Annotated in this window: 55 protein-coding genes and 1 tRNA gene (1 of these 56 cut by a window edge); 19 read left to right on the forward strand and 37 right to left on the reverse strand. The window is 64.7% G+C overall.

Annotation, left to right across the window (positions count from 1 at the left end; translation table 11 throughout):
* Positions 1 to 973 (forward strand): tripartite tricarboxylate transporter substrate binding protein (locus OJJ21_RS05990; RefSeq protein WP_366092483.1); only part of this gene is annotated, 973 nt, incomplete at its 5' end.
* 10 nt (positions 974 to 983) lie between these two features.
* Here OJJ21_RS05990 and OJJ21_RS05995 read toward each other — a convergent pair.
* Genes OJJ21_RS05995 through OJJ21_RS06015 form a run of 5 tightly spaced genes read right to left on the reverse strand, consistent with a single transcriptional unit; the run spans position 984 to position 7,608 of the window.
* The gene (locus tag OJJ21_RS05995) at positions 984 to 2,012 is read right to left on the reverse strand and encodes a hypothetical protein (RefSeq protein ID WP_297684145.1); all 1,029 of its coding nucleotides are present in this window, start codon (positions 2,010 to 2,012) and stop codon (positions 984 to 986) included.
* Between the two features lie 55 nt (positions 2,013 to 2,067).
* The gene (locus OJJ21_RS06000) at positions 2,068 to 3,522 is read right to left on the reverse strand and encodes an amidohydrolase family protein (RefSeq protein ID WP_297684147.1); all 1,455 of its coding nucleotides are present in this window, start codon (positions 3,520 to 3,522) and stop codon (positions 2,068 to 2,070) included.
* Positions 3,519 to 4,430: an NAD(P)-dependent oxidoreductase gene (locus tag OJJ21_RS06005; RefSeq protein ID WP_297684149.1), complete on the reverse strand. Its 912-nt coding sequence runs from the start codon at positions 4,428 to 4,430 to the stop codon at positions 3,519 to 3,521. The genes OJJ21_RS06000 and OJJ21_RS06005 overlap by 4 nt, the downstream gene beginning before the upstream one ends.
* A gap of 16 nt (positions 4,431 to 4,446) precedes the next feature.
* Positions 4,447 to 5,340: a ferric reductase-like transmembrane domain-containing protein gene (locus OJJ21_RS06010; RefSeq protein ID WP_297684151.1), complete on the reverse strand. Its 894-nt coding sequence runs from the start codon at positions 5,338 to 5,340 to the stop codon at positions 4,447 to 4,449.
* A gap of 15 nt (positions 5,341 to 5,355) precedes the next feature.
* Positions 5,356 to 7,608 carry a PAS domain-containing sensor histidine kinase gene (locus OJJ21_RS06015; RefSeq protein ID WP_297684153.1) on the reverse strand — a complete coding sequence of 751 codons (2,253 nt, stop codon included), beginning with the start codon at positions 7,606 to 7,608 and terminating at the stop codon, positions 5,356 to 5,358.
* Between the two features lie 186 nt (positions 7,609 to 7,794).
* Between OJJ21_RS06015 and OJJ21_RS06020 the strand changes: the two genes are divergently transcribed.
* Positions 7,795 to 9,132 (forward strand): flagellar hook-basal body complex protein, encoded by a 1,338-nt coding sequence (locus tag OJJ21_RS06020; RefSeq protein WP_297684156.1) that lies wholly within the window; start codon positions 7,795 to 7,797, stop codon positions 9,130 to 9,132.
* A 17-nt stretch (positions 9,133 to 9,149) separates the two neighbouring features.
* On the opposite strand, the gene OJJ21_RS06025 is transcribed toward OJJ21_RS06020, so the two are convergent.
* Positions 9,150 to 9,524 (reverse strand): hypothetical protein, encoded by a 375-nt coding sequence (locus OJJ21_RS06025; RefSeq protein WP_297684158.1) that lies wholly within the window; start codon positions 9,522 to 9,524, stop codon positions 9,150 to 9,152.
* Positions 9,525 to 9,742: 218 nt separating this feature from the next.
* Here OJJ21_RS06025 and OJJ21_RS06030 point away from each other — a divergent pair, with 218 nt between their 5' ends.
* Positions 9,743 to 10,189 carry a CBS domain-containing protein gene (locus OJJ21_RS06030; protein WP_297684160.1) on the forward strand — a complete coding sequence of 149 codons (447 nt, stop codon included), beginning with the start codon at positions 9,743 to 9,745 and terminating at the stop codon, positions 10,187 to 10,189.
* A gap of 55 nt (positions 10,190 to 10,244) precedes the next feature.
* On the opposite strand, the gene OJJ21_RS06035 is transcribed toward OJJ21_RS06030, so the two are convergent.
* The 6 genes from OJJ21_RS06035 to gatC form a co-directional block, all read right to left on the reverse strand.
* Complete coding sequence (locus tag OJJ21_RS06035; RefSeq protein ID WP_297684162.1) at positions 10,245 to 11,717, reverse strand: hypothetical protein; 1,473 nt, start codon at positions 11,715 to 11,717, stop codon at positions 10,245 to 10,247.
* A gap of 168 nt (positions 11,718 to 11,885) precedes the next feature.
* Positions 11,886 to 13,328, reverse strand: a complete 1,443-nt coding sequence (locus OJJ21_RS06040; RefSeq protein ID WP_297684163.1) for a hypothetical protein — start codon at positions 13,326 to 13,328, stop codon at positions 11,886 to 11,888.
* Positions 13,329 to 13,461: 133 nt separating this feature from the next.
* A complete protein-coding gene (locus OJJ21_RS06045; RefSeq protein WP_297684165.1) occupies positions 13,462 to 14,058 on the reverse strand; it encodes a DUF6655 family protein in 597 nt (198 codons plus the stop codon).
* 132 nt (positions 14,059 to 14,190) lie between these two features.
* Positions 14,191 to 15,651, reverse strand: coding sequence for an Asp-tRNA(Asn)/Glu-tRNA(Gln) amidotransferase subunit GatB (gene gatB / locus OJJ21_RS06050; protein WP_297684167.1), 1,461 nt, complete (start codon positions 15,649 to 15,651; stop codon positions 14,191 to 14,193).
* 1 nt (position 15,652) lies between these two features.
* Entirely contained in the window at positions 15,653 to 17,131 is a 1,479-nt protein-coding gene (gene gatA, locus OJJ21_RS06055) for an Asp-tRNA(Asn)/Glu-tRNA(Gln) amidotransferase subunit GatA (RefSeq protein WP_297684169.1), read from the reverse strand.
* Positions 17,131 to 17,418 carry an Asp-tRNA(Asn)/Glu-tRNA(Gln) amidotransferase subunit GatC gene (gatC, locus tag OJJ21_RS06060; protein WP_297684171.1) on the reverse strand — a complete coding sequence of 96 codons (288 nt, stop codon included), beginning with the start codon at positions 17,416 to 17,418 and terminating at the stop codon, positions 17,131 to 17,133. Before gatC ends, gatA begins: the two co-directional genes overlap by 1 nt.
* A 108-nt stretch (positions 17,419 to 17,526) precedes the next feature.
* Here gatC and ruvX point away from each other — a divergent pair, with 108 nt between their 5' ends.
* Positions 17,527 to 17,994: a Holliday junction resolvase RuvX gene (ruvX, locus tag OJJ21_RS06065; protein ID WP_297684174.1), complete on the forward strand. Its 468-nt coding sequence runs from the start codon at positions 17,527 to 17,529 to the stop codon at positions 17,992 to 17,994.
* Between the two features lies 1 nt (position 17,995).
* On the opposite strand, the gene OJJ21_RS06070 is transcribed toward ruvX, so the two are convergent.
* The 6 genes from OJJ21_RS06070 to OJJ21_RS06095 form a co-directional block, all read right to left on the reverse strand.
* Positions 17,996 to 18,784, reverse strand: coding sequence for an ABC transporter ATP-binding protein (locus tag OJJ21_RS06070; RefSeq protein WP_297684176.1), 789 nt, complete (start codon positions 18,782 to 18,784; stop codon positions 17,996 to 17,998).
* Complete coding sequence (locus tag OJJ21_RS06075; RefSeq protein ID WP_297684178.1) at positions 18,781 to 19,842, reverse strand: dihydrodipicolinate synthase family protein; 1,062 nt, start codon at positions 19,840 to 19,842, stop codon at positions 18,781 to 18,783. The genes OJJ21_RS06070 and OJJ21_RS06075 overlap by 4 nt, the downstream gene beginning before the upstream one ends.
* A gap of 15 nt (positions 19,843 to 19,857) precedes the next feature.
* Positions 19,858 to 20,673, reverse strand: coding sequence for a GNAT family N-acetyltransferase (locus OJJ21_RS06080; protein WP_297684180.1), 816 nt, complete (start codon positions 20,671 to 20,673; stop codon positions 19,858 to 19,860).
* Entirely contained in the window at positions 20,660 to 21,724 is a 1,065-nt protein-coding gene (locus OJJ21_RS06085; protein WP_297684183.1) for an NAD-dependent epimerase/dehydratase family protein, read from the reverse strand. The genes OJJ21_RS06080 and OJJ21_RS06085 overlap by 14 nt, the downstream gene beginning before the upstream one ends.
* Positions 21,721 to 22,521, reverse strand: coding sequence for an ABC transporter permease (locus tag OJJ21_RS06090; RefSeq protein ID WP_297684185.1), 801 nt, complete (start codon positions 22,519 to 22,521; stop codon positions 21,721 to 21,723). Before OJJ21_RS06090 ends, OJJ21_RS06085 begins: the two co-directional genes overlap by 4 nt.
* 104 nt (positions 22,522 to 22,625) lie before the next feature.
* A complete protein-coding gene (locus OJJ21_RS06095; RefSeq protein ID WP_297684187.1) occupies positions 22,626 to 23,315 on the reverse strand; it encodes a TetR/AcrR family transcriptional regulator in 690 nt (229 codons plus the stop codon).
* Positions 23,316 to 23,442: 127 nt separating this feature from the next.
* Here OJJ21_RS06095 and OJJ21_RS06100 point away from each other — a divergent pair, with 127 nt between their 5' ends.
* Both OJJ21_RS06100 and OJJ21_RS06105 read left to right on the forward strand, forming a co-directional pair.
* Complete coding sequence (locus OJJ21_RS06100) at positions 23,443 to 24,441, forward strand: ABC transporter substrate-binding protein (RefSeq protein WP_297684189.1); 999 nt, start codon at positions 23,443 to 23,445, stop codon at positions 24,439 to 24,441.
* A 182-nt stretch (positions 24,442 to 24,623) separates the two neighbouring features.
* Complete coding sequence (locus OJJ21_RS06105; RefSeq protein WP_297684191.1) at positions 24,624 to 25,874, forward strand: MFS transporter; 1,251 nt, start codon at positions 24,624 to 24,626, stop codon at positions 25,872 to 25,874.
* 9 nt (positions 25,875 to 25,883) lie between these two features.
* Here OJJ21_RS06105 and OJJ21_RS06110 read toward each other — a convergent pair whose 3' ends face one another.
* The 3 genes from OJJ21_RS06110 to OJJ21_RS06120 form a co-directional block, all read right to left on the reverse strand.
* Positions 25,884 to 26,360, reverse strand: coding sequence for an OmpA family protein (locus OJJ21_RS06110; protein ID WP_297684193.1), 477 nt, complete (start codon positions 26,358 to 26,360; stop codon positions 25,884 to 25,886).
* 64 nt (positions 26,361 to 26,424) lie between these two features.
* Entirely contained in the window at positions 26,425 to 26,556 is a 132-nt protein-coding gene (locus OJJ21_RS06115) for a hypothetical protein (RefSeq protein ID WP_297684195.1), read from the reverse strand.
* Entirely contained in the window at positions 26,553 to 26,936 is a 384-nt protein-coding gene (locus OJJ21_RS06120; RefSeq protein WP_297684196.1) for a nuclear transport factor 2 family protein, read from the reverse strand. The genes OJJ21_RS06115 and OJJ21_RS06120 overlap by 4 nt, the downstream gene beginning before the upstream one ends.
* Before the next feature lie 133 nt (positions 26,937 to 27,069).
* On the opposite strand from OJJ21_RS06120, the gene OJJ21_RS06125 reads away from it, so the two are divergent.
* Positions 27,070 to 28,488 (forward strand): membrane dipeptidase, encoded by a 1,419-nt coding sequence (locus OJJ21_RS06125; RefSeq protein WP_297684198.1) that lies wholly within the window; start codon positions 27,070 to 27,072, stop codon positions 28,486 to 28,488.
* Between the two features lie 8 nt (positions 28,489 to 28,496).
* Here the strand turns inward: OJJ21_RS06125 and OJJ21_RS06130 are convergent, their stop codons facing one another.
* The 6 genes from OJJ21_RS06130 to OJJ21_RS06155 all read right to left on the reverse strand — a co-directional run bounded on the left by OJJ21_RS06130 (position 28,497) and on the right by OJJ21_RS06155 (position 35,084).
* A complete protein-coding gene (locus tag OJJ21_RS06130; protein WP_297684200.1) occupies positions 28,497 to 28,919 on the reverse strand; it encodes a cytidine deaminase in 423 nt (140 codons plus the stop codon).
* 1 nt (position 28,920) lies between these two features.
* Entirely contained in the window at positions 28,921 to 31,560 is a 2,640-nt protein-coding gene (locus tag OJJ21_RS06135) for a valine--tRNA ligase (protein ID WP_297684204.1), read from the reverse strand.
* 130 nt (positions 31,561 to 31,690) lie between these two features.
* Positions 31,691 to 32,338, reverse strand: coding sequence for a DUF2497 domain-containing protein (locus OJJ21_RS06140; protein WP_297684206.1), 648 nt, complete (start codon positions 32,336 to 32,338; stop codon positions 31,691 to 31,693).
* A gap of 271 nt (positions 32,339 to 32,609) precedes the next feature.
* A complete protein-coding gene (locus tag OJJ21_RS06145) occupies positions 32,610 to 33,986 on the reverse strand; it encodes a TolC family outer membrane protein (protein WP_297684208.1) in 1,377 nt (458 codons plus the stop codon).
* 90 nt (positions 33,987 to 34,076) lie between these two features.
* Positions 34,077 to 34,406, reverse strand: a complete 330-nt coding sequence (locus OJJ21_RS06150) for a rhodanese-like domain-containing protein (RefSeq protein ID WP_297684210.1) — start codon at positions 34,404 to 34,406, stop codon at positions 34,077 to 34,079.
* 6 nt (positions 34,407 to 34,412) lie between these two features.
* A complete protein-coding gene (locus OJJ21_RS06155) occupies positions 34,413 to 35,084 on the reverse strand; it encodes a protein-L-isoaspartate O-methyltransferase (RefSeq protein WP_297684212.1) in 672 nt (223 codons plus the stop codon).
* A gap of 210 nt (positions 35,085 to 35,294) precedes the next feature.
* Here OJJ21_RS06155 and OJJ21_RS06160 point away from each other — a divergent pair.
* Both OJJ21_RS06160 and OJJ21_RS06165 read left to right on the forward strand, forming a co-directional pair.
* Positions 35,295 to 35,368, forward strand: a tRNA-Cys gene (locus OJJ21_RS06160).
* Positions 35,369 to 35,528: 160 nt separating this feature from the next.
* Positions 35,529 to 35,906, forward strand: coding sequence for a hypothetical protein (locus OJJ21_RS06165; protein ID WP_297684214.1), 378 nt, complete (start codon positions 35,529 to 35,531; stop codon positions 35,904 to 35,906).
* Here the strand turns inward: OJJ21_RS06165 and OJJ21_RS06170 are convergent.
* Complete coding sequence (locus OJJ21_RS06170) at positions 35,903 to 36,253, reverse strand: YciI family protein (protein WP_297684215.1); 351 nt, start codon at positions 36,251 to 36,253, stop codon at positions 35,903 to 35,905. The genes OJJ21_RS06165 and OJJ21_RS06170 overlap by 4 nt on opposite strands.
* Before the next feature lie 11 nt (positions 36,254 to 36,264).
* A complete protein-coding gene (locus tag OJJ21_RS06175; protein ID WP_297684217.1) occupies positions 36,265 to 36,756 on the reverse strand; it encodes an ester cyclase in 492 nt (163 codons plus the stop codon).
* Between the two features lie 137 nt (positions 36,757 to 36,893).
* On the opposite strand from OJJ21_RS06175, the gene OJJ21_RS06180 reads away from it, so the two are divergent.
* The 7 genes from OJJ21_RS06180 (at position 36,894) to OJJ21_RS06210 (ending at position 43,693) form a co-directional block, all read left to right on the forward strand.
* Entirely contained in the window at positions 36,894 to 37,823 is a 930-nt protein-coding gene (locus OJJ21_RS06180; RefSeq protein ID WP_297684219.1) for a MoxR family ATPase, read from the forward strand.
* An 8-nt stretch (positions 37,824 to 37,831) separates the two neighbouring features.
* Complete coding sequence (locus OJJ21_RS06185; RefSeq protein WP_297684221.1) at positions 37,832 to 39,070, forward strand: VWA domain-containing protein; 1,239 nt, start codon at positions 37,832 to 37,834, stop codon at positions 39,068 to 39,070.
* Entirely contained in the window at positions 39,067 to 39,420 is a 354-nt protein-coding gene (locus OJJ21_RS06190; protein ID WP_297684223.1) for an XdhC family protein, read from the forward strand. Before OJJ21_RS06185 ends, OJJ21_RS06190 begins: the two co-directional genes overlap by 4 nt.
* The gene (locus OJJ21_RS06195) at positions 39,417 to 40,142 is read left to right on the forward strand and encodes an XdhC family protein (protein WP_297684226.1); all 726 of its coding nucleotides are present in this window, start codon (positions 39,417 to 39,419) and stop codon (positions 40,140 to 40,142) included. Before OJJ21_RS06190 ends, OJJ21_RS06195 begins: the two co-directional genes overlap by 4 nt.
* A gap of 1 nt (position 40,143) precedes the next feature.
* Entirely contained in the window at positions 40,144 to 41,787 is a 1,644-nt protein-coding gene (locus OJJ21_RS06200) for a molybdopterin-binding/glycosyltransferase family 2 protein (protein ID WP_297684228.1), read from the forward strand.
* Between the two features lie 164 nt (positions 41,788 to 41,951).
* The gene (locus OJJ21_RS06205) at positions 41,952 to 43,196 is read left to right on the forward strand and encodes an EAL domain-containing protein (RefSeq protein WP_297684230.1); all 1,245 of its coding nucleotides are present in this window, start codon (positions 41,952 to 41,954) and stop codon (positions 43,194 to 43,196) included.
* 56 nt (positions 43,197 to 43,252) lie between these two features.
* Positions 43,253 to 43,693 carry a hypothetical protein gene (locus OJJ21_RS06210; protein ID WP_297684232.1) on the forward strand — a complete coding sequence of 147 codons (441 nt, stop codon included), beginning with the start codon at positions 43,253 to 43,255 and terminating at the stop codon, positions 43,691 to 43,693.
* A 29-nt stretch (positions 43,694 to 43,722) separates the two neighbouring features.
* Here OJJ21_RS06210 and OJJ21_RS06215 read toward each other — a convergent pair whose 3' ends face one another.
* Positions 43,723 to 44,496 carry a hypothetical protein gene (locus tag OJJ21_RS06215; protein ID WP_297684234.1) on the reverse strand — a complete coding sequence of 258 codons (774 nt, stop codon included), beginning with the start codon at positions 44,494 to 44,496 and terminating at the stop codon, positions 43,723 to 43,725.
* A 209-nt stretch (positions 44,497 to 44,705) separates the two neighbouring features.
* Between OJJ21_RS06215 and purU the strand changes: the two genes are divergently transcribed.
* A complete protein-coding gene (gene purU, locus OJJ21_RS06220; protein WP_297684236.1) occupies positions 44,706 to 45,572 on the forward strand; it encodes a formyltetrahydrofolate deformylase in 867 nt (288 codons plus the stop codon).
* An 18-nt stretch (positions 45,573 to 45,590) separates the two neighbouring features.
* Here the strand turns inward: purU and OJJ21_RS06225 are convergent, their stop codons facing one another.
* The 6 genes from OJJ21_RS06225 to OJJ21_RS06250 all read right to left on the reverse strand — a co-directional run bounded on the left by OJJ21_RS06225 (position 45,591) and on the right by OJJ21_RS06250 (position 51,565).
* The gene (locus tag OJJ21_RS06225; protein WP_297684238.1) at positions 45,591 to 47,165 is read right to left on the reverse strand and encodes a response regulator; all 1,575 of its coding nucleotides are present in this window, start codon (positions 47,163 to 47,165) and stop codon (positions 45,591 to 45,593) included.
* On the reverse strand, positions 47,165 to 47,608 hold the full coding sequence (locus OJJ21_RS06230; RefSeq protein WP_297684240.1) for a response regulator: 444 nt from the start codon (positions 47,606 to 47,608) through the stop codon (positions 47,165 to 47,167). The genes OJJ21_RS06225 and OJJ21_RS06230 overlap by 1 nt, the downstream gene beginning before the upstream one ends.
* Before the next feature lie 490 nt (positions 47,609 to 48,098).
* A complete protein-coding gene (locus OJJ21_RS06235) occupies positions 48,099 to 48,635 on the reverse strand; it encodes a MarR family winged helix-turn-helix transcriptional regulator (protein ID WP_297684242.1) in 537 nt (178 codons plus the stop codon).
* 1 nt (position 48,636) lies between these two features.
* Positions 48,637 to 49,938 (reverse strand): TRAP transporter large permease, encoded by a 1,302-nt coding sequence (locus OJJ21_RS06240; RefSeq protein ID WP_297684244.1) that lies wholly within the window; start codon positions 49,936 to 49,938, stop codon positions 48,637 to 48,639.
* Positions 49,939 to 49,940: 2 nt separating this feature from the next.
* The gene (locus OJJ21_RS06245; protein WP_297684247.1) at positions 49,941 to 50,408 is read right to left on the reverse strand and encodes a TRAP transporter small permease; all 468 of its coding nucleotides are present in this window, start codon (positions 50,406 to 50,408) and stop codon (positions 49,941 to 49,943) included.
* 113 nt (positions 50,409 to 50,521) lie between these two features.
* Entirely contained in the window at positions 50,522 to 51,565 is a 1,044-nt protein-coding gene (locus tag OJJ21_RS06250) for a TRAP transporter substrate-binding protein (protein WP_297684248.1), read from the reverse strand.
* 178 nt (positions 51,566 to 51,743) lie between these two features.
* Here OJJ21_RS06250 and OJJ21_RS06255 point away from each other — a divergent pair, with 178 nt between their 5' ends.
* The gene (locus tag OJJ21_RS06255) at positions 51,744 to 53,906 is read left to right on the forward strand and encodes an indolepyruvate ferredoxin oxidoreductase subunit alpha (RefSeq protein WP_297684250.1); all 2,163 of its coding nucleotides are present in this window, start codon (positions 51,744 to 51,746) and stop codon (positions 53,904 to 53,906) included.
* A 1-nt stretch (position 53,907) separates the two neighbouring features.
* Complete coding sequence (locus tag OJJ21_RS06260; protein ID WP_297684252.1) at positions 53,908 to 55,428, forward strand: indolepyruvate oxidoreductase subunit beta family protein; 1,521 nt, start codon at positions 53,908 to 53,910, stop codon at positions 55,426 to 55,428.
* Positions 55,429 to 55,497: 69 nt separating this feature from the next.
* Here OJJ21_RS06260 and OJJ21_RS06265 read toward each other — a convergent pair whose 3' ends face one another.
* Positions 55,498 to 56,020, reverse strand: partial view of a thioredoxin family protein gene (locus OJJ21_RS06265; RefSeq protein WP_297684254.1) — the 3' portion only. The gene runs 119 nt beyond the window's last position; only the last 523 of its 642 coding nucleotides appear in the window; its start codon lies beyond the right edge, outside the window; its stop codon occupies positions 55,498 to 55,500.

Genomic DNA, 56,020 nt, shown 5'->3' on the forward strand with positions numbered 1-56,020 from the left:
CCTCGCCACCCTGCCTGGGCTGCCGCTGCCCGGTCTGCCGCTGGTCGGCACGCGCAGCGCCCGTGCCGCCGCCTGGCCCGACAAGACCGTGCGCATCGTGGTGCCCTACCCGGCCGGCGGTTCGACCGACGTGTTGAGCCGCATCATCGCCGAGGAGCTGAAGACCAAGTTCGGCCAGCCCTTCCTGATCGACAACCGCGCCGGCGCCGGCGGCAATATCGGCATCGATGCGGTGGCCAAGAGCGCGCCGGATGGCTACACCATCGGCGCCGCCACCATCGGGCATTTCTCGATCAACCAGTATCTCTATTCGAAGATGAGCTGGGATGCCGACAAGGACCTGCTGCCGGTCTCGATGACCTGGGAGCTGCCCAATGTCGCCGTGGTGCCGGCCGATCACGTGCCGGCCAAGACGCTGAAGGAATTCATCGCCTGGGCCAAGGCGCGGCCGACCGGCATTTCCTACGGCAGCCCGGGCATCGGCACCACGCCGCACCTGTCGGGCGTGCTGTTCTGCCAGCGCGCCGGCGTGAAGGGCGAGCATGTGCCGTTCCGCGGCGCGGCGCAGACGATTCCGGCGATGCTGTCGGGCGATGTGCATATCGCGGTCGACAACCTCGCTTCCTACATCCCCTTCATCACCTCGGGCAAACTGCGCGCGCTCGCCGTCACCTCGGCCGATCGCTGGCCCAGCATGCCCGACATCCCGACCATGGCGCAGGCCGGCATGGAGGATTTCGTCGTCACCTCCTGGGCCGCCTTCGTGCTGCCGGCCGGCACGCCGAAGGAGATCGTCGCCACGCTGTCGCAGGCTTTGCAGGAGATTTCAAAGAAACCCGAGATCCAGCAGAAATTCCTCACCACCGGGGCGCGCAGCCTGGGCTCGACGCCCGAGGTGGTGACGGCGCGCAGCCACAAGGAGCGGCCGATGTGGAAAAGCGTGATCGAAAGCTCGGGGGCCAGACAGGATTAGGCTGGCAGGATTAAGGGACAGGTCCGTCAAGCCAGGCGATCACCGGGCAGTTGACCACGATGCCGGTCGGCTGCAGCGGGCCGAGCTGTTTCGCGCTGGAGAGTGTGTAGACCTCCGCCTGGTGGCGCTGCTGCGCGCCGGGCGGACCGGACCATGCCACCTTGGTAACGCTCCACAGCGGCGAATAACCGCTGGCGGTGCGCCCCATCGGAAAAGCGGTCAGGATGTTGTGCGGGCTGCCGAGTTGCGCCGCGTTGGCCAGCGTGGCATCGGCCGCGGCCCGGCCATGGCGCAGGAACTGCTGCAGGCCCTGACTCGCATCACCCTCGGCCGGACCGTTGACCACCGCCAGCAGGGCGATATCGGCCTCGCCCTCGTTCAGACGCGGCACATGGATGGCGCGCTCCAGCGCGGCAACGCCGGCATCGCTGGCCTCGGTGCTGATATAGACGACGCGGCGGCCTTCGGCGAAGCCGTGACTGAGCAACAGCGTCACGGTCCCCTTCGCGGTGTCGAGCGCCAGTACGCGGTCGGCGATGTCGCTGTGGCCGGTGAGATCGAACGGGCCGTCGCCGGTGGCGACGATCGGCGCATTGAGGATCGCCGTCTGCCCGGCAATGCGCACCAGCGGCGTATAGGCCGGCGGCGCCGTGCCGCCGGGCATGGCCGCCTGCGGCGGATAGCCGGTCGGGCTCGCAACCACCTGCCGCGTGGCACCGAAATCCGGCGCGGCGGCAAAGCGCAGGATATCGCCGTCGAGACTCGCGGCCTGCACATGCCCGGCGCGGACCAGCAGCGGCGCATGCACCACGCCGCGCGCCTGCGCATCGGCGGCCTCGGAGGAATCCGTCACGATGTACCAGACCCTGCGCCCGTCGGCCTCGCCGCGGAACAGCGGCAGCGTCACGGTATTGGCGGCGGCATCGACGCTGAGCGCCGCGCGCAGCACGATATGCTCGCGCGGCAGCTCGGCGGCGAACACTGGCGTGTCGAGCACTGGCATGGCGAGCAGAAGCAACGGCAGGATCAGGCGCAGCATGATGACATTCTGGCATGCCGCGCCGGTCCGGCGGGCAACATTTGCGTGAACGGCCCTAGGCTTTGTTGCGGGTGATCAGCCGGCCGTTGGCGGCACCGGTGACCCCTTGGCCGCCAATGTAGGACGACACGCCGTTGACCCAGACCTCGGTGATGCCCCGGGCCGGCTGGATCGGCGCCGTGAAGGTGGCGGTGTCGATCACCGTCTCGGGATCGAACAGCACCAGATCGGCATAGGCGCCCGGCCTGATGGCGCCACGGTCGACCATGCCGAAGACCTTCGCGGTCAGGCCGGTCATCTTGTGCACCGCCTGCTCCAGGCTGAGCAGCCTGAGATCGCGGCTGTAATGGCCGAGCACGCGCGGGAAGGTGCCCCACAGGCGCGGATGCGGCATGTCGTTGCTGGGCAGGCCGTCGGAGCCGATCATGCTGCGCGGATGCGCGATGATGCGCTGCACGTCGGCCTCGTCCATCATGAAATAGATCGCCGCCGCCGGCAGCAGCCGATGCGCCGCCGTGACCTGGTCGACGCCCCATTCCTTCGCGATATCGGCCAGCATGCGGCCTTTCATGTCCGGATAGGGTTCCGACGAACTGATCTGCACCGCCATGTCGTCACGCAGGCGATCCGGCAGCAGCGCGGTGGAACTGGCCGCATAGGGATAGACGTCGAAATCGACGGTCTGCGCCTGCGCCGCCCGGTCGATCAGCGCCAGCGTCTCGGTGGAGCGGCCGAAGTTTTCCGGGTTGGTGCATTTGTGGTGACTGATGACCACGGCGGAGCCGCTGTCGCGGCCGATCTTCAGCGTCTCCTCGATGCTGTCGATCACGCCGTCGGCCTCGTCGCGCATATGCGTGACATACAGGCCACCACGCGAACGCAGGCCTTCGGCCACCGCGATCACTTCACTGGTGGGCGCATGGCGGCTGGGCGGATACCACAGGCCGCTGGACAGGCCCGACGCGCCCTGGTCAAGCGAGTCCGTCAGGCGCTGCTGCATCTGCGCCGCTTCTTTGTCGGTGGCGGCGCGCTGCACGTCATGATCCATCGCCACCACGCGCAGCGACATATGGCCGACCAGCGCGTAAGCGTTGGTGGCCGGCGGCGTCCGGCGCAGCTGCTCGGCATAGTCGGCGAATGTCGGGAAGGCCCAGGCGCTTTCGGTGCCGACCAGATCGAGCGGCGGCGGCGGCCGCTTTTTCATGGTGGCCGGTGCCAGGCTGATGCCGCAATTGCCGATCACCACGCTGGTGACGCCCTGGCTCAGCTTGCAATGCATGCAGTCCGCACCGTGCAGCACGGCGCCATCGTCATGGGTATGGGCATCGATGAAGCCCGGCGCCACCGCCAGGCCTTTGGCGTCGATCTCGCGGTCGGCCGAGCTGCCGCCAAGATCGCCGACCGCCACGATGCGGTCGGCGCTGACGCCGACATCGCCGGTGAAAGAGTCCGCGCCGCTGCCGTCGAGGATACGGGCATTGCGGATGGCAAGGTCGTAGCGTTTGGTCATTGCGCGATCCGCCGGGTGTGATTGAGTGCCGCCTCGATCAGGTTCTCGCTGGCTTCCGGCGTGCGGAAAGCCGAATGCGCCGACAGCGTGACGTTGTCGAGTTTGGTCAGCGGGTGATCCTTGGGCAGCGGCTCGATATCGAAGACATCCAGCCCGGCATGGCCGATCTGGCCGGATTTGAGCGCGGCGATCATGGCGGCTTCATCGACAACCGCGCCGCGCGCCGTGTTCACCAGGATGGCGCCGGGTCGCATTTTCGCAATGCGTTCGGCGGAGAGAAATCCGCGGGTTTCGTCGTTGAGCAGCAGATGCACCGAGACGACATGGCTCAGTTTCAGCAGCTGGTCGAGCTCGACAAAGGTGACGCCGTCCGGCGCGTCTTTCTTCGAGCGGTTCCATGCCAGCACCTTCATGCCGGCACCAAGGCAGAGCCGCGCCATCTCGGCGGCGATGCCGCCATAGCCGACCAGACCGACCGTCTTGCCGGTGAGCTGCACGCCATCCATGCGCAGCCAGTTGCCTGCGCGCATGCCGCGATCCATGCAGGCAAAACCCTTGGCCGAGGCCCACATCAGGGCGAAGGCGCATTCCGCCACGGCGGTATCGCCATAGCCCTTGATCAGGTGTACCTCGATGCCGAGGCCGGCGAGTTCCTCGACATTCATATAGCTGCGCGCGCCGGTGCCAAGGAACACGACATGTTTCAGCCCCTTGCACTGCTTCGCCACATCGGTCGGCAGGTAGGTGTGATCGACCCATGCTATTTCGGCATCGCCCAATACCGTCGGCAGATCGGCGGGCTTCACATCGGGCTGGCGATTGACGGTAACAGAAGGATCGGCGGGCTTATGCAGGTGCTCGGCCAGATCGCCGAGCGTGGAATTGGCATCGACAAAGACAGCACGCACGGCAAGCTCTCACGGGTTATGAACGACGGGCCCGTATTGTGGCGAGTCCGGCTGCCAGTGTCACCCCTGTTGCGGCCAGCAGCACCCATATTCCCGGCCGCACGCCCATCTCGACATTCAGATTGGCTTCAAGCACGCGCGGAACCACTGCCGCACCAATTTTCCAGCTGAAATAGGCCGCCTCGCCCGCCACGGTCAGAAGCGCGGCGCCGAGGCCGAGCAATGCCAGCGCCCAGACCGGCAGCGTCGCGCCCTGCGGCCTCTGCCAGCGCCACAGCCGGTAACCGAACAGCCAGGCGAGAAAGCCGATGATCAGCAGCGGCTGGAAAATATCCGCCTTCACCTGCAGGAAGTAGTGCCAGGCACCAAGTGCGGCAGCCGGAAACACCAGGCGATGCAGCAGCTGCCAGCGGCGACCGCCGAGACGGCGCAGCATGCCGTCGGTGGATGTGGCCAGCAGCAGCAGCAGGGCGGTCAGGGCACACAGACCAATGATCAGATAATTCGCCTTGATGATCTCGGTCACGATCTTGTCGAGATCGAAGGCCTGGTTGGCGGTGTAGAGAATGAAATGCGTCACCAGGTACGATCCGGCGGCCACGCCGATCATGCGGCGCACCAGCGCCAGCCGGCCGTGCCGCAGAATCTGGCGCAGCGGAGTGACGAAAAGAGAGACCAGCAGCAGGCGGATTCCCCAGGTGCCGGTCTGCAAGATCAGTTCGGTCAGCGGGCGCGGACCGAGGTCGTGCTGGGCGGTGCGCCACAGCAGCCAAAGCGCCGGCAGGAGCAGAAGGACGAGGATGGCGGCCTTGAATGGCGAGAAGCGGCCGGCTGCCCCTTCCTGCCAGGGCCAGCCGCGCTTCCAGGCCGGAACGGGCCGCTTCTGTGGGACACGCGCTGTGACGTTCATGGCTGCCGATATAGCTCAGGATGCGGCGGTCTGCGGAAAACTTATCGTGAAGCGCGTTCCCTCACCGACCCGGCTGGAGACCGCAATCGTGCCGCCGAGAACCTGACTGACCAGATTGTAAACGATATGCAGGCCGAGGCCGGTGCCGCCGGTGCCGCGCTTGGTGGTGAAAAACGGGTCGAAGACGCGCGGCAGATCATCGGCCGCGACGCCTTTGCCGTCATCGCGGAATTCGATCACGATGCGGCCTTCGCGCGGCTGGCTCACGGCGATGTGAATCGTGCCAGGCTCGGTGCGGCCATCATAGGCATGCTGCAGTGTATTCATCAGCAGATTGGTAATGATCTGCCCCAGCGCACCCGGCCGGTTACGGATGGTGAGATTGACCGGGCAGTCGATTTCAACCCGGTGCGGCGTGCGCCGCAGCGCCGGCGCCAGGCTGAGCATGATTTCCTGCAGATAGTCGCCCAGGGCGAAGTCGCGGATTTCGTCGGTGGTCTGGTCGGCCGAGACCTGCTTGAAGGCCTGGATCAGTCTGGCTGCACGCGTCAGGTTGCCCTGCATGATGCGGGTGGCCTCGGTCGCGGTCTCCAGGAAATCCTCCAGGTCGGTCCGCTTGAGCTGGCCGTCCTTGAATTTGCGGGTGAGCTGCTCGACCTCTTCGGACAAATGCGAGGCGGCCGAAACACCGATCCCGAGTGGGGTCGAGATTTCATGGCTCATGCCAGCCACCAGCGAACCGAGCGAGGCCATCTTCTCGGCCAGGATCAGGTTGGCCTGGGCGCCGCGCAGATCGGCCAGGGCACGTTCGGCATCTTCCTTGGCCCGGCGCAGCTCGTCTTCCATGCGACGACGCGCGGTGATGTTGGTGCGCACCACCACCAGATCGCCGGACGGCGTTACGCGTTCATGCACCAGGAACCACTCGCCGGCGCTGGTGCGGATTTCGATCATGCGCTCCGGGATATTCCGGCGCGCGGAGGAGACGGGGCCGGCGGTGCTGCCGGTTTCGCGTTCGTCGCGGCTGAAAACGCCGCGTTCGTAGCCGCGCGCCAGCAATTCATCGAAGGACTTGCCGATCGCCTGTTCGGCGGTCAGGCCATACAGGGCCGCGAAGCGGCTGGAGCAAATCGCGATACGATCCTGCGAATCATAGATCGCGAAACCGTCGCCGGCCACCTCGACGGCATGGCGCAGGCGCCGGTTCAGCGCGTAGCGTTCGGTGGCATCGAAAATGGTGACCGCCACCGAGCGGTCGGGCAGCCGATTGAGGGTGAATTCCAGAATCTTTCCGGTGCCGGCATGGCGGGCAGCCGCGATGGTGCCGGCACCGCGCAACAGGCGATCGATGTGATAGCGCACATCGCTCAGTTCCATATCGCCAAAGTCGCGCCGCTGCAGCAGGAAGCGCATCAGCGTTTCATGCGTATCACCGGACTGGAGCGCCCCTGCCGGCAGCGCCAGCAATTCGGCGGCGCGCCGGTTGATGCTGTGAATCTCACCACCGGGATGAAACAGGATGACGCCGACCTGCAGGGCATCCAGAGCCCAGGCCTGGTATTCGTTGCGGCGGCGCCCTTCCTGTCGCGCCAGCGTAAGTGCATCGGTGACCCGGCGCGCTTCCTCCCGGGCCAGGAAATTGCGGCGCCGTTCCAGCTTGAACTGCCGCATGCCAATCATGCCGAGTCCGTTGCCGATCAGCAGGAACAGCACCACGCTGACGATGGTGTAGCTTTCGATCGGCAGCCAGAGCAACACGATGATCGCGGTGCCGATGCTCAGATAGATCGCATTGGCGAGCACGGCCTGGGCCGGACAGGGCACCAGCAGGAAGAAGACCAGCAGATAGCCGAAGGCCAGCGTTCCGGCATTCAGCGCCGGCGGTGCGCCGATCAGCCAGGTCATGAAGGTGAGCGTGGTCAGGCTGGCCATGCCGACACCAGCGACGATATCGAGCATCGCGATGGCGGCGGCCCGCCGGACCAGGACCTGGAAAACCACGCCGGTAAGCAGGCCGATGCAGCGCACGGCGGCATCAAGCCAGAAGGTGACCCCCGGACCCAGCAGCAAATACTGGCGGATGATCAGGAGGAAGAAGACGGTTGTAGCGGCGATGCCGCAGGCCTGCAGGAGGGTGCGGACCGGCTCCAGGCGCTGCTGGCGGTACATCTGCTCAACCCGCCGATCACGGAACTCACCGGTCCACAGGAACAGGCGATTGTCGTCAGCAGTCTGCAGCAAAGATGATGGCGGCGGTTGCAGCATCATTTGTCCCCGGCACATTATGACCCCCGGACCCGCCCGGGGAAAGCCGGAGGGCAAAATTTGCCGGGTATATGCGGCCTGCCGAAGCAGTTTTTCGTATTTATTTCAGAAACATAGTGACAGAACCCGGTTGGCACGGGGCTTGCTGATAAAAGGCCAAGACGATTCCACGGACCCAGGAGTCCAGTCATGACCTTTTTCGGCGCCCTCGGCACCGCTGTGCAGGGCATCAACGCCCAGGCGACGGCGATCGGGCATATTTCCGACAACGTCGCCAATGCGACGACCATCGGCTACAAGCAGGTCAACACGATCTTCGCCGACCTGGTGACCAACAAGGTTCTCGGCGACAGCAAGGATATCGACTCCAACCGCCATATGGGCGTGGGCGCCAGCGCCGATTTCGGCAACCGCCGCCAGGGCACCATCAACCGCGATTCCAGCACCACATCCATCGCGATCAGCGGCAACGGCTATTTCCCCGTCTCCAAGGCCACCGGCATCAATTCTGCAACCGGCCAGCCAAGCGGCTTCGACGACACCACCTACTACACCCGGCTGGGCGATTTCCGCGCCGAGAATTCGAATCGGCTGGTGAACTCGGCAGGCTTTTACCTGCAGGGCGTCGCCCTCGCCCCCGGCCAGACCGCGGCGGCGGCCGGGGCCGTTCCCACCGATTTCGTCATCGATACCACAGACATCGACCCCGTCCCCACCAGCCAGGTGTTTTCTCAGATCAATCTGCCGGCCAGCGCCCTGCCCGGAAAGCAGATCACCACGGGCATCGGCGTGGTTGACGCCAATAGCGAAGAACAGAATTTCCAGGTGGTCTGGACCAAGACCGCCACCGATACCTGGGACATCACCATCAATACCAGCCTGGCCACGCCAAGTTCGTTCGGTCCGGTGACGGCCACCTTCACCAACGGCACGCTCACCACACTCACTTCCGCCGACACCAATGTCGCCGTCACAGCCGCCGGCCAGGCGACATTGAGTGTGAGCGTGGATTATGGCGCCGGCGCACAGGCCATCGTTCTGGATATCGGCGCCTTCGGCGGCACCTTCGATGTCACCGCCAACAGCGGCACGACACAATATGCCGGCGAGGATCGCGAAGCCTCCAATATCAGCCTGTCGCAGAACGGCCTGCTCGGCGGCGAATTCCAGTATGTCTCCTTCGAGGAAGACGGGCAGATCATCTACAATTACACCAACGGTCGCAATCGCACCGGCGGGCAGGTGATGCTGGCCAACTTCGCCGAACCCGACCAGCTCGATCGCCTGGATGGCACCACCTTCATCGCCAACAGCATTTCCGGCGATGTGTTTTTCGGGCAGCCCAGGGATCCGAACAGCGATACGGGTGTTGGCAACCTCGTCCCCGGCTCGCTCGAACAATCCACAGTCGACGTGGCCGACCAGATGACCAAGCTGATCGTGGCCCAGCAGGCCTATTCGATGAACGGACAGGTGATCTCAGCGGCAGATTCCATGCTGTCGCGCCTGATCGACATGAAGCGCTGAGGCCCGGACATCCGGGCTCATTCGATCATGCAGCGTGTCTGCCTGCCCTGGATGGAATAACGGCAGGTGAGATCCCGCGCCCCCGGCTGCGTGATCTTGAAGCTATCTCCTTCGATGCGGCGAACGGCATAGCCGTTGGAAAACTGCAGCCAGCCGAAACTGTCGAAATAAGCCGTCACGCCGTTGGAGAAGACCAGTTCGCGGCGCCGGTTTTTTTTCACCGTCACCCTGGCGCCGAATTCCAGCGTGCCGTCTTCGAATTCCTTGATCACCAGGTCGTTGCTGCACAGGGCCTGCTTCGGGTCGTCGGTCAGCCGGCAGCCGAAGGCCGGCCCCTGGCTGGGTGGCATGCTGATCAGCACGGCAAAGATGGTGGCTTCCATCAGGTTCATGCGCATTCCCCGGCTTGCAGCCCGATTCCCGGATGCGAGTCTACCATAGCGCGAAACGCACCGGAGCCGTCCGGCACAGGCGCCTGGCCTGTGGCCGGCCTGTGACCCTTCCCCGGCCGTATCACGGCTCAGGTTGCGCGGCCCGCGACCAATCCATACCTGTTTCGGGGACCCTGAACTGTGGCCCGGAAAATCCATCTTGACAGGAGGATTCCATCATGCGTGTGAGTGAAGCCATGAGCCGCGAGGTACGGATCGCCTCGCCGGACCAGAGCATCGCCGAAGCGGCCCGGATCATGGCCGAAATCGATGCCGGCAGCCTGCCGGTCGGCGAGGATGACCGGCTGGTCGGCATGATCACCGACCGCGATATCGCCATCCGTGGCGTGGCCAAACATTGCAAACCGGACACCAGTATCCGCGAAGTGATGACACCGGACGTCAAATACTGCTTCGAAGACGAAGACCTGGCGCATGTGGCCAGGAACATGGGCAATGTGCAGGTGCGCCGGCTGCCGGTGCTGAACCGGCAGAAGCGCCTGGTCGGAATCGTGTCGCTGGGCGATGTGGCCGGCGAGGCACAGCCGCGCCATGCCGGCGAAGCCCTGAAGAAGGTGTCGGAACCGGGCGGCCTGCACGGCCAGAGCCTGGCCGGCATCCGCTGAAACCTGATCCTGCTCTGAGTGACGGAGCAGGCCGGATCGCGCGGACGGATGACATTCAGGCGGCGAAATACGCCTTGATGCGCTGCTGCGTCGGTACATCGGCGCAGATGTAGCGGGCGGCGACCAGTCCGTCACCAAGGCGCAGCACTTCCGCCTCGGCGGTGAAGTCGAGGCTGATCAGGCTGCTGCGGATTTCGACAGCGACGGACAGCTTGCTGCCGACCGTCAGCTTGCCGGTCAGCGTCGTCGCGCAGGGGCCGAATAAAAGGCCGACCGGGCTCCAGTTTTTCAGCGGCATGCGCAGGCCGCGGACGATCACGGCATCCTTGGGCCCGCCGACGCCGCGCTGGTTGCTGCGCGCGCCGGCAGGCTTCACCACCCCTGCCAGCTGGGTGCGAAACTGCTCCAGCAGGCGGCTTTTACGCGGCTCGGGGATATCCACTTCCGCCATCGCACCGGAAATCGCCGCGGCCAGCGTGCCGAATTCCTCCCGGCCAGTCTGCGGGCCGACAAACTGAGTCCTGAAATCGCGATGGTCGATGTAATGGGTCAGGATGCCCTGCAGCTCGAAGCGGGCGTTGCCATCCTCAATTTCGCGGTACAGCCGCAGCAGGAACAGCAGCTTGCGGCCGAGTTCGGTTTCGCGCGCCAGGATCGGATTGAGCAGCTCCGGACTGGCGAAACGGGTGAAGCGGCGCATCAGGCTGCCGGCAATATCGCCATCGCCGGCAAACATCATCAGCTCCTGCAGCTTCTGCTTCAGCTCCAGCACGGCCTGCCATTCAGCATGCGGCTCGCTGTGATACAGCGCCGTCGTGCCGTTCAGCATCTCGATCAGCCGGGCGCGGATGGCATCGCTGCTGCGCGGCAGAGCCTGCGTCGCGAACAGGCTGCGCAGGCGGCGCAGGACGCTGTGGCTGTCGGCTGGCATCTCGCCGCCCGCCAGGCCGAGGCAAAGCGCGATCATGTGGCGGCGGTTCGCCTTCTCGCCGAACAGCACCGGCGCCGCCGGCGGCAGCCGCAGGATTTCCGCCAGCGTCTGGTCGGCCATGCCGTGGCTTTCGCCGTCGGCGGCGGTGCTTTCCAGCATCTCGAGGCAGAGTTTCGCGCGGCTGTCCCAGGCGGTCTCCCGCGCCAGCAGGCGGGCGAAGGCGATGCCGCCGCGCACCCAGCCATCCAGATCGCTGCCGCTGAAGGTGCCCTGCTGCGCGGCCTCACTGACGCTGGCGAACGCCGGCTGGGCCGCCGCCAGGGTGGCGACCCGCTGCATGGCCGCTTCGGCCATGGCGGTGAGTTCCTTCATCCGCTCGCTGACCGGCCGCTTGGTATGCTGGCCCTGCAGCAGCGCGATGCGCTGCAGGATTTCCTGGAAACGCGCGCCGTCATTCAGCAGCACCTGATGCTGCGCGGGGTCGAAGACCAGCTCCGTGGTGGTGATGGCCTGCCGCTCAAGATAGCTGCGCGCGACCTGAAAGATCAGCTCGCGGGCAGGATCGGCAAAAGTGTCGGCAGCGGTTTCGCAGAACATGGATTTGCGCGGAAATTCGGGGAAAGCCGTGCTGGCTTAACCCGTGCCCCGGCACAGCGCAACCCTCTGTGGTGCGCAACCTCGAAATGCTACCCCTGCCTGCTTTTGGTGACCATATTCACCAGCGGTCCGCGCCTGCTGCGGGCCGCCCGGCTCGGCAATCTCCAGCTACTTGCCGAAATAACTGCGGATACGCTGCTCGATCTCGGTGTTGTTGCAATAGTAGCGGGCCGCGATCAGCCCGTCGGAAACGCGGATGACATCGGCTGAGGCCTCGAACTGCACGTCGATGGCCTGGTTGCTCACCTCGATCGAGAGATCGAGCGTATCGCCCGGCTTGAAATCGCCCTGGGCCGGACCGAACAAGAGTCCGAGCGAACTCCAGTTGCGCAATGCCAGGCGCTGGCCGGCGACATGCACGGCATCGTTAGGGCCGCCGATCACGCGCGGATCGCGACGACGCTCGGCCAGCTTCTTGATCTCCATATACTGCTTGAGGATGCTGCCACGGAAACGGTCGCGCCGGTGTTCGGGCAATTCTGGATTCTGCAGCGCCTCCTGCACCGTTTGCGCCAAGGCAAACATATCCTCGATAGAGGTGCCGGCCTCGGCAAACTGGCTGCTGAAATCGCGATGCTCGAGATAGAAGGTCAGGGTCGCCAGCAGGTCGCGCCGCGCCTGTCCGTCCTGCACTTCCGGATAGAGCTGGGCGAGGTAAAGGACCTTCCTGCCGAAGGCCGGAATAGCGGCGAGCGCGAGATTGAGCTGTTCGGCCTGGGCCAGGCGCAGGAAACGCTTGGCCAGCGCCTGCTGCAGGATGGGATCCTCGGCCAGTCCCGGCAGAGTGGCGATACGCTGTTTCACCGCCAGCAGGCAGTTCCATTCGGCCAGCCCGCCTTCTTCGACCAGGTTGCCGGGCAGATCGAGCGTATCCGACAAGCGGTCGCAAAGTGCATCCCGTATCTCGCCTCCGGCCTCCGGCTGCTGCAGGCGGCCGCGGATACGCTGCTGCACCGGGTCCGGCGCGGCGGCGTCACCGTCGACCATGGCGAGACAGGCATCGATCACACTTTGCGGCGTCCCGGCGAAACCGAAAGCGGCGCCGGCGGGTTCCAGCCGCAGCAATTCGGCCAGGGTCTGTTCCAGCAGCAGGGCGATCTCGCCCTCGGCGCCGCTGTCGAGCAGATCGAGGCACAGGGCGATACGTTCCGGCCAACCGGGACATTCCGACAGTTTGGCGGCAATGATGATGGCGGTGCGGATCAGGCCGCGGTCCGGCGTGTCGCGGCAGAGCTGGCTGAGCGCACTGCCGGTCAGCACGAAATCCGACGGCGTCTGGCGGGTCATGCCGTCGATCAGGCGCATCGCCTGGTTCACCATGCCGGTGAGTTCGCGCCGCCGGTCCAGTACCGGCTGGCGGGTCTGCTGCGACTGCAGGGCGGCGGTGCGCTGGATCGTATCGGCCATACGATTGCCGTCATTGGTCAGGGCGCGCTGGCGGCCGCGACTGAACAACAGTTCGGTCGCGGTGATGCCTTCTTCGGCCAGATAGGGCCGCATGAGGCGGAAGATCAGTTCCCGGGCCGGCCCGTTGAACAGATCGGTATCCACGAGACAAAAAGTATCCTGGTCGCGCATGCTGAGACCTTTCCCGATCCAGACATGACACGGTCCCGCGGCGCGGTAATGTTGAAACTTGATTACGTTATGGCCCGTTTACCGGGTTTTGCAGGCGCCGCCACCTTCAGTCGCCAACCCATTCCTTCTTGTCTTCGTCGGGCATCAGATCGGTGGTGCTCCAGGAGAAAAAGATCAGGAAGGTCCAGTCGCGCCGGCTGGAGAAGGCGTAAACCGGATCGAGCGATTGCACCATCAGCCCGGTCTTCGGGTCGTAGGTCGTTGCCGCCAGCTTGACCACGCCCTGCTGGTAGCTGCGCTTGAAGATCGCGATCTCCGGCACCTCTATCCCCACCAGCGGCACCGGTATGGCCGGCAACCCGAACAGCGTCCGGTCGCGATCCACCGACAGCGCGCCGACCCGCGGCTCGATGGTCAGCTCGGCCTTGCCCTTGTCGTCGGTCAGATCGCCGCCCTTGCGCATGACCCGGTCGCGGATGGCGCTGATCAGGTATTTGCTGTCGGTGCCCTCGACGAAGCTGCCGTCGACGAAAACCTTTGTTCCCGGCTGCAGGCTGAAGGTCAGCTTGTCGGCCGCCCGGTCGGCTGCAGTGGAAAACAGGAGCTGTTCGGTGGCTGAGCGCGGCGGATCGGTTTCACGGCGGGAGGTGCAGGCGGACAGCACAAGCAGCAGCACTGCCGAAAGAAGGACGGGCCGGATCATGGGGATTCCTCGTATGGGGGCGTACCACAACGAAGCAAAACGCAAATAATCCCGCGAAACTGCCAGAAAAAAGACCGGGGTCAAACCACCCCGGTCTTGCTCAGCTTTCAACTCACAGCTTGGTCACGGCTTTCAGCCGGCAAGCTTCTTCTTCAGCAGTTCGTTCACCGCATTCGGATTGGCCTTGCCGCCCGAAGCCTTCATGGTCTGGCCGACGAAGAAGCCGAACAGCTTGTCCTTGCCGGAACGATACTCGGCCACCTTGTCCGGGTTGGCCGCCATCACCTCGTCGATCACCTTCTCGATGGCGCCGGTATCGGTGACCTGGCGCATGCCCTTCTCTTCCACGATGGTGGCAGCATCCTTGCCGGTTTCGACCATCAGGGCGAAGACATCCTTGGCCAGGCGGGTCGAGATCGTATTGTCAGCGATCAGGTCGATCAGGCCGCCGAGCTTTTCGGCGGTGATAACAAAATCCTCCATCGACTGGCCCGACTTGTTGAGCAGACCGAAATAGTCGCCGATCACCCAGTTGGCTGCCAGCTTGCCGTCGCGGCCCTTGGCCACCTTCTCGTAGAAGTCGGCCGACTCCTTCTCGGCCACCAGCACGGAGGCATCATAGGGGCTCAGGCCGAGCTTCTCGATGAAGCGCGCCTTCTTCTCGTCGGGCAGCTCGGGCAGCGTCGCCTTGATGCCATCCACCCAGCTCTGCTCGAATTCCAGCGGCATCAGGTCGGGGTCGGGGAAGTAGCGGTAGTCATGCGCCTCTTCCTTCGACCGCATGCTGCGGGTCACGCCCTTGCCGGTATCGAACAGGCGGGTTTCCTGGTCGATCTTGCCGCCGTCTTCCAGCACTTCGATCTGGCGGCGGGCTTCGTATTCGATGGCCTGCTGCACGAAGCGCACGGAATTGACATTCTTGATCTCGCAGCGCGTGCCCAGCGGGCCGCCCGGCTTGCGCACCGACACGTTGACGTCGGCGCGCATCGAGCCTTCGTCCATGTTGCCGTCGCAGGTGCCGAGATAGCGCACGATGGTGCGCAGCTTCTTCAGATACAGCCCCGCCTCTTCCGAGTTGCGCATGTCAGGCTCGGAGACAATCTCCATCAGCGCGACGCCGGAGCGGTTGAGATCGATAAAGCTCTCGCGCGGGCTCTGGTCATGCAGGCTCTTGCCGGCATCCTGTTCCAGATGCAGGCGCGTGATGCCGATCTCGCGGGTCGAGCCGTCCGGCATGTCGAGCAGCAGCACGCCCTTGCCGACGATGGGCTGCAGATACTGGCTGATCTGGTAGCCCTGCGGCAAATCGGCGTAGAAATAGTTCTTGCGGTCGAATACCGAATGCAGGTTGATCTGGGCTTTCAGCCCAAGGCCGGTACGCACCGCCTGCTCGACGCAATAGGCATTGATCACCGGCAGCATGCCCGGCATCGCCGCATCGACGAGGCTGACCTGATGATTCGGCTCGGCGCCAAAGGTGGTGTCGGCACCGGAGAACAGCTTGGATTTCGACGAGACCTGGGCATGCACTTCCATGCCGATCACGATCTCCCACGCACCCGTGGCGCCCTGGATATAATCCTTCTCGGCCATCTTACGACTCCCACCAATGGAAAGGCTTCGCCGTATAGTTGGCGACCTTTTCCAGACTGCGGCCAAGCCGCAGCAACTGTGCTTCCTCAAACGGCTTGCCGATCAGCTGAAGGCCAAGCGGCAGTCCCTCGCTGTTCAGACCCGCCGGCACCGACATACCGGGCAGGCCGGCCAGGCTGGTCGGCACGGTGAACACGTCGTTCAGATACATGGTCACCGGATCGTCGTTCTTCATGCCGATCGGGAAAGCCGCATTCGGCGCCGTCGGCGTCAGGATGGCGTCGACGCGCTGGAAGGCCTGTTCGAAGTCCTTCCTGATCAGCGTGCGCACCTTCTGCGCCTTGGTGTAATAGGCATCGTAATAGCCCGCCGACAGCACATAGGTGCCGATCATGATGCGACGCTGCACCTCGCGGCCGAAGCCTTCGCCGCGGGTATTCTCGTACATCTCGGTCAGGTCCTTGCCCGGCACGCGCAGGCCGAAACGCACGCCGTCATAGCGCGCGAGATTCGACGAGGCCTCGGCCGGGGCGACGATGTAATAGGTCGCCAGCGCGTAATGGGTATGCGGCAGGTTGATATCGACGATCTCGGCGCCGGCCTCCTTCAGCCACTGCTTGCCCTGCTCCCACAGCGTGGTGATCTCGGCATCCATGCCATCCATGCGGTATTCGCGCGGAATGCCGATGCGCATGCCCTTCACGCCGCCTTCGAGATTGGCGACATAATCGGGCACCGGCCGGTCGACCGAGGTGCTGTCCTTGGGGTCGAACCCGGCCATGGCCTGCAGCATCAGCGCGGAGTCGCGTACCGTGCGGGTCATCGGACCGGCCTGATCGAGCGACGAGGCAAAGGCGACGATGCCCCAGCGCGACACCCGGCCGTAGGTCGGCTTGATGCCGGTGATGCCGCAGAGCGAGGCCGGCTGGCGGATCGAGCCGCCGGTATCGGTGCCGGTGGCGCCGAGCGCGAAGCCGGCAGACACGGCAGCCGCCGAACCGCCCGACGAGCCGCCGGGCACCAGCTTGGTGCCGTCCTTGGCGCGCCAGGGATTGACCACCGGGCCGTAATAGCTGGTCTCGTTCGACGAGCCCATGGCGAATTCGTCGAGATTCAGCTTGCCCAGCATCACCGCGCCGGCCTTCCACAGGTTGGCGGTGGCGGTGCTTTCATAGGCCGGCTTGAAGCCGTCGAGGATATGGCTGGCCGCCGTGGTCAGCACGCCCTCGGTAGCGAACAGGTCCTTGATGGCGAGCGGAATGCCATCCAGCAGGCCGGCCTCGCCTTTCGACCGGCGGGCATCGGCGGCTTTCGCCATCTCCAGCGCCTTGTCCGGCGTCTCGGTGATCACGGCATTCAGCGGCCTGGCCGCCTGCATCGCCTTGATACAGGCCTCCGTCAATTCAACAGCCGTGAAGTCTTTCTTCGCCAGGCCATCAAGGGCGCTGGCAATGGTGAGGGAATCGGGATTGACGGTCATTACTCAACCACCTTCGGCACCGTGTAGAAATCGCCTTGGCGCTGCGGGGCGTTCTTCAGCACGGCTTCCGGGTTGCCGCCATCGGTGACCACATCCTCGCGCTGGCGCAGCTTCATCGGCTGCACCGAGGTCATCGGCGCCACATTGTCGGTGTTGACCGCCTGCAATTCCTCGACGAAGGACAAAATCCTGTTCAGCTCGGAGGCCATGGCCTCCAGCCGGTCCGGGTCCGTCTTCAGCCGGGCCAGCTTGGCGATTTTCGCCACCGCCGCTCTATCCAATGACATGCGCTGTCCGTTCCGTGGTGGTAAACTGGGGAGAATCCCTTGAAATAGCGGCGGAAAGTATCATTCGTGACCGGCTCCGGCAACCCTGCCTCACCCCCGGCTAAGTCCTTGTTCAAACCGGCAGAAGGCCCGGTCCGGCTGCCATCCGGCCAGCGCTATCTGGGACTCGATCTGGGCAGCAAGACCATCGGGCTGGCGCTGTCGGACACCGGCCACCGCATCGCCTCGCCCTACCAGACACTCGCCCGCAAGAAATTTAGTGCGGATGCCGCCGAATTACAGCGCATCGTGGCCAAGGAAGGCGTCGCCGCCCTGGTGCTCGGCCTGCCGGTCAACATGGACGGCACCGAGGGCCCGCGCTGCCAGGCGACCCGCGCCTTCGCCCGCAATATCTCGCAGCTGATGCCGCTGCCGATCGCGCTGTGGGACGAGCGGATGAGCACCATGGCGGTGCAGCGGATGATGACCGATGAGGCCGACCTGAGCCGGGCGCGCCGCGCCGAACTGGTCGACAAGCTGGCCGCCAGCTACATCCTGCAGAGCTATCTCGACTGGGTTGGCGGACAGCCGACCTGACTCACTCCATCCCGAGCAGACGGTAGATGCGTTTGGTATAGGCGCCGAACTGTTCGGTGGTCTTCATGTCGAGCCGGCGCGGGAACGGCAAATCAATCGTGAAGCAATCGGCCATGCGAGCCGGCCCGGCCGTCAGCACCGCGCAGCGCGAGCCGAGGAAGACGGCTTCCTGAATGCTGTGGGTGACGAAGATGATGGTCTTGCGGCTCTGCTGCCAGATGCGCAGCATTTCCAGGTTCATCTTCTCGCGCGTCAGCGCATCCAGCGCGCCGAAGGGTTCGTCCATCAGGATCAGCTTGGGGTCGTGCACCAGGGCGCGGGCGATGGCGGCGCGCTGCTGCATGCCGCCGGAAAGCTCGTAAGGATATTTGCTCTCGAAGCCGGCCAGCCCGACCATGGCCAGCAGGTCGCGCGCCCGCGCCTTCGCCGCCTTGCGCGGCAGGCCGAGGATATCGGCCGGCAGCAGCACGTTGTCGAGAATGGTGCGCCATTTCAGCAGCAGGGCCTGCTGGAACACCATGCCGACATCGCGGCCCGGCGTGAACACGCTGCCGCCGCCGATCTCGACCGTGCCGCCGGCGTCGGCCTGATGCAGGTCGGCGAGAATCTTCAGCACGGTGGTCTTGCCGCAACCCGAAGGCCCGACCAGCGAGACCAGGTCGCCCTCATTCACATCGAAGGTGACATCGGAGACGGCAATGAAGTCGCTGCCGCGCCCGCGATAGGTCTTGCGCACATTCTGCAGGTGGATCAGCGGCGCACCCTGCACTGTTGCGGTCTGCGGCGTCATGACAGCCAGCGCTCCAGATTGGCCTTGACGAAGGCGTCGTCGGAGAGATCGGCATGGTCGCGGCTGACGCGGTCGAGCAGTTCGGCCTGCCCCGGGCTCAGCCCCTCCTTCGGATCGAGACACCAGATGCCTTCGAGCAGGCCCTGGCGGCGCAGGATTTCATGGCAGCCGGCGATGCAGCCATGGAAATCGTTGGCGACATCGAAGAAGGCGGCGTTGCAGTCGGTGACGCGCGCATCGAGGCCGAGCAGGTCCGGCGTGACGCTGCCGGCGGCGACGGCGGCATGCGCCTTCTCCAGCAGTTTCACCGCCTGCTGCGTCCAGACCGACCAGTGGCCGAGCAGGCCGCCGACGAAACGCAGGTTCACCGTTTCGTCGCCGCGCTTCACCGTGAAGGGAATGGTGAGGTCGAGCACGATATGGTCGTCATTGCCGGTATAGAGCGAGATGCGCTTCTCGGCCCGTGCCGCCGCCACGCCGCGCATCACATCCAGCGTGCGATAGCGGTGGAACGGCGCCACCTTGATGGCGATCACGTTGTCGATGCCGGCAAAGCGGCGCCAGAAGTCTGCGTCCAGTACGACACCGCCGACGGCGGGCTGCAGGTAGAAACCGACCAGCGGGATTTCGGCGGCCACCGCCTCGCAATGGGCGATGATGGCATCGACGCCGGCGTCTTTCATGGCGGCTAGGCTGAGCAGGCCGGCATGATAGCCGAGCTTCACCGCCGTCTGTGCTTCCTGCACCGCCTGCGCGGTCTTGCCGGCCAGGCCGCCGATCATCACCAGCGGCCGGTCGGTCCAGGCTTTGGCATCCTCCATCGCCGCCGACAGCACCGGCTCGTAAAGGCCGACATCGCGGATGGCGAATTGCGTGGTGTGCACGCCCACGGCCAGGCCGCCGGCACCGGCATCGACATAGTAGCGACTGAGCGCGCGCTGGCGCCGGCGGTCGAGCTTGCGGCTGGCATCGAGCGCCAGCGGATGCGCCGGAATCACCGTGCCCTTGCGCAGGGCGGCCAGGACATTCACCGGCAGTTTGGAATAATGCAGCCCCATGATCTATGTCCCCTGCTATCCGAATTCAGGCCCGGCCAGCACGAAGCTCTGGTCGGGATTGCCATTGAGAACCGAAGTGTTGAGCGCCATGCGGCGGAAGCCGCGCTGGATGGTGAAGCCGCGCGCCTTGAGTTCGTCGCTCAGCGCGGTCCAGCGATCCGGCACATCGAGGAAAACCGGGCCGGTGGCGCGGTCGAGCGCCATACGAAGCAATGCCAGTGCATCCGCCTCGCTGTCGGCGCCGAGCGGTCCGATCTGGATGGCGAGCCGACCGCTGCGGGCAGCGACGAAGCCGTTGTTGCTGCGGATCGCGAGTTCCGGAACGCCGCTCAGGAAAGCCCGCAGCAGCGGTTCGCGGCTGGCGCCGAAGGCAATCGTGTCGCGCGCCAGGCAGGCATCAAGCTCGGCGAGCGACGCCGGCACCGTCAGCCCCGCACCGCGGCCCTGCCAGCGGGTGATATCCATGACCGGCCGGAAGCCGAGCGGTAGGTAAACCTGCTCCCCGGCCGGGGTGGCATCGAGGTAGGGCGTGCAACCCATGCGTTGCAATTCGGCAATACAGTGACGCAGCAGCAGGGTGCCGAGCCCGCGCTGGCGATGACTGGCGGTGACCAGCACCATGCTGATCCATGCAAAATCGCCGTATGGCAGGATGGCGGCCGTGGCGACGATGCGACCTTCATCGCGAATGGTGAAGACCTGGCCCTGTTCGAGAAAAACGCGCCAGTCATCCGCGCTCTGGTTCCAGCCGGCCTCGGCCGACAGCGCCAGCGCCCCCGGAAGATCGGCGCTATCAAGACGATCGATCTCGAACGTCTTAATAGGTGCCATCGCGCACCTCGAAATGCGTCGGCTTGCCGAGGCTGCGGCCGCTGCGCGACACCCAGTCGGCCACCCAGTCCATCATGCTGGCCAGCGGGATACGCGGATAGCCGAACAGGCGCGCCGCCTCGGCGGCATTGTTGAGCCAAGCGGTCGGCGCCTCCTGCCCCACGATCTGCGCCGTCTTGCCGAAGCGCGCAGCGAAGCTCTCGGCCAGCCAGCGCACGGCAATCGTCTCCGGGCCGGTGACGTTGAGCGGCGACGTCGGCACGGTGGCGGCCTTCAGGCAGCGCAGCGCCTGTGCATTGGCATCGCCCTGCCAGATCACGTTGACGTGGCCCATGGTGACATCGACCGGCGTACCCTGCATGACCAGACGGGCAATGTCATGCAGCACGCCGTAGCGCAGGTCGATGGCGTAGTTGAGGCGGAACAGCCGGCCGGGCGTATTATGCACCTGCGAGAAATGCTCGAACATGCGTTCGCGGCCGATGCAGGACATCGCATATTCGCCCGGCGGGTTGGGCTCCATCTGCTCGGTGGCGCCCTGGCTGTCTGTGGCGACGAAGGGATAGACGCAGCCCGTGGAGAAAGCGACGATCCGCGACGCCGCGAAGCTTTCCGCCACCAGTGCCGGGACATGCGCATTCATCGCCCAGGTCAGCGCCTGGTTGCCGCTGGCGCCGAATTTGCGCCCGGCCATGAAGATCACATTCTTCACGCGCGGCAGTTTTTCGACCGCCGCGCGATCCATCAGGTCGGCGGCGATGGTTTCGATGCCATGGCTTGCCAGGCCTTCCCGCAGGCCGGTCTCGCTGAATCGCGCCACGCCGATGATGCGTTTGTCCGGCGCTGCGCGTTTGGCCAGCCGCGCCATGGTCGGACCCATCTTGCCGCCGACGCCGAGGATCATGATATCGCCGTCCAGCGCTTCCAGATCGGCGGCGAGCGCGCGGCTTGGCCGGGTCATGAATTCTTCCAGCGCCGCCTCGTCGGTGAAACCGGCGGGCAATGCACTGTCGTCGAGCCAGAGGTCTTTCTTCACATCGAGCTTGGTCATGACGCGATCCTTGCATCCTTGCGGACAAGCAGATGCTCGAGCAGCAGCACCAGCAGGTACAGCGCGATGCCGAGCAAGGTGATAACGATGACAGCCATGAACATGGCCGGCGTATCCAGCGAGGCCTGCACCTGGATCATCAGGTAGCCGAGCCCCTTATCGGAGGAGATGAATTCGCCGACGATGGCGCCGGCGACCGCGAGGATCGCGGCCACCTTCATGCCGGCGAAGATATAGGGCAAAGAACCCGGCAGCTGGATATAGATGAAGGTCTGCCAGCGCGAGCCTTTCAGCCACTTCACCAGATCGAGCAGGTCGGGCTCCACCTCCTTCAGGCCGCGCACCGTGGTAAGCAGGATCGGGAAGAAGCAGAGCGACAGGGTGATCAGGATGTTGGTGCCGATACCGTAGGAGAACCACACGATGATCAGCGGGCCGAGTGCGACCTTAGGGATCATGTTCAGCGTGATGAACAGCGGAAAGACCGCGAGCGTCAGCAGCCGCGACCAGGTGAACATCAGCGCCAGCACCACGCCGGCTACCACGGACAGCAGATAGCCGCCGTAGATTTCCTGCGCCGTCACCCAGGTGTTGCTGAGCCAGGCATAGTTGGTCTTGGCCAGGGTGGCGAAAATGGCGCTCGGCGCCGGCAGGATGAAGGCCGGCAGTTTGGTGGCGCGGACGAGGATTTCCCACAGGATGATGGCGGCGACATGGATCGCGAGGATGGCCAGCCAGCGCAGCAGCGGCACGGCTTTCGGCTTGTCCTGCGGCGTTTCCGGTTCCGTGACGGCCATATCCTCTCCCCTGTCGCTGGCTGGAACCTAGCAGGCCGCCGGACTTTAATCAACCAACCAGTTGATTGATTGCTGTCACGGCCGCAGGCGCCCCCAGCGTCCCTTTACGGGCGCAAAGCACCCATGGCGAAGGCAATGATATGCCGGCGCCGCTCGGCCACCACCTTGGGCGTATCCAGCGCGCGGCCGAAAATCGCCGACAGCGTGCGGTTGTTGGAAAAGAAGAAATACGACAGGCCGGCGATCGAGATGTAGAGCTGCACCGGGTCGAGGTCGCGGCGGAACACGCCCTCTCCGGCGCCGCGCGCGATGGTCTCCTGCATCAGGCTGACCAGCGGCGAATGCATCTGCTCCAGCCGTTCGGAACCGCGGATATGGCGGGCGTCCTGGCGGTTCTCGTCATTCAGCAGGGCGAGAAATTCCGGGTGTTCGGCGAGATAGTCGAAGGAAAAGCCGATCAGGCGCTCCATGGCGGCCAGCGGCGGCAGGTCGCCCAGATGCAGCGCCTTTTCGCGCTCGCGGATCTCGGCATAGACCGTCTCCAGGGCGGCGGCGTAAATCTCATCCTTGCTGCCGAAATAATGGTAGACGAGCTGCTTGTTGACCCCGGCACGCTGGGCGATTTCGTCGATCCGGGCGCCGGCCAGCCCCTTGGCAGCGAACTCCGCCACCGCCGCCCGCAGCAGCGCAGCCTTGGTCGCTACCGGGTCGCGGCGGCGTTCCGTCCCCTCTTCCCGGGCCTGAACCCTGGCCTGAATCTTGGCCGGTACGCGGTCTGATGCGGGATTTGCCATACCCTTACCTTATCATCCAACTAGTTGATTAATTATTGAACCTTCCGGGCCGTCTGGCTAGAGTTTCCTTATGACCGGCGGGGGCCGGCGACTCAGACTTGGCGAATCACACACAGAGGGGATCATCATGACAGTCCGTGGACTTCTTGCCATCGCGGTTGCGGCCGCAATGCTGCCGGCCGGCGGCGCCTTCGCCCAGGCCAAGGACAAGGTCAACCTGCTGCTCAACTGGGTGCCGACCGCCGACCACTCCCCCTATTACTACGCCAAGGCGCAGGGCTGGTACGACCAGGCCGGCCTGGATGTGAATATCGAAAGCGGCAAGGGCTCGGGCGTCTCGGCCCAGCGCGTCGGCGCCGGCAACACCGAATTCGCCATTGCCGACATGGCCACCGCGCTGGTCGCCAGGAGCAAGGGCGCCGACCTGGTGGCGGTGATGACCGTCTATGCCAATTCGCCGCAGGGCTTCTACTGGCTCAAGAGTTCCGGGATCACTGGGGCTAAAGACTTCCCCGGCAAGAAGCTGGGCAACCCGCCGGGCGATGCCTCGCGCGTGATGTGGCCGGCTTTCGCCAAGCAGGTCGGCATCGCCACCGACAGCGTCACCTTCGTCAACATCACGCCGCAGGCCAAGGTCGCCTCACTGAAAAGCAAGGCGATCGACATCACCAGCGACTTCTACAACGAGCATGACCTGAAGGTACGCGAGTTCGGCCCCGATCTCGGCTTCCTGGCCTGGCGCAACATCGGCCTGAACCTCTATGGCAATTCGATCATCGTCAACGGCGCCTATATCGGCAAGAATCCGGACAAGGTGGCCAAGTTCGTCAGCGTCTCGCAGAAGGCCTTCGCCGCCTGCGTGGCCGATGTCAGTCCCTGCCTCAAGGCCCTGATGGGCAGCGTCAGCGGCCTCGACGAAGCCAACCAGCGGGACCAGTGGAACCGCATCAAGGAACTGATGACCGATCCGGCCACCACCGGCGTGGCGCTCGGCGCCTTCGATGCCAAGCGCATGCAGAGCGACTACGACATGGTGAAGACCTATTTCGGCATGGAGCAGGCCTTCGATGTCGGCACCGTCTATACCAACAAATATCTCGACACCGCCGTGAAGATGAAGAAATGAGGCGCGGCTCCCCGCACGGGAGTTGCCACCTGGCGCGGGGCCGCAAGCCCCGCGCTTTTTTTATGCTGCGATTACTCCGTGACAGGAGTTTTTGCTGGCCGACCGGCCATTCTCTGCTACCCTGACTCCGTACCGGCGACACAGCCGGAGGAAACGCGTCCGTTCCCGTCCCGCAGGCCCAGATGACCGATTTCGCCCTCCCCGCCGGCAGCCCCTCCTCGATTCCGAACCGCGACATCAAGGTGATGGCGCTGATCAGCGTCGCACATGGCTGCAGCCATTTCTTCCAGCTGGTGCTGCCGCCGCTGTTCCCTTTCCTGAAGCAAGATTTCAGCGTCAGCTACACCGAGCTCGGCCTGGTGATGACGCTGTTCTACGTCACCTCCGGCGTGCTGCAGACGCCGGCCGGTTTCCTGGTCGACCGTGTCGGCGCGCGTAACGTGCTGATCGGCGGCCTCGCCATCTTCTGCACCGCGATCCTGCTCTATGGCCTGGCGCCGAGCTACTGGCTGCTGCTGCCGGTCGCCGTGCTCGCCGGCATCGGCAACAGCGTGTTCCACCCGGCGGACTTCTCAATTCTCAATGCCTCGGTCGACCAGAGGCGGCTCGGTCGCGCCTATGGCAGCCATACGCTGGGCGGCAATCTGGGCTGGGGCCTGGCACCGGTGCTGATGGCCGGCGGCGCGGCACTCTTCGGCTGGCGCGCCGCGCCGATCATCGCGGCCCTGGTGGGCTATGCCGTGCTCGCTGCCCTGCTGATGAACCGCGACCTGCTGAAGGAAGATGCCGGCGCCGCGCGCCGTGCCGCCGCCAAGGCCGGCGAGAAGGCGGAAGCGCTCGGCCCCCTGCTCACGCTGCCGGTGCTGATGTGCTTCGGCTATTTCCTGCTGCTGTCCTTTGCGCTGATCGGCACGCAGAATTTCCTGCCGGCGACACTGGCTGCGCTCTACGGCACGCCGCTGACGCTGGCGACCACGGCGCTGACCGGCTTCCTGCTCGGTGCGTCCGCTGGCGTGATGGTCGGCGGCTGGGTGGCCGACAGGGGCGTGAAACTGGAAGCCATCGTGATCACCGGTCTGCTGGGAGCTGCCGCCCTGATCCTGGTGGTGGCGAATCTCGATCTGCCGGCTGCGGCGCTGGTGGCGGCAATTGCCGGTGCCGGTTTCCTGCAGGGCTTCACGACACCGTCGCGCGACCTGATCGTGCGCGGCGCCGCCCCCAAGGGCGCCTCGGGCCGCGTCTTCGGCTTCGTCTATTCCGGTCTCGATGCCGGCTCGGCCATGGCACCACTGGTGCTCGGCCTGCTGCTCGACCATGGCCGCGCGGATTATGTGCTGTGGTTCGTCGCCGCCATGCTGGCGCTCACCACGCTGACCGCCGTGGCGATCCGGCAGAGTTCGACGCGGAAGACAACCGCCGCACCTGCTGAATAGCCTGACGACCTAATCCGACCAGGGCAGCAGGCTGGCCATCACATAGCTGGCCGGCCGTCGCAGGCCGGATGCAAGCGGTGGATTGTAGGTCGCCGGCGGCAATATGGCATCAAGGCGCGCCCCCTGCAGCGTGAGCCCGGTCAGCAGCAGGTAATCCCGCGCCGCCTCGGCCCGGCGCAAGGCCAGCCGCCGGCCAGCCGCCTCGTCGGTATATTCCTGCGGATCGGCGAAGCCATAGAGGATCACCCGCGCCCGGGGCTGGGCGCGCATAAGAGCGGCCAGCTTGTCCAGCGAACGGATTGCCGCAGCGGGCAAGGCCGCCTCGCCGGCCCCGAAAGGAATGATCGCCTGCTCCTGCGGCTGCGATGGCAGATGGCGGCGCAGCACCGGCGGGATGATACCGCCATCCCGTCCGACCTGCGCATGGACTGAGGCTGCGGCCAGCAAGCTGGCTACCAGGACAGACCCCACCCACCATCGCGACATCGTCCATCACCCAGCGTCATCTGCGCGGAATGCTAGCGTCCGGATTATGGCGGAAGTCGGGCGCCTAGTCCTGCGCCGTGCAGTTCGGCGCCGACTTGCACCAGCTGCGGGCGCCGGCGGCCAGCGTGGTTGCCGGATCTGCGCAGGCCGATACGGCGAGCAGCAGGGCAAAGATCGCGAACGCACGCATGATCATGCCGGCAACGGCTCGGCGGTATAGGTCTTGTTGATCACCTGCCAGCGGCCGTCCAGTTTGATCAGACTCAGGTAGTCGGTGAAGAAGCGTGGCGTGATGGCGCAGTTGACCTTCACCATCGCCGTGTTCGGCCCGGTGATATCGACCGACAGAATGCGGTCGTATTCACGACTCTGGCCGTTGGCCTTGGGCGACGGCCGGCTCTCGATCATCCTGCACCAGTCTTCGCGCGGCACATTGACCAGCTTGTTGTCGATAGCGGCAAAAAGGCTGGAGGCCGGGTGGAAGGCCAGGCGGATCTTCGCCGTATCGCCCTCGTAGAGGCCGTCGAGATAGGTCTGCACGACGGCGAGGATGTCACTGACCTGCGGATTGTTCATGCGGGCTCCTTTTCCGTCAGCAGACCAGCGCCGGCCGCGACCGTCAAGCCATGCCCAGGCCATACATTGTCCCGGCACATTTCCGCTTCACAGGTCTCACAAGGCGGGTAATGCTGTGGTGAATGAGGGGCGCATGAAACTCAGCTGGACCGCACTGGCCGATGACCGCACCGCCGACGGGCTGGCCGGCGCCTGGATCGAAATCGAGGGCTGGATGGCCGGCATGGCCAGCGCCGCCCCGCAAACCCACTTCGCCCTGGTGGCCGAGCCGGCCTGCTGCAACGACTGCCTGCCGCGCAGCGCGAAAGCCCGCATTGAAGTGTTCACCGACGAGCCGGTGCTGCCGACCGGCCATGCGCTGCGGCTGGCAGGCCGCTGGTGCGTGCTGCAGGACGATGCCGCCGGCTGGCGCTATCAGCTGCGGGAGGCACGGCTGCTGCCATCTCCGGTGCACAACGGTTTTACGCGCCGCGCAGCCCTTGCCGCCGGCATGGCCGGCGGCGTGCTGGCCGGACTCTCGGCCTGGCTACCCGATGCGACGGCCGCCCCTGACGAGGCCGCGCTGGCGGTCGCGACCCAGGCGCTGGGTGACGCCGTCACGGTCGATCTGCACAGCCATGCCGGTTCGATCGGCGGACTCAAACGGATTCAGGAACAGGCGCCATTCACGCCGGTGGCCGATCCGATGCGCGCTGGCCGCATGGCGGTGATCTGCCTGGCCATGGTGGCGGATACGCCGGCAATCAGGACCACCGAGGACAAACGCATCCGGCCGTTCCGCGATCCGGCGCCGGGTGAGCTTTATGCCTATGCGCAACAGGCCTTCGGCCGCCTGCATGGCATGGTCAAAGCACAGAAGCTCGGCGTCATCACCGATGCCGCCAGCATGAAGGCGGCCCATGCCGACCGGCCGTCGGTGATCGTGGCGGCCGAAGGCGGCGATTTCCTGGAAGGCAATCCGGACCGCCTCGATGAAGCCTGTGAAAAATGGAAACTGCGACACCTGCAGCTGACGCATTACCGCGTCAACGAACTGGGTGACATCCAGACCGAGGACCCAGTGCATGGCGGCCTGACCGCGGCCGGCGCCACGATGATCCGCCGCTGCAACGAACGCGGTGTGATCGTCGATATCGCCCATGGCACCTACGACCTGGTCAAACGCGCGGTCGATGTCACCACCAAACCGCTGGTTCTGTCGCATACCTCGCTGACCATGACCGCCCGCCCCTATACGCGCCTGATCCTGCCCAATCACGCAAAGCTGGTGGCCAAAACCGGCGGCGTGATCGGCGTCTGGCCGCCAACGACGATCTTCACGACCATGGACGAATACGCCGCCGGCATCGCCCGGCTGGTCGATCTCACCAGCATCGACAATGTCGGTCTGGGCAGCGACATGCAGGGCCTGCTCAGCCCCTCGATCTTCCCGAGTTACCGGCAACTGCCGGCGCTGGCCGCCGCGCTGATGGCGCGCGGCTTCCGGCGCGAGGACATGCTAAAGCTGCTGGGTGGGAATTACCTGCGCGTGGCGCTCGCCACACTCAGCTGAAACGCCGCCTATGGCTTGCGGTGATATTTGAGCGGCAGCAGTTCGGAAGGATTATAGGATTTCAGCGCGCCGCCTTCGTCAGCCAGCAGGACGCGTGAATCAGGCGCGAAATCGCGCAGCATCTCGCGGCAGATGCCGCAGGGCGCCACCACCTGGATATTCTGGTTCTGCTCGGTCGGACGCGGATGCCGCACGGAAACAATGGCGGTGATCGGATCGGCAGCGCCGATCTGCGCCATCGCCTGCCCGACGGCGACCGCCTCGGCACAGACCGAGGCGCGGCCGACATAGGTATCGAGATGCAGGCCGGTGACGATCCGACCTGACTGCGTACGCAACGCGGCGGCGATATGGTGGCGGCCGACGGCATAGCGCTGCCGGATCAGCGCGGTGGCGGCATCGAGCAGTTCCTGGTCGTCCGGCGACAGCATCTCAGCCCAGCTGCTGCAGGGCGTCGGCCAGCTTCTCGGCCAGCGACGACTGGGTGGCGCGGCGCTCATGCTGCTCGTCGACCACGGCCTGCGGCGCGCGCGACATGAAGGTGGCATCGGCCAGCTTGGCGTCGATCTTGGCGATCTCGGCCACGGCCTTGTCGCGTTCCTTGCCCAGGCGCTGCTTTTCCTTCGCGATGTCGATCACATCGGCCAGCGGCAGCACGAAGGTCGCCTCGTCGATGACGATGCGGGCCGAACCCTGCGGCGCGGGCTGGTTCTCGGTTATCGTCTCGATACGGGCGAGCCGCTTGACCGGATCGGCATGGCGGGCCAGCCGGGCGGCCGTCTCGGCATTGCCGCCATTGGCAATCATGGCGATCTTGGCACCGGCCGGCACGTTCAGCGCCGAGCGCGCCGCGCGCACGCCATCGATCAGGCGGATCAGCCAGTCGATCTCGGCCGCCGCCGCCTCGTCCTCGGCCCGGGCGCCGTCTTTCGGCCAGTCGCGCAGCATCAGGAAGCCGCCAGGCTTGCCATACAGCTTGTCCCACAGCTCTTCGGTCACAAACGGCATGAAGGGATGCAGCAGGTGGATCAGCTGGCGCAGCACATAGGCGCAGGTCGCCTGCGTCTCGGCCTTCAGCGCCGCATCCTCACCGGTCAGCGCCGGCTTGATCAGTTCCAGATACCAGTCGCAGAAGCTGCCCCAGGTGAAGTGATACAGCGCACCGGCGGCCTCGTTGAACTTGTAGGCAGCCAGCGCGGCTTCCACATCGCGCGCCGCCTTGCCCAGCTCGCCGATGGCCCATTTGTTGACCGTGCCTTGCACCCCGGCCGGATCGAAATCGGCCGGTAACGTGCAGCCGTTCATTTCGGCGAAACGCGCGGCATTCCACAGCTTGGTGGCAAAGTTGCGATAACCCTCGACGCGCTGTTCCGACATCTTCACGTCGCGGCCCTGCGCGGCGAAGATGGTGAGCGCGAAGCGCAGCGCATCGGCGCCGTATTTGCCGATGACGTCGAGCGGGTCCATCACGTTGCCCTTGGTCTTCGACATCTTCTGGCCCTTCTCGTCGCGGACCAGGGCGTGGATGTAGACCGTGTGGAACGGCGCCTTCTTGGTGAAGTGCAGCCCCATCATGATCATGCGGGCGACCCAGAAGAAGATGATGTCGAAGCCGGTGACCAGCACATCGGTCGGATAATGCGACTGCAGCACCGGCGTCTGCTCGGGCCAGCCCAGCGTGGAGAACGGCCACAGCGCCGAGGAGAACCAGGTGTCGAGCACGTCCTCGTCGCGGCGCAGCGCCACCGCCTTGCCATAATGCTTCGTCGCTTCCGCCTGCGCCTCGGCCTCGTCATAGGCGACGAACACCTTGTCGTCCGGACCGTACCAGGCCGGAATCTGGTGGCCCCACCAGAGCTGGCGCGAGATGCACCAGGGCTGGATGTTGCGCATCCATTCGAAATAAGTCTTTTCCCAGGTCTTGGGCACGAACTGGATATCGCCCTGCTCCACCGCCGCGATGGCGGGACGGGCGAGCACCTCGGCATTCACATACCACTGCTCGGTCAGCCAGGGCTCGATCACCACCTGCGAGCGGTCGCCATGCGGCACCATATGGGTGTTGGGCTCGATCTTCTCGACCAGGCCCAGTGCTTCCAGATCGGCAACGATCTGCTTGCGCGCCGCAAAGCGCTCCATGCCGCGATACGTCTCGGGCACGGCATCGTTCAGCTTGGCATGCCTGTCGAAGATGTTGATCATTTCGAGGTTATGGCGCTTGCCGACCTCGAAATCGTTGAAGTCATGTGCCGGCGTCATCTTCACCGCGCCCGAGCCCTTCTCGGGATCGGAGTATTCGTCGGCCACGATGGGAATGCGGCGGCCGACCAGCGGCAGGATGGCGAACTTGCCGACCAGATCCTTGTAGCGCTCGTCCTCGGGATGCACCGCAATGCCGGTATCGCCCAGCATGGTCTCGGGTCGCGTGGTCGCCACGGTAATGTATGTCTCCGGCATATCCTCGACCGGATAGCGGAAATACCAGAGATGGGATTTCACCTCATGCTGCTCGACCTCCAGATCGGAAATCGCAGTCAGCAGCTTGGGGTCCCAGTTCACCAGGCGCTGGTCCTTGTAGATCAGGCCTTCGCGATACAGTTCGACGAAAACTTTCCGCACGGCCGCGGAAAGCCCCTCGTCCATGGTGAAGCGCTCGCGGCTCCAGTCGCAGCTCTCGCCCAGACGGCGCTGCTGCCCGGTGATCATGCCGCCGGATTCCGCCTTCCAGTCCCAGATGCGCTCGACGAATGCCTCGCGGCCCATCTGGTGGCGGTTGATCTGCTTCTCGGCCAGCTGGCGCTCCACCACCATCTGGGTGGCGATGCCGGCATGGTCGGTGCCCGGCTGCCACAGCGCGTCGCGACCCAGCATGCGCTGGTAGCGGATCAGGATGTCCTGCAGGGTGTGATTGAGCGCATGGCCCATATGCAGGCTGCCGGTCACGTTCGGCGGCGGCAGCGCGATGGTGTAGGGCTTGCCGGACTTGACCCCGGCTTTGAACGCGCCGCTCTCCTCCCAAGCCTTGTACAGGCGGGCTTCGACGTCCTGGGGTGAAAAACTCTTGTCCAGCATAGGGGGCTACTCGGGTCTTCGGGCTTGGGAAAGGGCGCAAATAAAAGACGATCCGGCCGCGCCCGTCCAGCCCCGGGAGCCACTGGGGGCGGTTTGGCCGGCAGCCTTCCGCGGCGCGGAAAGCGCGGTTTTAGAGGTGGTCCTGCTCTTCTTCCGCCTGGATGGTCAGGCGGGCGACCTCGCGCTCGACGATGCGCTGGACGATGGTGGCCAGATGGGCGTCCAGCCATTCCTTCAGCATCGGACGCAGCAGTTCCTTGACCAGTTCTTCCAGGGTGCGCTGGCTGTTGCCCATCGCCATGGCGCGCGAACCGGCAACGGCGCCGGACAGCTGGCCCAGATGGGCGGCGGCACGGGCGGCGGTCGGCGGCGACACCAGACCTTCCATCTCGTCGCGCACCACATCGGTGAGTTCGAGGATATCGTCGCGCGGCGGTGGCGGCGGCGGCGCAGCGGCACGACGCTGCGGACGCGGTGGCGGCGGCGGCATCGGCGGCGGTTCGTCGAAGTCGGGTTCGGGCTCCGGCTCGGCCATCATCGGCTCGGGCTCGGGTTCCATCATCATCGGGTCGGGTTCCGGCTCCGGCTCGGGCTCCGGTTCCGGCATGGCCATCATCGGCTCGGGTTCGGGCTCCGGCTCAGGGGCCGGCGGCGGCGCGGACTCGGCTGCAGGCGCGGCAGCCGGCTGATCGGCACCGTCTTCGGAAATGATCCGGCGAATGGAGGCAAGGATTTCCTCCATGGTCGGTTCATTCTGGCCTGCCTTGGGGTCGCTCATCCCTTGCCCGATACACTCATTCTGTTACGCGGAGCCTTCATTCCGACCGTGGTCAGCATGACAGGCCATGGCATGCAGGCCATCGCCAACCCGGCCGGGGCAGAGTAGCCGGGGCCGAATCAATCAGGTCAATGGTATGCGCGGGAAAGATAACCGAACTGTTAACCTGGGTTAAGGGATTTCTCCCCGAATTCCCGGTCCGGCTGCGCTTTTCGCCCGATTCGCCAGCATTTCAGCCGCGAACCGGGCTTCGGACAGAAATCGAAGATGGTTAATCGGCGTTCAGGCCGCCATCGGTGCCGAACCACTTGGCCCGCACGCGCTCGTAGTTGTCGGTCGGATCGTAATACTCGACCGGCAGGCTCAGCGAACGCGCATTGAGACGACCGACCGCCGACAGCAGCGTGAAGCCGGCGACATATTCGTCGCGGCGGGCACGAACCTCGGCGACGCGAGCATCGAGATATTCCTGCTCCTGGTCCAGCACGTCCAGCGTGGTGCGCGAGCCGACCTCGGCTTCCTGCTGCACGCCGTCCAGTGCGATGCGGGCCGCTTCGACCTGGCTGGTACGCGCCGTGATGTTCGAACGCGCCGTGCTCAGATTCTCCCAGGCCTGCACCACAGACTGACGCACGCTGCGACGCTGTTCCTCGACCTGGATGCGGCGCTGGTTATGCGTCTGCTTGCGCTGGCGCGTCTGGCTGTAGACCGCGCCGCCTTCATACAGCGGCACCGTCACGGTCAGGGCGATCTTCTGGGTATCGGTTTCGAAATTGTTGCGCGTGGTTTCGTCGGCCCTGGTCACCGTGCCGTTCAGCGACACGGTCGGCAGCAGCGCGCCGGAGGCGACACGCACGTCGTTCTTGGCGGCGACCTCGCGAAACCGCGCGCCGAGCAGATCGGGATTCTCGTCGTAGGAAATCCCCAGCGCGTCTTCCTCGCTTTTCGGCAGTTGCGGCAGCGGCGGCGGCGACGACAGCGTGCGCGGCATTTCGCCGATCACGCGGGCCAGCACGGCACGCGACGACACCAGCGCGCCCTCGGCCGAAATACGATCGGCGGTGGCGCGGGCGAGGCGCGATTCAGACTGCGCCACGTCGGTGCGGGTGATTTCGCCAACGCGGAAACGCTCGCGCACCGCTTCAAGCTGGCGGCGCAGCACTTCCTCGTTGTTACGGTTCAGGTCGAGCACCGCCTGGTTCTGCACCACATCCATATAGGCGGTGACGGCGTCGAGCAGAACGCGGCGTTCGGTGCTGGCGAGATCCTGACGGCCCGCCAGGATCAGGGCTTCGGCCGAATCGGTCGCCGCCTCGGTGCGGCCGCCGCGATACAGCGGCTGCGAGACCGTGAGCTGCAGCGAGTTCGGATTCATCCAGCCGCTCTGGCTGCTCGCCGATTCCGGCGAGTATTCGATATTCTGTCGGCCGGCCTCGCCCGTCAGGCTGACGGTCGGGCGCCAGTTCGACAATGCCTGCGGCACGCCTTCATCGGTGGCGCGCAACCCCGCACGCGCCGCAAGCAACGTGGGATTGTTGTTATAGGCAGCGCTGAAGACTTCGTTCAGCGACTGCGCCCGGGCCGGCTGCACCATCGCGATGCAGCTCACGGCAACAGCCGTTGCCAGAATGGTTTTCGTGAAGCTCATGACGCGCATCCGTCCTTCATCTCGTTTCATCGTTTTCGTCGCGGCGCGTCCCAATCGTAGTCCCCAAACTCTTATTGTTTTGTTATGCACTCAGTACGTCGCCATGCCCGGTTCGATCCGCTCGGCCCAGGCATGAATACCCCCGGCGAGATTGCTCGCCTGCGTAAATCCGTTCTGCCGCAGCCAGCCGGTCACCTGGCGACTGCGACCGCCATGATGGCACATCACCACCAGCGGCTTGTCATGTGGCAATTCGGTAACCCGCTGCGGCACCTGACGCATCGGGATATTCAGCGTGCCGGGCAAAGCCACGGTGGCCACTTCCCAGTCCTCGCGCACATCCAGCACCACGATGTCCTGGCCGTTCCTGCGCCAGGCATCCAGGTCAGTGACGTCGATTTCCAGCGGGGCTTCGGCCATTGCGGATCAGAACACGAAAGCGGCGGGACGCTCGAAGCCGGGCAGAACCGGCGTGCCGGCATCGAACAGCACACGCTGCGGAAACAGGTTGCCGGCCCGCTTGATCAGCACGGCCTGGCCGATCGGCGCCTCCGGTGCCCGCAGCACGCCGATCAGGCGGCCGCCATCGGCCAGCTGGTCGAGCAGGGCGGGCGAAATCTCCGGCACGGCACCGGCGAGCAGAATGATGTTGAACGGGCCCTGCTTGGCCAGCCCGTCCTTGAGGGCGCCTTCGACCAGGGCGGTGTTGTCGATGCCCAGCGCCTGCAGGGTCTGGCCGGCCAGCTGGCTCAGCGTGGCATCGCTCTCCAGACCGATCACCGTGCTGGTCAGCCTGGCCAGAACCGCGACCTCGTAGCCGGTGGCCGCGCCGACCACCAGGGCGACCTCGGCGGGCTGGATTTCGGCTTCCTGCAGCAGGCGGGCCAGAACCATCGGTTCCATCAGATAGCGGCCCGGCGCCACCGCCACGTCCTCGTCCATATAAGCCACGCCGCGATAGGTCTTGGGCACGAACTGCTCGCGCGGCAGCGCAGCCATGGCATCGATCACCTGCTCGTCGATCACCTTGTTGGGGCGGAGCTGGGTAAGCACCATCTGGCGGCGCGCTTCGGCGAATTGGCGTTCTGCTGTGGCCATGGGGACGGAATCCGGGGCTGGTACAACGGGATCGGGACAGGCGCCGTTTATAATGCTGCGATGCCGCAAAAACAACGGTTGTATTATGGGTTAGCCGGTTTCCCCGGCCCGGTCGGTAACCCCCGTCACAGCCCTGCGGCAGCCCTGACACCGTTTGGCAAAGCCTTGACCCCGCCGGGCGGCAACCCTTAGTAAGGGGCGCGCTCGCGAGGTCCGGTGGCGGAGTGGTGACGCAGCGGACTGCAAATCCGCGTACGCCGGTTCAATTCCGGCCCGGACCTCCAAAATCCCCTCCCCCAAACTGCATTCAGGCCGTTTTCCCCTGCCAGGTCCCCCTGTCAGGGCCGGCCGACGGAACCTTAATTAGCGGTAACACCCCCTTCTATACCCGTCGCCGCCTGTCTATCTTTGTATTTCAGGCATTTATCGCGGCAGGAGGCGGCGGTGAGAATCCTCGGCTACAGCAAGAACGAAAAAGTCGACCATCTGGTCAGCAAAGACATGCTGGACCGGGAGTCGCAGCGCAGGCTGCAGAAATTCCTCGAAGAAGTCGAAATGGCAATCTTCAGCGCCAACCGCGAGGTAATGAAGAAGGCGGTGCCGGAGCTGACCCGGGACGCCTTCATGGCTTTCGCCGTCCGTGTCGCCGAGGCGCGCGCACGCTACCTGAAGATCGCCCTCGAACTCTCGTCCCTCACTAATCCCACGGCTGACGATATCGGCCGGCTGAAAGCCGCGCGCGAAGCCAATGACGAACTGGTTCACGCCTTCGAGGCCACCAAGCGCGTGATCGAACGCGGCTACACCACCCTCGCCCGCTAGCCTCTTGCCCGCCCGTCGGCCGCATCCTCCGCAAACGGCGACGTGTCGCTCGCGAGATTGAAAACCATTTGCCAGGGACGGAGCGTCGCCTGCAGCAGCCCGGACCGCACGGCCGGGTCATCCTCCATCATCCGTCGGGCCGCCGCCTCGTCGCTGCTGTCCAGCACCGCAATGCCGCCGCCGGCCGCATCGCGGAACAACCCGGCGATCAGCAGTTTGCCGGTCTCCATCAACCGTTGCAGATAGATCTGATGATCGTGAAGCGCCTGTTTGGGCGCTGGCTGTTCCGCCGGCCAGGCCGGGCCGCGCTGGTAATCGATCCAGTAGACCGGACGCGGCTTCGGCATTCCCTGCTCCGTCAGTTGCGCTTCCCTGCCGCCCAGTCCTGCGCCTGCTGCAGGGCCTCCGGATCGATTCGCGTCTCCCCGAGCTGGCGCATGAGCGTGGCGAGATCGTAGTAGAATCGCTCCTCTACGAACAGCCCGTCGCGGAATTTCACGAAGACCGTGAAGGGCAGCACAAAAGGCCGGCCGGTTGGCGCCAGCCCGAGGAAATCGCCGATATGGCGGCCGGTATATTGCGGCTCGGCCACATAAGTCTCGTCGTCGATCCAGTGCGCACCGCCGATCGGCGAACGTTCCACCACATTGCCGAAAGCCGTCCACCATTGGCGGTAATGGCGTTCTGCCCCGGCATGGCCGTGAAATTCCTGCCTGATCGCGAGGTCGCGGAAAATGCAGTCCGGATGCACGGTTGCCAGGGTGGCGGCCATGTCATGGGCATTTTCGGCGGCCAGATGGCGTTGCAGCATCAGGCGGTTCGGGTGGGTCTGCTGGGCGGGAGCATTCATGGTTTCCTCCGGGTTTCCATGCCTAAGACGCGGCAAGCCCCGTTCTTGTGACAGGCCTGCCTTGTGACAGCCGGCCGAACCGGGCATGATTTCCATGTCCCTCGCTCCAAATTGGCCTCGCCCCAGATCGTAAGCTTATGACCGCCCTGCCCCCATCTGCCTTGCCAGAGTCAATTGATGCCGTCGAAACCCTGCTGAACAGCGGTGACTATGTCGCCGACCGTTCGCTCGCCACCACGCTGTTCCTGGCCCTGAAGATGGGCCGGCCGCTGTTCCTCGAAGGCGAGGCCGGTGTCGGCAAGACCGAGATCGCCAAAGTGCTGGCGGCCACGCTGAACCGCCGGCTGGTGCGCCTGCAATGCTACGAGGGCCTCGATCTGTCGTCCGCCGTCTATGAATGGAACTACCCGCGCCAGATGCTGGAGATTCGTCTGGCCGAAGCCGCCGGCAGCGACAAGGAATCCTTGGCCCGCGATCTGTTCAGCCCCGATTTCCTGATCGAGCGGCCGCTGCTGCAGGCGCTGAAGCCCGATCCGCAGGGCGCGCCGGTGCTGCTGATCGACGAACTCGATCGTACCGATGAGCCGTTCGAGGCCTATCTGCTGGAAGTGCTGTCCGACTTCCAGATCACCATTCCCGAGATCGGCCCGATCAAGGCGGTCGAGCCGCCGGTCGTCATCATCACCTCGAACCGCACGCGCGAAATCCACGACGCGCTGAAACGCCGCTGCCTGTATTACTGGGTCGATTATCCGACGGCCGAACGCGAACTGGCGATCCTCAAGCGCAAGGTGCCCGGTGCACCGCAGCGACTCAGCCGCGAGATCGTCGGCTTCGTGCAGCATCTGCGCGAGACGGAACTGTTCAAGCTGCCCGGCGTCGCCGAGACCATCGACTGGACCCGCGCGCTGGCCTTCCTCGACAAGGTCAGCCTCGATCCGGAAACCATCGACAACACTCTGGGTGTGCTGCTGAAATACCAGGACGACATCGCCAAGATGAAAGGCACCGAAGCCGCCACCATCCTGCGCCAGGTGCAGCAGGATATGGCCGCGCTCGGCGTCTGAGGCCCGGCATGCTGCTGCCCGAACCACCCGCAGCAGTACCAGACGGGGCTGGTGCCTTCGCCACAAATATCGTGCATTTCGTGCGCCTGCTGCGCGCCTCCGGGTTGCGGCTCGGGCCGGGCAAGGCGATGGATGCCGTACGCGCCGTGGAAGTCGCCGGCATCCGGCGCCGCGACGATCTGTACTGGACGCTGTTCTCGGTGCTGGTGAACCGGCGCGACCAGCGCGAGTTGTTCGACCAGGCGTTCCACATTTTCTGGCGCGATCCGAAAATTCTCGAACGCATGATGAGCCTGCTGCTGCCGCAGACAGACGGCACCGCCGAGCCGCGCAAGGGCGGCGTGTCGCAGCGCCTGCGTGAGGCTCTGCTGCCCGGTGGCGGCGGAAGCCGGCCGGCGCAGGAGCCCAAGGAAGTCGAGATCGACGCCACGCTGACCTTCTCGGCCGACGAACTGCTGCAGAAAAAGGACTTCGCCGAGATGACGGCGGAGGAGATGGAGCATGCCAAGACGGCGATGGCACGCATCGCCTGGCCGTTCCGCCCCATGCGCACCCGCCGCCTGCGCCCCGATGCGCGCGGTCATCGCATCGATCTGCGTGCCAGCCTGCAGGCATCTTTACGTACCGGCGGCACGATCATTCCGCTGAAGCGCAGGAGCCCGGGCGAAAAGCCGCCGCCGCTGGTGGTGCTGTGTGACATTTCCGGCTCGATGAGCCAGTACAGCCGCATGTTCCTGCATTTCATGCATGCACTCAGCAATGACCGCAGCCGGGTGCACAGTTTCCTGTTCGGCACGCGGCTGACCAACATCAGCCGGCTTCTCAGACAGCGCGATGTCGACAAGGCGCTGGAGGCCGTCAGCGAGAAAGTGCCCGACTGGTCGGGTGGCACCCGCATCGGCACGACCCTCGCCGAGTTCAACCGGCTGTGGTCGCGGCGCGTGCTGGGCCAGGGCGCCGTCGTGCTGCTGCTGACCGACGGGCTGGATCGCGAGGGCGGCGAAGGCCTGCCGCGCGAGGTGGAGCGGCTGCAGAAATCCTGTCGCCGGCTGATCTGGCTCAATCCGCTGCTGCGCTGGGACGGGTTCGAACCGAAAGCCGCCGGAATCCGCGCGATCCTGCCCCATGTTGACGATTTCCGCCCGGTTCACAATCTTAGCTCCATCGCCGACCTCGCCAATGCGCTGAGCCAGGCCAGCGACGAGGGCAACCGGCTCAAACTCAATCTCGGGAGACTGGCCGCATGAGCACCGATCCCACTGCTAATTTTTCTGGTGATATCGCCGGCGATATTCTCACCACCGCGCTGGACTGGAAAAATGCCGGCAAGGGCGTGGCGCTCGCCACTGTCGTCACCACCTGGGGCTCGGCGCCGCGCCCGGTCGGCAGCCAGCTGGCCGTGGATGACGAAGGCAAATTCATCGGCTCGGTGTCGGGCGGCTGCATCGAGGGCGCCGTGGTGACCGAGGCGCTGGATGCCATTGCCGACGGCAAGCCGCGTCTGCTCGATTTCGGTGTCTCCGACGCGCAGGCCTGGGAAGTCGGCCTCGCCTGTGGCGGCAAGATCCAGGTCTATGTCGAACGGCTGGACTCATGAAACGCGAGATTCTCGAACAGCTGCAGGCCGACCGCGCCGACAAGCGCCCGGTGGTGCTGGCCACTTTCCTGAAGACTGGCGAACAGCGCCTGCTCTATCTGGTCGGCAAGAAGGGCCTGAAAGACCTCGATCCGCGCATCGGCGAGGCGGCGCGCGCCGCCCTGATCGAGGACAAGCCGCGCACGCTGGATACCGAGCAGGGCCCCCTCTTCCTCAACGTGTTCAATCCGCCGCTGCGGCTGATCCTGGTCGGTGCCGTGCATATCGCACAGGCTCTGGTGCCGATGGCACAGCTCGCCGGCTACGAAGTGATCGTGATCGATCCGCGCAGCGCCTTCGGCTCGGTCGAGCGTTTCCCCGGCATCACGCTGTCGAACGACTGGCCGGATGAGGCGATGGCCCAGCTCAGGCCCGACCTGCGCACGGCGCTGGTCACTCTGACGCATGATCCCAAAATCGACGATCCGGCGCTGATCGCCGGACTGAAATCCGATGTGTTCTATATCGGCGCGCTGGGCAGCAAGAAGACGCATGCCTCGCGGCTGGAGCGCCTGACGGCCGAAGGGTTTGGCCCGGATGATTTCGCCCGCATCCATGGCCCGGTCGGCCTGAGCATCGGCGCCAAGTCGCCGGCCGAGATTTCCATCTCGATCCTGGCGCAGATGACGGCGGCGCTGCGGCAGCCGGCCGCGACGCCCGCCTCGTCTTCAGCGGCGGCCTGAGATGTTCTTCGGTCCGGTGCCGGTGCGCGAAGCGGCCGGCGGCATTCTCGGTCACAGCCTGTCGCTCGGCGGCGAGCGCTTCCGCAAGGGCCGCCTGCTCAGCGCTGCTGATATCGCCGCGCTGGAACGCGCCGGCCATGCCTCGGTTCATATCGCGCGGCTGGATGACGGCGACGTGGCGGAAGACGAGGCCGCGCGCCGCATCGCCACAGCACTCGCCGGCCCGCATGCCCGGACTGCCGCCGCTTTCACCGGGCGCGCCAATCTCTATGCCGAAACCGCCGGTCTGGCCCGTATCGATACCGCGCGGCTGGATGCGCTGAACGAACTCGATGAAGCCCTGACGGTGGCGACGCTGGCCGATTATGAGCCGGTCGAGGCCGGCCAGATGCTGGCCACGGTGAAGATCATTCCCTTCGCCGCGCCGCGCACCGCCGTCGAACGCGGCGAGCAGCTTCTGCAGGGCGACGCACCGCTGGTACGGGTGGCGCCCTTCACGCCGCAGGATGTCGGCCTGGTGCTGACGCGCGTGGCAGACACCAAGGACAGCGTGCTGGCCAAGACCGAGCTGGCAGTGGCGCAGCGGCTGGCCCAGTTCGGCAGCCGCATCAAGGCGCAGCGTATCGTGGCGCATGACGAGACCGCAGTGGCCGGCGCCATTGCCGATCTCCGGACCACGGGCTGCGCCCCGATTCTGGTGTTCGGCGCTTCCGCGACCGTCGACCGGCATGACGTGGTGCCGGCCGGCCTGACCCGCGCCGGCGGCGAGGTGCTGCATTTCGGCATGCCGGTCGATCCCGGCAACCTGCTGATGCTCGGCCGCCACGATAACGTATGTGTGATCGGTGTGCCGGGCTGTGCGCGCTCGCCCAAGCTGAACGGTTTTGACTGGGTGCTGCAGCGGCTCTGTGCCGGTATCGAGATCGGACGCCGCGACATCATGCGGATGGGCAGCGGCGGCCTGCTGAAGGAAATCCCGAGCCGGCCCATGCCCCGCGATCGAGGGCCGCGCGCCGGCGGCGACGCCGTGCCGGCCCCGGCGCCGCGTCGGCCGAAGATTGCGGCCCTGATCCTGGCGGCCGGCCTGTCCAGCCGCTTCGGCGACGGCCACAAACTGCTGGCGCCGCTCGACGGCAAACCGGTACTGCGCCATGCGGTGGAGCATGCGCTGGCTTCCTCTGCCAGTCCGGTTCTGCTGGTGACCGGGCACCGCGCCGAAGACGTCCGCACCGCCGCCGGACCCGGTATCGAGATCGTGCATAACCCGGCCTATGCCGAAGGACTTGCCAGTTCGCTGCGCGCCGGTCTGAGCGCATTACCACAGGGGCTGGACGGAGTTTTAGTCTGTCTGGGCGATATGCCGGATGTCACCACTGCAACCTATGAGGCACTGATTGCCGCCTTCAACCCGGTCGAAGGCCGGGCGATCTGCCTGCCCGTTGTCGGCGGCAAGCGCGGCAATCCGACACTCTGGGGCCTGCAGTTCCTGCCCGAGCTGATGCGCCTGGAAGGCGACAGCGGTGCACGCAGCCTGTTTGGGCCGCATGCGGAATGGGTCTGCGAGGTGCCGGTGGACGACCCCGGCATCCTGCATGACTACGATACCCCGGCCGCGCTGGCGGCCCGGGGGGTTATCAACTCTTAACCGCAAGTCCTTGGCATTAAGCGAATATTATCCACAACCACGGCATTAACTATGTCTTGCGGCTTTTTCCAAAGAGTGGAATTTGCCATAGTGCCGCAGGGGGCAGCCTAGATTGGCTGGTTGTCGCCCTCTCCACGACCGTTACCGGAGAAAGCGACTAATTAATGAGTGAGGCACAACAGAACCAATCGTCTGACGACGAGAAGATGTTCACCGATTTCGACCGCCTGGCGCGGGGCAAGATTTTCGGTGGCCGTCTGTCGGCAGTGATTCAGTTCGTTAATCCAAAGACGTTCGAGCGCAATCGGGAAAGCTACAACATCGTTGTGCATTCGATGCGCTCCCTCATGTCGAAATACGAGGGCACGTTCTACACGCTGCACGACTATTCGATCGTGATGTTCATCCGACTCTCCGAGCGGTTTTTCGACCAGACCTTCGAAAAGCTGGTGCTCGAGATCGACGACATTCTGACCCGCAACAACGTCGCCATCGGCCTCACCCCTGAGGAAGCCGAGAATGCCGTGCGCTGGTATCGCTTCGACAGCCAGTTCGAAGACCTGCAGGAGCTGATGGATAACATCCAGCAGCGCTTCCGTGTCTTTGCCGAGCGCCGCAAGCGCCTGCTGGCCAAGGCCGGCACCGCCGCCGCCACCGGCGACGGCACACCGCTGACCCCGGGCGCGTTGCAGCAGATCGACGACATTCTGAAGAAGGCGGATGTGTCCACCTTCATGAAACGCCAGCCGGTGACGCTGTGTTTCGGCAACCAGCCGCCGAAGCCGATCTTCCAGGAAATCTTCGTCGGCGTGAACGAACTGCGCCAGGCGATTGCGCCGACCGTCAACCTGCGTGGCGCGCGCTCGCTGTTCCACCATCTGACCCGCACGCTGGATACCCGCGTGTTCCGCGCCCTGCTCGATGGCTACGTCACCCGCAACAGTGGCCCGTTCAGCATCAACCTGAATGTCAGCACCATCCTGAGCGACACCTTCCGCGATTTCGACAGCCGCATCGGCAATATCGTGAAGAAGGAACAGATCATCATCGAGATGCAGCGCTACGATGTGTTCTGGGATTACAACGAGTATCTGCTGGCCTGCGAATTCCTGCACAATTCCGGCTACCGTATCCTGATCGACGGCATCACGCCCGATCTGCTGCAGCTGTTCGGCCGCAAGGAACTGAAGGCCGACTTCGTCAAGCTGTTCTATTTCAAGGACCGCCACGAAGACTGGATCGACAAGGAACTGGCGAGCAAGATCGCCGAGACCGATGCCAACCGTGTGATCATGGCGCGTTGCGAGACGGAAGAGGCGCTGAAGGCCGGCATGGCCGCCGGTATCCGCCTGTTCCAGGGCTGGCATATCGACAACATGATCCGCGCGTCGCGTGAAGTGGTGAACTGAGCCGGCGCTGCGGCGCCGGCCCACACTTTCCTTAGCAACCTGCAGGGTTCAGTATCATGTGGAACCGTTCCGGCCAGAGACCCAACCAGACCGAGAACCAGGCGACGGAAGTCCGCGCCATTGCAAGTTCGGGCAGTGCACCGCGTAAATCGGTAACGCCGAAGGACAACGAGCGGATCGAGAAGATCCTGGCCAGTATCGCGATCGACACGTCGCAGACCTTCAACGCGATGCTGGACTCGCTGATGGGCGAACGCCCGGTCACGCATCATGAAAGCAACCAGACCCGCGAGTTCATCTGCACCGTGTTCGATGAAATCCGCATGGAAAGCAATCGTGACGCCGTGATCCTGGCGCGCAAATTTGCCGATATGTGCATGCGTGCCGCCGATCAGCTGAACGACAACCATCAGCGTACCGTGGCGCGTTGCGTGTCCGAGCTGTTCGAGCAGTTCGCCGCCAAGCTCGACCATCGCGAGCCGGCCAACTCCAACTGACTATCGCCTGACCGATTGCCTGCCCGCTGTCAGGTCGGCGGTCGATACTGCTCCAGTTCGGCCAGAAAGCCGCCGACCGTACGGGCCGGATCCTCGCCCGTGGCGCTGCGATACAGTTCGGCATCGGCCGGGCTGAGCTGCGCCAGCGGCCGCACCAGCCCGTCGAAGAACAGGAAAAATTCGCGGTTCCCGAAGGGCAGCGCCTGGCCCTCGAACGGCCGCTCGATATAGACATTGGACGACAGTCCCACTGCGGTGGGGTCGTGCTGCATCACCTTCATCACCCAGTCGCGCCGCGTCTCGAAAATGCGGAAGGCGCGGATCACCCGGGCGATCACCCTGAAGTAAAGCCGCTTGACGCGCGGATCCGCATAGAAGCTGGCCCAGTCGAGATTGCCGCCGGCCTGGCCGCGGATTTCCTCGGCGATCGTCGCGGCCTCGTCGGCCATCAGCTCGACTTCATCGCCGAACAGCGACCGCACGAAGAAGAAATAATTGCCGATCAGGCGGCGGTCGAGCCGCTCCTCGCTGAACAGCGGATCGAGCGGATGCACCAGCAGGCGGCCGAACGCATTGACCCGGGCGCCGCGGCGGGCGTCTTCCTCCACCACCTTCATCAGGCTGTCGTAGGAGGCACGATAGTAGTGGTCGTAATCCGGCGCCGACTTCATCGCCTCGACGAGCTGGCGCAGCATCTCGATGCTGAACGGCGCCTTGCGAGCCTCTGCCTCGGCGCCCTGCAACAGGGCATCGAACAGCTTGTTGGCCATCTGGCGCAGAAAGTCCGGACCGCGGGTAATCATGGTTTTCCAGTCTGGATGCCGAATCCGTTCAGGTTGGCTGCAGCTTAATGAAGCGCCAAAGCCGATGCGAGCCTCTTATTGGCCGGAAGCCGGTCATCGCATCCACACTTTGTTAACCCCTGCCATTGCGACTCTGCCGCCACCGGGGCTACTGTGCCCGCCTGGTACCCGGTCCGAGACTTCCCGCCCCCGCACGATTGCAGTTCCCCATGAGCCTGATCCTGACGCTGTCCTGCCAAGACCGCCCCGGCATCGTTGCCGCGGTCTCCGGTTTCCTCGCCGCGCATCGTTTCAACATCCGCGATTCCGCCCAGTTCGGCGATAGCGAAACCGGCCTGTTCTTCATGCGCGTCAGCGTTGAGGACCTGGAAGCCGGCCCAGACGGCAAGGGCCGGCCGCTGGATCAGCTGCGTGCCGCTTTCGCACCGGTGGTGGCGCCCTTCGAAATGAACTGGGACATCCATGACGAGGCGGAACGGCCGCGCGTACTGATCCTGGTCTCGAAATTCGGCCACTGCCTGAACGACCTGCTCTACCGCTACTCGATCGGCGCTCTGCCGGTGGAGATTCCAGCCATCGTCTCCAATCACCGCGACTGGTATCAGCGCGCCGCCAACCACAACATCCCCTTCCATCACTGGCCGGTGGCGCCGGAGAGCAAGGCACGGCAGGAGAAGATGCTGCGCGAGCTGATCGAACAGGAGAAGATCGACCTGGTCGTGCTCGCCCGCTATATGCAGGTGCTGTCGCCTGAATTCAGCCGTGACTATGCCGGCCGGATCATCAACATCCATCATTCATTCCTGCCCAGCTTCAAGGGCGCGAACCCTTACAAGCAGGCGCATGCGCGCGGTGTGAAGCTGATCGGCGCCACGGCGCATTATGTGACGGCCGATCTGGATGAAGGTCCGATCATCGAGCAGGAAGTCGCGCGTGTCGATCATGGCTATTCGCCGGAGCAGCTCGCGGCGACGGGGCGAGACATCGAAAGTCTGGTTCTGGCTCGCGCGGTGAAATACCACGTCGAACACCGCATCTTCCCGAACGGCAACAAGACGGTTGTTTTTCGCGGCTGACGGTCGCCGGTCCGCGTCCTATACGGCGCGCGGGCCGACGCCGGTTTTCGGCAACGGCAGCGGCATGCCGCTGCCCGACACACCGAGCGCCTCCAAAGTGCCGAGCAATGCGGTATCGTCATAGGGCTTGGCCAGAATGCGGCTGAACCGGCTGCCGACGAAACCGGCAGCCACGACCTTTTCGTCATAACCGGTCGCCAGCACGATCGGCAGTTGCGGCGCCAGGGCACGGAACTCGCTCGCCAGCAGATCGCCGCGGCAATCAGGCAGGCCGAGATCGCAGATCACCGCGACGAAACGATCGTTTTTCTGCCATGCGGCGCGCGCCTCGGCGCCGGATCCGGCCTCTTCGACACGGAAGCCGGCGGCTTCGAGATTGCCGGCCACCACCATGCGCATGAGCGGATCGTCTTCGACCAGCAGCAGAGCCGGCGGATCGACACCATCGGCTTCCTCGTTGGCAGCGTCCGCCCGGCCAAGACTGTCGGCGATCACCAGCACGGATGTCAGACTGTCGCCGACAATATCGAGTTCGGGAGCCGGATCGGCCGCCGTGAAAGTCACGGTGATGCAGGCCCCGCTCGGCCGCGTCTCGATATTGATGGCGCCGCCGATCTTTTCCACCATGGCCAGCACGATCTTGTTGCCGATACCCCGGCTCTTGCGCCAGTCGGTTTCGTCAATGCCGATGCCGTCATCCTCGACCTGCAAGGTGATGAGGTCGCCGTTACGCTCGACCTTGACGCGGATCGGACCGTCGCCGATCGGATAGGCGTATTTCAGGGCATTGATGACCAGTTCGGTGACGATCAGGCCGATCGGGATGGCAAAATCGGTGCCGATGCGAGTCTGGCTGGCGAGAAATTGCAGCGAACGGCCGCCCTGATCGGCTGACTGACGCAAATCCTCGACCAGGCCGCAGAGGTAATCGGCGAGATCGACGAAACGCACATTGACAGAGGAATACAGGCGCTTGTGCACGCGGGCGACCGCCGCAACGCGCTTATAGGCATCGAGCAGGGTTTGTGCCGATTTCATGTCGCTTTGCGCCGCGGACTGTACCTGGAGCAGGCTGGCAATCAGCTGCAGGCTGTTCGACACGCGGTGATTCACCTCGTTGATCAGCATGGCGCGTTCGTTGGCCAGGGCTTCGAAGCGGTCGCGCGCCGCGCGCATCTCCGCCTCGGCCTGTGCGCGCAGGAATTTCTGTCGCCGTCCCTCCAGCGCGCCGTCGATCGCCGCGCGCAGCAGGGTCAGGAATTCCGGGCTGGCATCCTTGATCACGTAATCCGCGGCACCTGCCTTCAAGGCGGCAACCGCGACACGGCCTTCGGATTCGCCGGTGACATAGACCACCGGCGGCGGGTTCGGCAGGCTGGCGATCACCGCCAGCGTATCGAGCCCAAGCTGATCCGGCATGTGATGATCCAGCGCCACCACATCAACCTCCGCGCCGCTCCGCAGCCGCTCAACTCCGGCCGTGCCGCTGCTCAGCAGTTCGACCGTGAATCCGTTGCGCTCGAATTCCTTCTGCACCAGGCGCCCGAGGCCCGGATCGTCATCGATATAAAGCAGGCGCGGCCGAATGCTCATCAGGGCGTCTCTGGAACCTGCATGACCATGAAAAACAGACCCAACTGTCGGATCGCCTGGGCGAAGTTCTCGTAGTTCACCGGCTTGGTGATATAGACATTGCAGCCCAGATCGTAGCAACGCTGAATCTCGTGCTTGTCGTCGGTGGTGGTCAGCACGACGACCGGCATGCGCCGCAGGCCCGGATGCTCCTTCACGCGTCGCAGGATATCGATACCCGACATGTCTGGCAGATTCAGATCAAGCAGCACCAGATAAGCGCCACCGTGCGTCCCCGTATCGCTGTCTCCGGCCTTCATCAGGTAGTCGACCGCCGGTCCGCCGGCGGAAAACGGCACGATCCGGTTATTAACGCCGGCGCGGCGAATGTTTTTTTCGATCAGACGGGCGTGCCCCTCGTCATCTTCGATCATCACAATGGTTACGGCGTTATCGTCGCTCATCCTGTGTCCCGCTGCCTGTCACCTGCTCGGCAGACCGCCCAGCTTACAACCTTGACGGCACCGCCTGAGTGAAAAGCTTCCCGCCATTCACCTGGCCGCGCTGGCACCACGCAAGTTACGATCCAAGGCGAAGCGGATGCCTTCACCCACACGATTCTGCACCCCGTCGCGGCGGAACATATCAATCTAAGCGATTAAAAGACCCTCCAGGCGCTTCACGACGATAGTCCGTGATGGGCCGGAGAAATCGGATTTTTTGCCGGCTACAAATGCCAACCGACCATCATATTCCGCATATATTTGAATACGTTGTCAATTGTAATGGTCAGGGTTTGTTCGAGCCGGCATGTATGCAATCACTCTGGGGTTGTTCGCCGGCTTTCCCGCTTCGCCCCGGCATTCGGATAAATTTCCGGAAAACCCGGCGCCCATCATCTGGAAGCGATTCGACTTTCAGTAGAACGCAGGACTGAAAAAAGAATGGGCCAGCTTAACCGATAGCCTCACTGCCCAGACTGCGTGCCAGCTTCCTGAGCAAACGGTTCAGGGTCGTGCGCTCCGAGGGCGTCAGCCCCGCCACAATATTCTTCTCGTGCTGTTCGACCTTGGTCATCAGTTCCGCCAGCAGCGTTTCGCCGGCCGGGCTTAATGACAGCGCATAGGTCCGGCGATCCGCTGCCGTGCGGTGGCGCTGGATCAGCCCCTTTTTCTCCAGCTGGTCGAGCGCCGGGGTCAGGGTCGACTTGTCGACGCCCACGCCCCGGCTGAGGTCGGTCTGGTTAATGCCCGGATTCGCCTGCAGCAGAACCAGCAGGCTGAAACGGCCAGGCGTCAGTCCGCCCATGCGGCCCGCCAGGCTGCTGCCGACAACCTGAAGGAAATTCTCGAAGACGGCGACCTGGGCGATTCGCAGATTGTAGCCATACAGGCCGGGCAGCGGACCGCGATCCAGCTTGCGGGGCTTCTTGCGCGGGACGGCTGTGACTTCGCCGCGACCGTTGGTGCCCTGAGACGCCTTGCCCTTCATATCAGTTCATATGCCCTGGCAGATAAAGCGCGATGGCCGGGAACAGCACCAGCAGGGCCAGACGGAGGAGGTCGACGAGAATGAACGGCATCACACCCTTGTAGATTTGCCACAGGCTGATATCTCGGGCAATCGAGTTGATGACAAAGACATTGATCCCCACCGGCGGCATCACCATGCCCAGGGTGGTGACCATGACGATGATGACGCCGAACCAGATCGGGTCGAAACCGAGCTGCAGCATCACCGGATAGATGATCGGCACGGTCACCAGGATGATGGCCAGTTCGTCCATCAGGGCGCCGAGGATCAGATACATGATCAGGATCAGCGTCAGCACGCCATAGGGTCCGACCGGCAGGCCGGTGAGGAAGTCGCTCACCTTCTGCGGCGTCTGGGTGATCACCAGGAAATAGCCGAACAGGAAGGCGCCGACCACGATGGTGAAGATCGAAGCAGAGGTGCGCACGGCCTCGATCAGGCTGGTCGTGATCTCGCTCCAGCCGAGCCGCCCGCGCAGGATTCCGATCAACAGGGCACCGACGGCGCCGCAGCCGGCCGCTTCCGTGGCAGTGAACACGCCGCCATACATACCGCCGACGATGCCGGCAAACAGCAGCACGGTGGCCCAGATGTCGCGCAGCGACTGGAGACGCTCACGCCAGGTCGCTTTCGGCCCGCGCGGCATCAGATCCGGCCGCAGCCAGCCGATCACCTGGATCAGGGTCATGTAGAGCACGACAGCCAGCAGGCCGGGCAGGAGGCCGGAAATGAACAGCTTGCCGATATCCTGTTCAGTGAGGATGCCGTAGAGCGCGAACACGACTGAAGGCGGGATCATGATGCCCAGCGTGCCGCCGGCGGCGATCACACCGGTGGAAAAACCGGGATGGTAGCCGAAACGCCGCATCTCGGGCAGCGTCACCGTGGTCATGGTGGCTGCGGTCGCCACCGACGAACCGTTGATCGCGGCAAAGCCGGCGCAGGCGGCCACGGTGGCCATGGCCAGCCCGCCACGGCGATGCCCCAGCCAGGCCTCGCCGGCACGGAACAGCTCGCGGCTCATGCCGGCAGCGGTGGCAAAGGCACCCATCAGAATGAACATCGGGATGACGGCCAGGTCATAATCGGTGGCGACCCGGATCGGCGACTGCGCCAGCAGATTGAGCGCCGGCGCGGTGGCGGCCAGAATACCGAAACCGCCAACGCCGACGATGCCCATGGCGATGCCGACCGGCACGCGCAGCACCATCAGAACGAACAGAACGACGAAACCGGCAATGGTGATAAAATCCTGACTCACGATCACGCCTCTTTCTTGCCGGCCAGCAGGCGGACCAGGCGCAACAGCAGCAGGATGGCCGCCAGCGCAATGCCCAGCGCCGCCACGGCATGGAACGGCCAGACCGGCAGGCGCAGGTCGAAGGTCTGCTCGTTGCTGGCCAGCACGCTCCTCACCTTGCCTTCCAGCATCCAGGCAAACAGCGCCATGAAAGCCAGCGTCACCGTCGTGGCGAAAATGTCGATCAGCCGCTTGCCCCAGGCCGGGGCCAATTCCCAGAACCCGTCGACCTGGATATGGCGATTATGAAATCCGGCCAGTGCAATGCCCCAGAACATCGCGGTGCCGAGCAGCAGGCGGGAAAAATCGAAGGCATCGGGCAGGCCGTAATTGAACAGCCAGCGCAGCATCACGGCGCTGAAGGTCAGTACGGCAATGGCGCCCAGCAGCAGGCCGGCGATCAGCTCGACCTTGTCGATGAACGATTTCATCAGGCAATTCCCCCTGCCGGCAGTCTAGCGGCAACTGCTGTGCCGGCGCAAACCGGGCCGAAAAAAAACGGGACTGCGGCCGGAGGACCAGCCGCAGTCCCGTCCGGACCCGATCAGAACGCGGCGTTGCGCTTCTTCAGCTCGGCTTTCAGCTCGCTCAGGGCCTGCTCGCCGTTGACGCCCACTTTCTTGGTGTCTTCGTACCAGGCCTTGGTCATTTCATCCGACAGCTTGCGCCAGGCGGCGATGTCGCTGTCGCTCGGCTTCACGCCTTCATGGCCCGGCAAAGCCAGCATCTTGGCCTTGCCCGAGGATTCGGCATCCGACCAGGCCGTATTGACCTTCTCCGACATTTCGGAGGTGCAATGGGCGTCGAGGGCCTTCTTCTGCGCCGCCGACAGCTTGCCGTAGGTCGCCTTGTTCACCGCCAGCACGAAGTTGCTGATATAGAGCGGCGCATCCATGTGGTACTTCACGGCCTTCTCGAAGCCGAAGATGAACACGCTGCCCCAGGGGAAGCTGATCGCATCGGCCAGGCCGCGCTCCAGCGCATCGCGGGCTTCCGGCGCCGTCACCTGCACGTTGGTGCCGCCGGCCAGCGTGACCAGGCGCGCCACCGAGGCATTGCCCGGGCGGATCTTCAGTCCCTTCAGGTCATCGGGCTTGGCGATCTTCACCTTGCTGTGGAAGGTGCCCGGATCGTGCACGAAGGTCATGCAGACCTTCACATCGGCCATCTCCTTCTCGGCATATTTGCGATACCAGGAATCGATCGCCGCCGAACCGCTTTTGCCGTTGGAGAACAGGAACGGGATTTCGCTGCCGGCGATCACCGGGAAGCGGCCCGGCGTGTAGCCCGGATTGACATAGGTGATGTCGGCGATGCCGTCGCGTGCCATGTCGTAATGGTCCTTGGCCTGGCCAAGCTGCTGCGACGGGAAAATCTGCGTCTTCACCGTGCCGCCGGTCGCCTTCTCCAGCGAGGCGCCCCAGTCGGTGAAGGCCGGATGCAGCGGGTGCGACGGCGGCAGCCAGTGACCGAGCCGGAGCGTGACCGGCTTGTCCTGGGCCAGAACCGGCTGCGCTGCCGCAAGGCCGAGCGCGGCACCAAGACCGAGAACGGTGGCGCAGGCATAGAGGTGACGTTGAATGGCCATGTGTTTTTTCCTCCGCTGGCGGGCCGTCAGCAAAACCTGACAGCCCTCTTTTTGTTTTTGCGCGGACAGCCTAGCAGCGCCGCCCCGGATCTGTCCATATTGTTTTGTTTGACATCAAACTAATTTCTTGACGCTACAGGTGTGCGGTGCAAGATTCGGCCAGGTTTGGGAGGAATCGATGGAACGCTCTTTCGCCAAAGAGATTGAATCGCTGCGTCTGGGTGATGGCGACATCTTCCGTGGCGAAGGCATCCTGGCTGTCACCAAGGCCCTGCTGCAGTCTGGCGTTTCCTATGTCGGCGGCTATCAGGGCGCGCCGGTGTCGCACCTGATCGACGTGCTGGTGCAGGCGCAGGACATGCTGGACGATCTCGGCATCCATCTCGAAACCTGCACCAATGAAGCCTCCGCCGCCGCCCTGCTCGGTGCCTCGATTCATTATCCCGCGCGCGGCTGCGTCACCTGGAAGGCCATCGTCGGTACCAACGTGGCGTCCGACGCCCTTAGCAATCTGGCTTCGGCCGGCGTTACCGGCGGCGCGCTGATCGTGGTCGGCGAGGATTACGGCGAAGGCGCCAGCGTGATCCAGGAACGCAGCCATGCCTATGCGATGAAATCCTCGATGTGGCTGCTCGATCCGCGGCCCGACCTGCCCACCATCACGCGCAGCGTCGAACAGGGTTTCGAGCTCTCGGAAGCCACCAACACGCCGGTCATGCTGGAACTGCGCATCCGCGCCTGTCATGTCACCGGCGAATTCCCGGCCAGGGACAACAAGCCGGCCAAGGTGTCGCGCAACAGCCGCCTGCCCGGCCCGTCCGCCTTCAACTACGATCGCCTGGCCCACCCGCCCGCCACCTTCATGCAGGAAAAGCTGAAGCTGGAACAGCGCATGCCGGCGGCGCGGAAATTCATTCTGGAGCACGGCCTGAACGAAACCATGCCGGGCGAGTTGTCCGAGATCGGCATTGTCGTGCAGGGCGGATTGTATAATGCGCTGAACCGCGCGCTGATGAATCTCGATCTCGCCGATGCCTTCGGCAACAGCCGGGTGCCGATTCTGGTGCTCAATGTCACCTATCCGCTGGTGCCGGAGCAGCTGGTGCAGTTCTGCGCTGGCAAACGTGCCGTGCTGATGGTGGAGGAAGGTTCGCCCGACTATATCGAGCAGGCCCTGCACACCGCACTGCGCCGGGCCGACGTGAACACCCGTGTGCATGGCAAGGGCATGCTGCCGGCGGCCGGCGAATATACCATTGAGGCGATGACCCGCGGCCTGCTGGCTTTTATGAAAGCCGAGCAGCCGCAGATCGATGTCTCCGCCGCCGATGCCGCCTTCAACATCGCGCTGGATAATCGCAAGACCGCCCAGGCGCTGATCGGCACGAATCTTCCGCTGCGGCCGCCGACCTTCTGCACCGGCTGTCCCGAACGGCCGGTTTTCACCGCGATCAAGCTGGTCGAGCGCGAGATCGGCAAGGTGCATATCGCCGCCGATATCGGCTGCCATGCGCTGGCCACCTTCGCGCCGTTTTCACTCGGCCATTCGATTCTCGGTTACGGCATGTCGCTGGCCTCAGCCGCCGGCGTCGGACCGCTGATGAACACGCGCTCGCTCGCCATCATGGGCGATGGCGGTTTCTGGCATAACGGCGTGCTGTCCGGTGTCGCCTCCTCGATGTTCAATCGCGGCGACGGCGTGCTGATCGTGATGAAGAACGGCTACACCTCCGCGACCGGCGTGCAGTATATCCCCTCCTCCGCCGGCAACCGTGTCGACGGCCTGGGCAGCGGTTCGGATATCGAGACCACGCTGAAGGCGCTGGGCGTCAAATGGGTGCGCACGCTACGCTCCTACGGCCTGAAAGACATGCGCGCTTCGCTGAAAGAGGCGCTGACCACCACCACCAGGGGACTGAAGGTGATTCTGGCCGAGGGCGAATGCCAGCTCGCCCGCCAGCGCCGCCTGCGCACCGACGAGGCTAAGGCGCTGAAAGCCGGCGAACGCGTGGTGCGCACCCGCTTCGGCATCGACGATGCAGTCTGCACCGGCGACCATTCCTGCATCCGGCTGTCGGGCTGCCCGTCGCTGACCATCAAACCCAATCCCGATCCGCTGCGCACCGATCCGGTCGCCAGCGTGAACAGCAGCTGCGTCGGCTGCGGTCATTGCGGCGAGGTCGCCCATGCCGCCGTGCTCTGCCCGTCCTTCTACAGGACCGAGATCGTGCATAACCCGGGCTGGTGGGATCGCGTCAGCGACCGCCTGCATCGCGCCGTGATCGGCTGGCTGGGCGGCGCTCGCCCGGCGCAGACCGTGCAGCCGGCGGCGGGAGAGTAAGATGAACACGTCGTTTTCTTCCGGTCGTCCCCTTTGCATCCTGATCGCCGCCATGGGTGGCGAAGGCGGCGGCGTGCTGACCGGCTGGATCGTCGATGCCGCTGAACGCGCCGGCTATCCGGTGCAGAGCACCTCGATTCCCGGCGTGGCGCAGCGTACCGGTGCCACCACCTATTACATCGAGATCTGGCCGGAGCAGACCGGCAAGCGCCCGGTGATGTGCCTGAACCCGATGCCGGGCCAGGTGGATGTGATGATCGCCAGCGAATTCGTCGAGGCCGGCCGCGCCATCGCCAACGGCTATGTCTCGCCCGACCGCACGCTGCTGATCGCCTCGACGCACCGCATCTTCGCCGTGGCGGAAAAAAGCGCCATGGCCGATGGCCGCTATGATGTCAGCAAGCTGTTCCGGGCCGCGAAGGACCATGCGCGCCGCACCATTCTGTTCGATATGGATCAGGCCGCCAAAGACGCCGGCTCGATCCTCAATGCCGTGCTGCTCGGCGCGCTGGCCGGGTCCGGTGCCCTGCCGCTGCCGTCACAGGCCTTCGAGGACGGCATCCGCGCCGAGGGCAAGGCCGTGGACAGCAACCTTGCCGGCTTCCGCTTCGGTCTCTCGCATGGCGAGGATGATCTCGCCGCACGCGCCGCCGTGCTGTCATCCCTGCCGCCAGCCGCTGCCGTACCGGCGCTGGCCGACCGCATCGCGCGGCTGCCGCTCGCCGTGCAGACATTCGCCGCCGAAGGCATCAAGCGCCTGATCGATTACCAGGGCGAAGCTTATGCACGGCTCTATCTCGACCGGCTCGATACAGTAGTAAGGCTGGGCGATGAAGCCCTCGCCAATGAGACTGCGCGGCATCTGGCGCTGCGCATGAGCTTCGAGGATGTGATCCGCGTCGCGCAGCTCAAGCTGAAACCGGAACGGTTCGATGCCATCGCGCGCGAGCAGCGCATCAGGCCCGGTCAGCCGTATATGGTGGCGGAATTCCTCAAGCCCGGCGTGGAAGAAATCGCCTCGCTGCTGCCGCCGGCGCTGGCGCGCCGCATCATCGCGCTGAGCGACCGGCGCGGCTGGACCGAGAAATTTCATCTCGGCATGACAGTGCAGTCCAACCGCGTCGGCGGTTATCTCAGGCTGCGGTTGCTGGCATCCTTGCGCGGCTGGCGCCCGCGCAGCTTCCGCTATGCCGAGGAACAGGCGCGCATCGAAGACTGGCTCGACCTGATCCGCCGCGCCGCCGGGCTCGACCCGCAGCTGGCGCGCGAGATCGTCGACTGCGCCCGCCTGATCAAGGGCTATGGCGATACCTTCAAGCGTGGTGCCGGCAATTTCGAGCGTATCCGCGACCGCGTCATCCTGCCGGCGCTGGAACATCGCCTTGCGCCGGCTGCCGCCACCGATGCCCTGGTGCAGGCGCGCACGGCGGCGCTGGCCGACCCCGACGGCCAGTCGCTCGGCAATATGCTGGCCGATTTCGAGGCCAGCCTGCGCCCGGCCATCCCGCAGGCGGCGGAATAAAAAAACGCCCGGCTTTTGACCGGGCGTTTTCATTTTTACGATGACCGCGACGGCGATCAGGTCGTCTGGTCAAGTCGTCGGCGGCGCATATTTCACCGTGCAGCCATAGGGCCGCGAGGTCGCGGTGCTGACCTGCTTGCCCTGGGCCAGTTCGCTCAGCGCGGCATCGACATAATTCTTCGCACCGGCCAGGTCATCGATCCGGGTCGAGGGCTTGTCATCGATGCCGCCGGCGTAAGCGAGCCTGCCGGTCTTGTCGATCACATACATATGCGGCGTTACCTGCGCGCCATAGGCGCGGGCGATCTGGCTCTTCGGATCGAGCAGCACGGCCGACGGCGCCGCGCCGCGATCAGTAGTCAGCTTGTTGGCCTGGGCAGGATGGACATAGCCCTGCTCGCCCTCCGGCGAAGAGACAATGGTGAGCCAGACGACATTCTGCGCCGTCCACTTCTTCTGCAGCGCCTGCATGTTGTTACCGCTGTAATGCTTCTTCACGAAGGGGCAGTCGTGGTTCGACCATTCCAGCACCACGGTCTTGCCCTTGAGATCGGCCAGCGACACGGTCTTGCCGTTGGTATCTTTGACGGTG

The sequence above is a fragment of the Ferrovibrio sp. genome, assembly GCF_025869515.1.
Classification (GTDB): Bacteria; Pseudomonadota; Alphaproteobacteria; order Ferrovibrionales; family Ferrovibrionaceae; genus Ferrovibrio.

Coding starts and splice junctions, on each gene's coding strand:
- OJJ21_RS06260 (WP_297684252.1), top strand. CDS start 53,908: ATGAACACGTCGTTTTCTTCCGGTCGTCCCCTTTGCATCCTGATCGCC.
- OJJ21_RS06070 (WP_297684176.1), bottom strand. CDS start 18,784: ATGACGCCGCAGACCGCAACAGTGCAGGGTGCGCCGCTGATCCACCTG.
- OJJ21_RS06185 (WP_297684221.1), top strand. CDS start 37,832: ATGCTGCTGCCCGAACCACCCGCAGCAGTACCAGACGGGGCTGGTGCC.
- OJJ21_RS06225 (WP_297684238.1), bottom strand. CDS start 47,165: ATGAGCATTCGGCCGCGCCTGCTTTATATCGATGACGATCCGGGCCTC.
- OJJ21_RS05995 (WP_297684145.1), bottom strand. CDS start 2,012: ATGCTGCGCCTGATCCTGCCGTTGCTTCTGCTCGCCATGCCAGTGCTC.
- OJJ21_RS06030 (WP_297684160.1), top strand. CDS start 9,743: ATGCGTGTGAGTGAAGCCATGAGCCGCGAGGTACGGATCGCCTCGCCG.
- OJJ21_RS06010 (WP_297684151.1), bottom strand. CDS start 5,340: ATGAACGTCACAGCGCGTGTCCCACAGAAGCGGCCCGTTCCGGCCTGG.
- OJJ21_RS06100 (WP_297684189.1), top strand. CDS start 23,443: ATGACAGTCCGTGGACTTCTTGCCATCGCGGTTGCGGCCGCAATGCTG.
- OJJ21_RS06230 (WP_297684240.1), bottom strand. CDS start 47,608: ATGAGCGACGATAACGCCGTAACCATTGTGATGATCGAAGATGACGAG.
- OJJ21_RS06180 (WP_297684219.1), top strand. CDS start 36,894: ATGACCGCCCTGCCCCCATCTGCCTTGCCAGAGTCAATTGATGCCGTC.
- OJJ21_RS06095 (WP_297684187.1), bottom strand. CDS start 23,315: ATGGCAAATCCCGCATCAGACCGCGTACCGGCCAAGATTCAGGCCAGG.
- OJJ21_RS06150 (WP_297684210.1), bottom strand. CDS start 34,406: ATGGCCGAAGCCCCGCTGGAAATCGACGTCACTGACCTGGATGCCTGG.
- OJJ21_RS06200 (WP_297684228.1), top strand. CDS start 40,144: ATGTTCTTCGGTCCGGTGCCGGTGCGCGAAGCGGCCGGCGGCATTCTC.
- OJJ21_RS06255 (WP_297684250.1), top strand. CDS start 51,744: ATGGAACGCTCTTTCGCCAAAGAGATTGAATCGCTGCGTCTGGGTGAT.
- OJJ21_RS06250 (WP_297684248.1), bottom strand. CDS start 51,565: ATGGCCATTCAACGTCACCTCTATGCCTGCGCCACCGTTCTCGGTCTT.
- OJJ21_RS06145 (WP_297684208.1), bottom strand. CDS start 33,986: ATGAGCTTCACGAAAACCATTCTGGCAACGGCTGTTGCCGTGAGCTGC.
- OJJ21_RS06210 (WP_297684232.1), top strand. CDS start 43,253: ATGTGGAACCGTTCCGGCCAGAGACCCAACCAGACCGAGAACCAGGCG.
- OJJ21_RS06195 (WP_297684226.1), top strand. CDS start 39,417: ATGAAACGCGAGATTCTCGAACAGCTGCAGGCCGACCGCGCCGACAAG.
- OJJ21_RS06025 (WP_297684158.1), bottom strand. CDS start 9,524: ATGAACCTGATGGAAGCCACCATCTTTGCCGTGCTGATCAGCATGCCA.
- OJJ21_RS06020 (WP_297684156.1), top strand. CDS start 7,795: ATGACCTTTTTCGGCGCCCTCGGCACCGCTGTGCAGGGCATCAACGCC.
- OJJ21_RS06140 (WP_297684206.1), bottom strand. CDS start 32,338: ATGAGCGACCCCAAGGCAGGCCAGAATGAACCGACCATGGAGGAAATC.
- OJJ21_RS06130 (WP_297684200.1), bottom strand. CDS start 28,919: ATGCTGTCGCCGGACGACCAGGAACTGCTCGATGCCGCCACCGCGCTG.
- OJJ21_RS06235 (WP_297684242.1), bottom strand. CDS start 48,635: ATGAAGGGCAAGGCGTCTCAGGGCACCAACGGTCGCGGCGAAGTCACA.
- OJJ21_RS06045 (WP_297684165.1), bottom strand. CDS start 14,058: ATGATCCGGCCCGTCCTTCTTTCGGCAGTGCTGCTGCTTGTGCTGTCC.
- OJJ21_RS06000 (WP_297684147.1), bottom strand. CDS start 3,522: ATGACCAAACGCTACGACCTTGCCATCCGCAATGCCCGTATCCTCGAC.
- gatA (WP_297684169.1), bottom strand. CDS start 17,131: ATGACCGTCAATCCCGATTCCCTCACCATTGCCAGCGCCCTTGATGGC.
- OJJ21_RS06215 (WP_297684234.1), bottom strand. CDS start 44,496: ATGATTACCCGCGGTCCGGACTTTCTGCGCCAGATGGCCAACAAGCTG.
- OJJ21_RS06175 (WP_297684217.1), bottom strand. CDS start 36,756: ATGAATGCTCCCGCCCAGCAGACCCACCCGAACCGCCTGATGCTGCAA.
- gatC (WP_297684171.1), bottom strand. CDS start 17,418: ATGTCATTGGATAGAGCGGCGGTGGCGAAAATCGCCAAGCTGGCCCGG.
- OJJ21_RS06035 (WP_297684162.1), bottom strand. CDS start 11,717: ATGTTCTGCGAAACCGCTGCCGACACTTTTGCCGATCCTGCCCGCGAG.
- OJJ21_RS06245 (WP_297684247.1), bottom strand. CDS start 50,408: ATGAAATCGTTCATCGACAAGGTCGAGCTGATCGCCGGCCTGCTGCTG.
- OJJ21_RS06205 (WP_297684230.1), top strand. CDS start 41,952: ATGAGTGAGGCACAACAGAACCAATCGTCTGACGACGAGAAGATGTTC.
- OJJ21_RS06085 (WP_297684183.1), bottom strand. CDS start 21,724: ATGACCAAGCTCGATGTGAAGAAAGACCTCTGGCTCGACGACAGTGCA.
- OJJ21_RS06080 (WP_297684180.1), bottom strand. CDS start 20,673: ATGGCACCTATTAAGACGTTCGAGATCGATCGTCTTGATAGCGCCGAT.
- OJJ21_RS06120 (WP_297684196.1), bottom strand. CDS start 26,936: ATGAACAATCCGCAGGTCAGTGACATCCTCGCCGTCGTGCAGACCTAT.
- OJJ21_RS06090 (WP_297684185.1), bottom strand. CDS start 22,521: ATGGCCGTCACGGAACCGGAAACGCCGCAGGACAAGCCGAAAGCCGTG.
- purU (WP_297684236.1), top strand. CDS start 44,706: ATGAGCCTGATCCTGACGCTGTCCTGCCAAGACCGCCCCGGCATCGTT.
- OJJ21_RS06190 (WP_297684223.1), top strand. CDS start 39,067: ATGAGCACCGATCCCACTGCTAATTTTTCTGGTGATATCGCCGGCGAT.
- OJJ21_RS06135 (WP_297684204.1), bottom strand. CDS start 31,560: ATGCTGGACAAGAGTTTTTCACCCCAGGACGTCGAAGCCCGCCTGTAC.
- OJJ21_RS06115 (WP_297684195.1), bottom strand. CDS start 26,556: ATGATCATGCGTGCGTTCGCGATCTTTGCCCTGCTGCTCGCCGTATCG.
- OJJ21_RS06015 (WP_297684153.1), bottom strand. CDS start 7,608: ATGATGCTGCAACCGCCGCCATCATCTTTGCTGCAGACTGCTGACGAC.
- OJJ21_RS06075 (WP_297684178.1), bottom strand. CDS start 19,842: ATGGGGCTGCATTATTCCAAACTGCCGGTGAATGTCCTGGCCGCCCTG.
- OJJ21_RS06110 (WP_297684193.1), bottom strand. CDS start 26,360: ATGTCGCGATGGTGGGTGGGGTCTGTCCTGGTAGCCAGCTTGCTGGCC.
- OJJ21_RS06170 (WP_297684215.1), bottom strand. CDS start 36,253: ATGCCGAAGCCGCGTCCGGTCTACTGGATCGATTACCAGCGCGGCCCG.
- OJJ21_RS06105 (WP_297684191.1), top strand. CDS start 24,624: ATGACCGATTTCGCCCTCCCCGCCGGCAGCCCCTCCTCGATTCCGAAC.
- OJJ21_RS06125 (WP_297684198.1), top strand. CDS start 27,070: ATGAAACTCAGCTGGACCGCACTGGCCGATGACCGCACCGCCGACGGG.
- gatB (WP_297684167.1), bottom strand. CDS start 15,651: ATGGCCGAGAAGGATTATATCCAGGGCGCCACGGGTGCGTGGGAGATC.
- OJJ21_RS06155 (WP_297684212.1), bottom strand. CDS start 35,084: ATGGCCACAGCAGAACGCCAATTCGCCGAAGCGCGCCGCCAGATGGTG.